Raw genomic sequence first — 45,154 nt, forward strand, 5'->3', positions numbered from 1 at the left:
CAGCGCCATCGGCTTCCCGATGTTGCCGAGGCCGACGAACCCGACCCTCATGCGCGGAAGGTCTGTCCGCCGTCGACGGCGATGATCTGCCCGGTCACCCACGACGACTCCGGCGACAGCAGGAACAGACAGGCGCCGACCATGTCCTCGGGCTGTCCCATCCGCTTGAGCGCGAGACCCTTGACCAGCTCCTTCGCGGCATCGCCCGCCTGGGTGCGGGTCGCGGCGGTGTCGGTCGGGCCCGGCGCGATCGCGTTGACGCGGATCCCCATGCCGCCGAGCTCGTGCGCGAGCTGCTGGGTCAGGCCGTTCACGCCGACCTTCGCCAGGCCGTAGAACCCGGAGTAGAGGTACGCCGCCGTGCTCGACTGGTTGACGATCGACCCACCGCCCCGGCGCTGCATCACCGGGTAGACCGCGCGGGTCATCACCAGCGCGCCGTCCATGTTCACCGACATGAACCGGCGGTAGTAGTCCCAGTCGACGCTGATCAACAGGTCGAAGGCCATGTCGCCGTAGATCGCGGCGTTGTTGACCAGCCCGTCGATCCCGCCGTACGCCGCCACGGTCGCCTCGACCAGGGCCGCCGCCGACTCGTGGGAGGAGACGTCGGTGCGCACGAACAGCCCGCCGATGTCGGCGGCGACCTTCTCCCCGCCCTCGGCGTTGAGGTCGGCCACGACCACCGACGCCCCCTCGGCCGCCAGTGCCCGCGCGTACGCCTCCCCGATGCCCTGCGCCGCGCCCGTCACGACGACGACCTTGTCCTGGAATCTCATCTCGGTCCTCCTGGGGTGGCACGCACCTGACGCATCTGCTGCGTCCGGGGCGTGCGCACGACATCTACGTCAGGTGCGTGCGTCCTCACGCGGGCTCGGCAACGGTCTTGGTCTCGAGGTACTCCTCGAACCCCGCGACGCCCATCTCCCGGCCGATGCCGGACTGCTTGTAGCCGCCGAACGGCGCGTCGGGGCTGAACCACACCCCGCCGTTGACGGCGATCGTGCCGGTGCGGATCCGCGCCGCGACGGCCTTGGCACGCTGGAGCGACCCGGACTCCACCGACCCCGAGAGGCCGTACGCCGAGTCGTTGGCGATCCGCACCGCGTCGTCGTCGCCGTCGTGGGGGATCACCACGAGCACCGGCCCGAAGATCTCCTCCTGTGCCAGGCGGCTGGAGTTGTCGAGGCCGGCGACCACCGTCGGCTCGACCCAGAAGCCGGGCTGGTCGATCACCCGGCCTCCGGTGGCGAACCTGCCGCCCTCCGCGACCGCCAGCCGCAGGTAGGACTCCACCCGGTCGCGCTGCGCCTGGGAGATCACCGGTCCGCAGATCGCTCCCGGGTCGGCGGGGTCCTTGGCGCCGATCGACTCCATGGTGGCGGCCGCGACCTGCACGGCCTCGTCGTACCTATCCCGCGGCACCACCAACCGCGTGGTGATCGCACAGCCCTGACCGGCGTGGATGCAGGCGGTGAAGGCGGTCGCTCCGGCCGCGGCGGCGACGTCCGCGTCGTCGAGGACGATCGCGGCCGACTTGCCGCCGAGCTCGAGGAAGACCTTCTTCAGCGTCGGTGCCGCGGCGGCCATGATCGCCCGGCCGGTGGCGGTGGAGCCGGTGAACGAGACCATGTCCACGCGCGGGTCGGTGGTCAGCAGCGCCGCGACCTCGTTGGAGGCCGGGGTGACGACGTTGAAGACGCCCGGCGGGATGTCGGTGTGCTCGGCGACCAGCCGGCCGAGCTCGCACGCCACCCAGGGCGTGTCCGGCGCGGGCTTGAGCACGACGGTGCAGCCGGCCGCGAGCGCGGGCCCGACCTTGGCGAGGTTGATCTGGGTGGGCACGTTCCAAGGCGAGATCGCCGCGACCACGCCGACCGGCTCGCGGCGCACGGTCCGGCGGCTCGCGATCCCCATCGGGTGCGCGACGCCGAGGTCGGTCTCGAACTCGTAGGCCTCGAGCAGGTCGGTGACCCAGCGCAGGCCGTCGACCGGCACGTCGAAGCCGGCCGCACCCATCATGAAACCTGGCATGCCGACCTCGGCGGTCGTCAGCGCCTTGAACGGCTCGGCGTGCTCGAGCAGCGCGGCGTGCAGCTGGCGCAGGCAGCGCACGCGCCGCTCGACGTCCGTCGACCAGTCGGTGTCGTCGAAGGCACGACGGGCCGCCGCGATGGCGGCGTCGACGTCGGCCGCCGTGCCGTCGGGGGCGACGCCGATCTCCTGCCCCGTGGCGGGACTCAGGATCGGGTACGTCGCGGCGGCACCCACCAGCTTGCCGTCGATCAGCTGCTGGGCTGGAGGCGGAAGCGTCACGGCGTCGACTCCTGTGTGACGCTCTGCTGGGTGATGTGGTCGCCCGCCTCGACCGGCGGGGGCCACACGGTCGACGGGAGGTCCTCGGGGCGGTAGTGGCCGGGCACCTCGAGGCCGAAGACCTGCAGCCGTTTCATCAACGTGTCGGGCGCCTTGCCGGACTTCACGACCCGGCCCATCGTGTGCGCCATCGCGCCGAAGTCGAACCAGTCGCGCTGCCAGGCGAACTTCAGGTCGCCGTCGGCCTGGCGCTCCACGCCGAACCAGCTGCCGCCGAGCCCCGGGACCTCGAACTCCCGGCCGGTCTCGTCGTCGACGATCCCGGCCCGCTGCTTCCAGAAGCCCACGACCATCGCGTTCTTCTCGTCGATCACCGTGGCCATGTAGTCGTAGTGCCAGCCGTCGAAGCCGTCCATCTCGATGCCGATCGCCCAGTCGCGGATCTGCTCGCGGCCCACGGCCATGAAGTGCTCCTCGGGCGTCAGCATCCAGCCGTACGTCGCGTCCTCGGCGTACCAGTCCGCCATCACCCGCCAGTCTCCGGAGCGCTCGGCCTGCCGGTTGACGTCGAGCCAGGTCTGCCAGAAGTCCTCGATCTCGGCTCTGCTGAGACTCACTGTTCCTCCTCGATGGCCAGCGCCATGGCTGGGCAGTACTTCACGGCCGACTCGACGCCGATCCGCAGCGACTCGTCGGGGTGCTGCTGCAACACGGTCACCACGTCGGCGTCCGTGTCGAACCCGAACACCTCCGGCGCCTCGCCCTGGCACATCTGGTGCCCCTGGCAAAGGTCGGTGTCGGCGACCACCCGGAAGCTCATTGGTCCGCTCCGCCGCCGTAGGTCGAGCAGCGAGCCCTGGCGAGCGTCGTCGAGACCCCCGCAGCCTGCGCGCCTGCCTTGGGTGCGGGGGTCTCGACAAGCTCGACCACCGGCGCCCGCCTCATCGCTGCCGCCGGCGGTAGCGGACGCGGCAGGGCTGCTCGAGCTGGATGACCATCTTGGAGACGTCGTCGCGGTAGGTCTCCGACGGCTGCGCCATCTCGAACTCGTAGTCGCGCAGGATCACCGAGAAGATCGCCTTCATCTGCATCATCGCGAAGGCGTTGCCGACACAGCGGTGCTTGCCGGCTCCGAACGGGATCCAGGTCCAGCGGTTCTGGAGGTCCTCCTGGCGCGGGTCGACGTAGCGCCCGGGGTCGAAGGCGTCCGGGTCGGGGAAGTCCGCGGCCATCCGGTTCGAGACCCGGGGCGAGGCGGCGACGACAGTGCCGACAGGGATGGCATGGCCGGCCAGCTCGATCTCCTCGGCCACGACCCGCATCAGGATGATCAGCGGTGGGTGGAGTCGCAGCGTCTCCTTGAGCGCCGCCTCCAAGCGCGGGATCGAGCGCAGCGCCTGGAAGGACACCTCCGAGCCGTCGGCGTACAGGTCGTCGAGCTCGGCGACGATGTCCCTCATCACCGACGGGTGCCGCATCAGCTCGATCAGCGCCCACGACGCCGTGCCGGACGAGGTGTGGTGACCGGCGAACATCATCGAGATGAAGATGCCGGTGATGTAGTCGGCCGTCATGTCGATCGAGATCAGGACGTCGAGGAGGTCGCGCTCCTCGCGCGGCACCGTGCCACGAGCAACCCGGCGGTCGATGATCGCCTGCACCAGCGCGACCAGCTCCTCGCGCGCGGCGTCGCGGCGGCGGAAGGACTCGATGTCCATGTAGGGATCGACGTACGCCAGCGCATCGGTGCCGCGCTCGAGCTCGTGGTAGAGCGCGGCGAAGCGGCCGTCGAGCTCCTCGCGGAACGGCTTGCCGATCAGGCACGCCGAGGTGGTGTAGATCGTCAGCTCGGCGAACCAGTCGAGCAGGTCGATCTCCCCCTCGTCGCCCCACGCCGCGACCATCCGGTTGACCTCGGCCTCGATGGTCGCGGCATGCCCGCGCATCATGTCGCCGCGCAGGGCCTGGTTCTTCAGCATCTGCTGGCGCTCCTCGGGCGAGGCGTCGAAGACGACGCCCTTGCCGAAGATCGGCGTCATGAACGGGTACGCCGCGGCCTGGTCGAGCGTCGAGTCCGGCGCGCGGAAGAACTGCTCCTGGGCCTGGGCACCGAAGACGAGCACCACGTCCTTGTCGGCCAGCCGGAACCGGCCGATGTCCCCGCACTCGTCGTGCACGCGCTGGAACAGCCCGATCGGGTCGACCCGCATCTCGGCGAGATGGCCCCACTCATCGGCAGGGCCGTCGTCGGAGGCGGCGTAGGAGACTTCCTGGATCGTCACGCGTCCTCCACATCGCTCAGGGGAGCCTCGGGGTTGACCTCGATCAGGCTCAGGTGCACGCCGCGCGGGGCACTGACGACGGTCGTGATCGCGTCGGCGATCGCCGCCGGCTTGAGGAAGTGGGGGTGCCGGGCCTGCCCGAACCGCACCCACTGGTTGAGCACGAACGCCGCCTCGTCGACGTCCCAGTCCGTGCCCATCTCGCTCCACGTCGGCCCGGGGCGCACGATCGAGGCGCGCACGCCGGTGCCCTCGAGCTCCATCTGCAGCGCGTGCGCCATGCCCTCGAGGCCCCACTTGCCGGCGGCGTACGACGACATGAACGGCCGCGCCCGCACCGCCACGTCCGAGGAGACGAAGACGACGTCGCCGCGCCGGCGCTCGACCATGCCGGGCACGAACGCGCGCACCAGCCGGTGGGCGCCGACGATGTTGAGGTCGAGCTCCTGGCCGAACCGGTCGGTGTCGACCTCGTGGATCGTGCCGGGCGCCACGGCTCCGGCGTTGGAGACCACGACCTCGATCTCTCCCAGGTCGGCGGTCACCGTGGCGGCGAACTCCGCGACGGAGGCGTCGTCGGTGAGGTCGAGCGTGTGCGCGACCGCCTCTCCCCCGGCCTCGCGGACCTGCGCGGCGACGTCCTCGCACCTCTCGGTACGACGGGCGCCGAGCGCGACCGGGAAGCCCGCCGCCGCGAGCGCCAGGGCGGTCGCCGCACCGATGCCCGACGAGGCGCCCGTGACGACGGTGGGCCGTCGCGACGGCTGCTCGTACTTGCTCACCTAGCGCACCTCCACCGTCATCGGCACCATCGCGAAGCCGCGGACGTTGACCGAGTGCACCCGCCGGCAGGCGTCGTGGTCGACCTCGATCGACCGGGCCCGCTCCACCAGCGCGGTGAGCGCGACCCGCGCCTCGAGGCGGGCCAGGTTGGCGCCGAGGCAGTAGTGCCGCCCGCCCCCGAACGACAGGATCGGCGCGAGCTCGTCCGCGCTGCGGGTGATGTCGAACTCGTCGGGCCGCTCGAACACCGACGCGTCGCGGTTGGCGGAGCCCAGGCAGAGCAGCAGCTTGGAGCCCTGCGGGGCGACCCGGCCGTGCAGCTCGACGTCGCGCAGCAGGTAGCGGGCCAGCAGCTGGCTGGAGGTGTCGTAGCGCAGCGTCTCCTCGACCCACAGCGCGACGCGGCCCGAATCGCCCCCACCACCGAACACCAGGTCGTGCTGCGCCGGACGGCGCGTGAGGTGGTGGACCGCGTGGCCCAGGAGCTTGGTCGTGGTCTCGTTGCCCGCGACGACCATGAGGAAGAGGAAGGCGATCACGTCGTCGTCGTCCAGCCGCTCGCCGTCGATCTCGGCCTGGATGAGCGCACTGGTGAGGTCGTCGGTGGGACGGCGCCGCCGCTGGGCGACCATCTCGATGAAGTAGGAGACCATCCACAGCGAGGCCTCGGCACCGGCGGGCGGAACGTCGTAGACGCCGTCCTCGCGGTGGACGACGATGTCGGCCTGCCGGCGGACCTCGGCCCGGTCCTCCTCCGGCACGCCCATCAGCTCGGAGATGACGTCCATGGGCAGCTTGCCGGCGAAGTCGGCGATCCAGTCGAAGCTCCCCTTCGCGAGGCACTCGCCCAGATAGCGGTCGGTGAGCTCCTGGATGCGCGGCAGCAGGTCGTGGACCCGGCGCGGGGTGAACCCACGCGACACCAGCGAGCGCAGCCGCTTCTGACGCGGCGGGTCCATGCCGAGGATCGACATCACCTTGTAGGCGTACGGCCCCCAGGCCGACTTCTCGATCGCGACACCGTGGGAGTTGGAGTACGTGCCCTCGGTCCGCAGGGCGTCGGCGATGTCGGCGTGCCGGGTCAGCGCCCAGAGGTCGAGCTCGGGGTTGTGGTGCAGCGGCTCGTGCTCACGCAGCCAGGCGTACGTCGGGTAGGGGTCGTCCTGGAACCCGTAGTCGTACGGGTCGAGCACGACCGCTTCGCGGACGGCGGTCATCGGCTGCCCCTCATGATCACGGCGACCACCACGTCGAGGCGGTCGGCCATCTCGGCGTACGTCATCAGGCCCATGCCCGCCTGGAGCAGGGCCCCGGAGAACGCCAGCGTCAGCGCCTCGACGGCCTCGGCGCCCGCGTCCCCGGCGGCCACCTCGAACCTGCGCACCAGCTCGGCCCCGATCCGCAGGCGCAGCTCCTCGACCTCGGGGTCGTGCGAGAGCAGCGCCGGTGTGACCGCAGCGGCCAGCTCGGGCGCGGCCGCGAGCCGCTCCCCCAGCCGCCGGGTCACCCACTGCACCCGGGCCACCGGGTCGACCCCGTCCGGCCGCACGTCGGCGTCCTCGAGGAGGAACCGCCAGAACAGCTCGGCGTAGAGCCGGTTCTTCGAGGCCAGGTAGGTGTACGCCGTGGCGGGCGAGAGCCCGGCACGCTGGGCGACCGTGCGGATCGTCAGGGTCTCCGCGCCGACGGCCCGCAGCTCGTCGAGGCCGGCCTCCAGGAGGCGTTCGGCGGTGGTGCTGGACACCTGTCCAACCTAGAACGTGTTCCACCTGGCTGGCAAGAGAGGTCCCCCGGATCTGACAACCTCGAGGGGAGCGCCGGAGTTCTTCCCGGTGTGACTGAATGGAGCACGACGTGATCCCCCCGGCCGAGAAACGGGCCTTCGAGAGGTTCGTCGCCGAGTCCTCGGACCGGCTCGTGCGCACGGCGTACCTGCTGTGCGGCGACCGCGGCCATGCCGAGGACCTGGTGCAGACCGCCCTGCTGCGCACGGCGCGCCGGTGGGGCCGGGCCCGGCGACAGCCGGAGGCGTACGCCCGCCGTGTCGTCGTCAACCTCGCCAAGGACCGGTGGCGCGACCTCGCGCGTCGGCCGAACGAGACGGCGATGGGCGACACCGAGGTCGCGATCACCGTCAGCGACGGGATCGCCGACCGCGACCAGCTGCTCCGGGCCGCCCGCGCGCTGCCCGAGGGACAGCGTGCCGTGCTCGTGCTGCGCTACTTCGACGACCTGTCGATCGAGGACACCGCCCGGGCGCTGGGATGCACGACCGGCTCCGTGAAGTCACAGACCGCGCGCGCCCTGAGCCGACTCCGGGCCGCACTGACACCCGAGATGGAGAACGCCGATGCTGACCGACGATGACCTGACCCGACAGCTGGCCACCGCCTTCCGAGGAGCCACCGACGACCTGGGGTACGCCGGCCGGGTGCCGGAGCCCCGCCGCCCGGCGTACGTCCTCGCCGTGCCGGCGGCGGCGACCGTCGCCGCCGCGGCCGTGCTGGTCGCGACCGGAGGGCTCGCGTCCGACGACGCCCCGAGCCCGCCCCAGGCGGCGACCTCCGCGCCCGGCGGCGCGCAGCACGGCTCGACCACCCGCATCGTGACCGACCAGATCGAGGTCGCAGGGTTCACGTTGAGCTACCGCCGCGCCGCCGGGGAGCCGGACCCGATCCGACTGGTCACCGACACCGAGGTGCCCGACGACGCCCGCAGCCTCGAGGTGGACGGCCCGGCGAAGGCCTGGATCGGCACCGACCCCACCAGCGGGGACCCGGCGCTCTGGCTGGAGTCGCCCATCCGCAACGGGGGCCAGCTGTTCGCGATCGAGTCCTCGGTGTGGACCCAGGACCAGCTGCTCGACCTGTTCCACAACGGCTCGCCGTCCTGACGTCCCGAGGGCCGGGACTAGAACCTGTTCCAGTCCCGGCCCTATCGTCTGTCCATGACCACCTGGCCGCGTGCCGAGCTCGAGACCGCCTTCCGCGACTACCAGGACGAGGTCGAGCGGATCGCCGGGTCCGGCGACTGGGCCCGCTTCGCCGACCTGTTCACGCCAGCCGCGACGTACCGCGAGCACGCGTACGGCGACTTCGAGGGACGCGAGGCGATCCGGGAGTGGATCGTGCGCACGATGACGGCGTTCCCGGGCAGCGCGATGCCGCACTTCCCCATCGACTGGTACGTCGTCGACGAGGAGCGCGGCCGGATCGTGTGCGAGGTCTGGAACGACCTGCCCGACCCCGGCGACGGCCAGCGGCACGGCGCCAGCAACCTGACGATCCTCACCTACGCCGGCGACGGGCTGTGGTCGCGCGAGGAGGACGTCTACAACCCCGCGACGTTCCTGCGCGCGACCAAGCGGTGGTACCGCGTGGCCCAGCAGCACGGCCGGACCACCCCCGACGCCGACGCCTGGATGGCGATGTTCGGCGGCTGAGAGGCCGGGCCCGGGCCGGCGCCGTCCGCTGTAACGCCCGTTTACCCCTCTTCCCACCCTGCTGCAACCTGGTGGGAGGAGCGGGTAACACGGCGTTACAGCGACGGAGACGCCCGCGGGGACGAGGCTCAGCCCTTCCCGGGCCAGTAGCGACGGACGTCGACCTGGGTCACGTCGGCCACCGGCAGGCGGTCGCCGGAGAGCACATCGTCGAAGCTGCGGTCGCCTTGCAGGTAGCGGGCGAAGAACGCCTCGACGTACGTCGACGAGACCGCCTGCTCGTCCTGGAAGGACAGGGTGTCCTGGAGGTCGCCGGGGTCCCAGGCGAAGCACTTGCCGGGTCGGCGCTCCGGGTGCTGGGCGTCGTCCTCACCGCCGGGCAGACCGCTGCTCGCCGCCCACCGGGAGTTGAGGTTGTTGTGGTTGGCGCCGTGCACCGTGATGTTGATGTTGACCCGGTTGCCACCGCGCCGCGCGAGTCGGTTGTACTCGTCACGGCCGACGACGTCGCACCCGCCGGACCAGGTCATGAGGGGCAGGTCGGTGACCGTCACCCGGCGGACGTTGCGGTCCATGAACGGCGGCTCGGCGGCGGCCATGCCGAACACGGCCCGTAGTCGGACGCCCTCGGGGACCATCGGCCGGTGCGCGTCGGCGGCGGCCCACATCACCCCGCGACCGCCTCGCGAGTGGCCGAGCAGGCCGACGTCCTGGAGGTCGACCGCGCCGACCAGGTCCGGCTCGGCGGGCTCACCGGACTGCGCGTCGGTGAAGGCGCCGGCCAGGGGGCCGCTGCCGTCGGTGACGAGGCTGCGCCACATCCGCAGGTGCCGGAAGACGATCGTGGCCCGGGCCCGGTCCGCGACCTCGCCCAGCTCGCCGGCGTTGACGCCGTTCGCACCCACCGAGACCGCCACGATCCCGCGCTCGGCGAGCATCCGGCCGAGATGGTCGTAGCCCTGGTCGCTGTGGATCGCGGTCAGCGGCGCGCGGCAGGGCCAGCCGCCACCGAGCTCTCCGGTCTCGTCGTCGGCGCAGGTCCAGAACAGTCCGTGGGCGATCACGACCAGTGGCAGTCGCCGGCCGGCGGCGTCCGCGGGCGCGTAGACACGGCCGGTGAGCTCGATCGGCGCGAGCCGCTTCGTCGGGATCCCCCGCGGGCTCATCGCGTGGAAGCCGCGCACGGTGAACGCCGCGTCGCCCAGGTCGTAGTCGAGGACATGGATCGACGGATCGTCGGCCGCTGCCGCCGCCTGAGCGGGGCGAGCGGGGGCGATCAGCACACCGAGCGCGACGGCGAGGGACAGGACCAGGGCAGTGAGGTTCCGGGGCACCCGACGACGATGGCGCGCCGATGTCAGGATCTCGTCAGGAGCGCGTCAGGATCCGGTGTCGGCGGGGAGCTGCAGCCACACCGTCGTCCCCGTCCCGACCACGCTCTCGACGCCGACGGTGCCGCCGTGGGCCTCGACGATCTGGCGCACGATCGCCAGGCCCAGACCGCTGCCTCCGGTGGCCCGGCTGCGCGAGGCGTCGGCCCGCCGGAAGCGCTCGAAGACGTGCGGCAGGTCGGCTGCGGGGATGCCCTCCCCGGTGTCCGTGACCTCGACCCGACCCGGGATCCCCCGCAGGGTGACGCGCCCGCCCGGGGGCGTGTGGCGCACGGCGTTGGCGACCAGGTTGGCCACCGCCTGGCGCAGGCGTACGGCGTCGGCGCGGACCTCTCCGGCACCCGAGGCCTCCACGTGCAGCTGCACCCCGGCCGACTCGGCCGCCCCGCGGAACGACTCGGCGACCTGGTCCAGGAAGGTCGCGACGTCGATCCGGGTGGGCTCCAGCCGCAGCTCGCCGGCGTCGCCGCGGGCCAGGTCGTGCAGGTCGTCGACGAGGCGCTGCAGCTGCAGCGTCTCCTCGTGGAGGCTGTCGAGCAACCGACCGTCAGGCTCGACGATCCCGTCCTGCGCCGCCTCCAGCCAGCCGCGCACGTTGGCGAGCGGGGTGCGCAGCTCGTGCGACACGTCGCTGACCATCCGGCGCCGCGCCTCCTCCAGCTGCTGGCGACGGTCGGCCATCCGGTTGAACGCACGGGCGACCTCGCCGACCTCGTCGCGACGCCGGTGCGGCACCCGGACCGAGAGGTCTCCGTCGCCGGCCAGGTGCGCAGCCGCGGCCATGCGCCGCAACGGCCGCACCACGGAGCTCGCCAGCGCCAGGCAGAGCACCAGCGTCACCAGGAGCACCCCGCCCGCGAGCAGCGCGATCCGCACCTGGTCGCCCCGGTCGAGGTCCCAGAAGACCTCGGCCGAGGAGCCCTCGCCGCTCACGAACAGCAGCGCCGGCGGCGCGACGCGGTCCGCGTACCAGGCGCGGCGGGCGTGCGCCGCGCACCGCGCGACCTGTGCGTGCCCACGCGGGTAGTCCACGACCACCGCGAACCCGAGCGCCGGCTTGGACACCGGGCCGAGACCGGCGCGCTCCAGGCACGCATCGACCCGCTCCCACACCGGCACCCGCGCGCGGGTCGGCACCTGCTCGGCGACCAGGCCGGGCAGCTCGGGCGCCTCCGGCACCCGGCGGTCCACCACGCCCGGCGGCTCGACCACCCAGGTCCGACAGCTCTCGCCGCGGACGCAGGTGACCGGGGAGGGCCCGGTGTCGACCGGGGCGAGCTCCTCGTCGGGCGGCGCGAGCAGCACCGGGTCCACGGCCAGGGCGTCGAGGGTGGCGCGGGCCCGCGCGGGGTCGCGCCGCCCGCGTTCGCCCGCGGAGTCGACGAGGACCCGCCCGGACCTGTTCGTGACGCTGACCTGACGGTCGGCCTCGAGGGCGAGCCGGTCGACCAGACCCTCGGCGTCCGCCCAGGACGGGTGCGTCGCGGCGTACCCGACGAGCTCGTCGTAGATCCGGGCATCGGTGTGCAGCGAGTCCTGCTGCTCCTCGCGCACCGCGACGGTCGTCGCGCGCACCGTGGCCCAGGTCGCGGCCACGACCGCGACCAGCGCGATCAGCGCGCCGACACCGAACAGCCGCACCAGCAGGCTGCGCCGCCACGGCACGCGGGAGTCGGTCATCGCGCAGGTGGCACGGCCAGGGAGTAGCCCACGCCGTACACCGTCCGGATGAGAGCGGGGTCGAGCTTCTTGCGCAGGTTGGCGACGTGGACGTCGACGGTACGCCGGGTCACGTGGTCGCTCGGCCCGTGCGGGCCGTGCAGCTCGCGCAGCAGCTGGTCGCGGCTGAACACCCGACCGGGTTCGGCGGCCAGCGCCTCGAGCAGCGCGAACTCGCCCGGCGTGCACGGCACCGCCACGGCGCGGAACCTCACCTCGTGCGTGGCCGGCGAGACGACGAGCTCGCCGGCCGTGATCGCCGGGCGCGCCCCCTCGCGCGTCGCGACCCGGTGGCGGCGCAGCAACGCTCGGCTGCGGGCCATCAGCTCGCGGGGGCTGTAGGGCTTGGTGAGGTAGTCGTCCGCGCCGAGGTCGAGGCCGTCGAGCAGGTCCTCCTCGCCGGCGCGGGCGGTGAGCATCAGGATCGGCAACGCCTCGGTCTCCGGCGCCGCCCGGAGGAGGCGGCACACGTCGAGGCCGTCGAGCCGCGGCATCATCACGTCGAGGATCAGGAGGTCCGGCGGCCGGTGCCGCACCTCGTCGACGGCCGCGCGACCGTCGGGCACCGTGGTCACCTCGTGGCCCTCGGCGACGGCGTAGCGGCGGATCAGCTCGGCCTGCTTGGGGTCGTCCTCCGCGACCAGGATCCTCGCCACGGTGGCGACCCTATGCCGCCGATGTCAGGGAACTGTCAGATCGAGCCGTCCGCAGCGCGATCAGGGAGAGCCGCTCAGGGGCGGAACACCACCTTCACCATGCCCTCCTCCTTCTTCTGGAAGTGCTCGTAGGCCGCAGGGGCCTCGCTGAGCGGCAGGTGGTGGGTGGCGAAGGCGTCGACACCGAAGGGGTCGTCCTCCACGAGCATCGCCAGGAGCTCGTCGGTGTGGGCGCGCACGTTGGCCTGCCCCATCCGCACCTGCACCTGCTTGTCGAAGAGCTGGAACATCGGCATCGGGTCGACAGCACCGCCGTAGACACCCGAGATCGAGATCGTCCCGCCGCGCCGGACCGACTCGATCGCGGAGTGCAGCGCCGCGAGGCGGTCGATCCCGGCCTTCTTCAGCATCGGCTCCGCGATCGCGTCGGGCAGCAGCCCCACGAACTTCTGCATGCCCTGCGCTCCGGGCGACCCGTGCGCCTCCATGCCGACCGCGTCGATCACGGAGTCAGCGCCGCGACCGCCGGTGAGCTCGCGGACGGCCGAGGCGACTCCACCGGCTCCGGCGACCTCGTCGAGGTCGAGAGGTTCGGCACCGAACGCCTCGACGCGGGCGAGCCGCTCGGGGACGCGGTCGACGCTGATCACCCGGTGCCCGGCGCGCATCCCCATCCGGGCTGCCATGTCGCCGATCGGTCCGGCCCCGAGGACGAGCAGCGTCCCGCCGTCGGGGACGTCGGCGTACTTCAGTCCCTGCCAGGCCGTCGGGAGGACGTCGGAGAGGAAGAGGAACCGGTCGTCGGCGTGGTCGTGGGGGACCTTGACCGGGAGGAAGTTGCCGAACGGCACCCGGAGGTACTCGGCCTGCCCGCCAGGCACCTGCCCGTAGAGCTTGGAGTAGCCGAAGAAGCTGGCGCCGGTGCCGTGCTCGGGGTTCTGCGTCGTCTCGCACTGGCTGTAGAGGTGTCGTTCGCACATCCAGCACGAGCCACAGGAGACGTTGAACGGGACCACGACGCGGTCGCCGACCGAGAGCGCGGTGACCTCAGGGCCCACCTCCTCCACGATGCCCATCGGCTCGTGGCCGACGACGTCGCCGGGCTCCATGAACGCGGCGAGCGTCTCGTAGAGGTGCAGGTCGGAGCCGCACAGTCCCGTCGAGGTGACCCGGATGATCACATCGGTCGGCTCCTCGATGCGCGGGTCGGGGACCTCCGTGACCTGCATGTCGTGGACGCCCTGCCAGGTCACTGCCTTCATCACTCAACCGCCTTCGAGTCGGGACGGGGCCCGAGCGACCCCGACCTCCATTACCCGAAGTGGCGACGAGGATGTATCAACCGCGGTAGGTGCGGCAGGGCTGGCTGCGTAGCGACGCACACGGCGGGGCCGAGGACGGTACGCGCACCCCCGGAACCACCGCGAGCACGAGTCGCGACCGACGTACGGCGTCGGCGGCCACGAAGACCCGCTCGCCGTGGGCGATCGTGTCGAAGGCCCACAGCGGCCGTGCACCGCCGGGGGCGTCGACGGTGAGGCGCAGGCGGGAACCCGCGCGGAACGCCTGGGCGAAGGGGAACAGCTCGACCCGGACCTTGGTGTAGCGGCTGGCGGGCAACGGCGCCGCGTCGGACTCGAGGTCGGTGTGCACCGGGGAGACCGCCGTCGACCGGGCGGCGTCGAGCCGACGGTGGCTCGTGCGCAGCCAGCCGGACTGCACATAGACCTCGGTGCCGTTCGGCCGGACCTCGCTCAGCGTCACCTCGAGGTCGGTGTCGAGGGCGGTGGTGCGCACCCAGAGGTCGACCGAGCCGGTGCCGATCGGGACGATGCTCGTGCGCAGGGGGGCGGTGATCCAGCCCAGGCCGGTGCCGGCCGGGATCTGGCGCCAGTCGTAGTCGGGGTGTGCGGCCCAGATGCCCGAGCTCGAGCCGGAGTACGTCGTCTCCGGCAGCGCGCTCGGGTCGGCCCGGTAGCTGCGCTCGCGGGCGGGTCCTGGGCGCTCGTCGGAGGGAGCCCGGCGCAGGCGGCCGTCGTCGGTGAGGTGCCATGCCGTGGGCCGGAGCGACGGGATCGGCCACGACGCGAAGCTGCGGACGAATCGCGGCAGGGGCGCACCCGAGGGCTGGCCGGCGGCGGCGCCCTCCTCGAACAGGACCTGGATCGGGTCGTCCGCCTCGAAGCGCTGCAGCGCCTGCTCGTAGGTCAGGCCGGAGTAGTCGGGCTGCGGTGGCAACGAGAGCCCGGCCACGCCGGTCAGCGACTGGGCCAGGATCGGCGCCACGAGACGCTTGGCCTCCCCGGGCACCCGGTGCGCGACGTAGAGGTCGAGGAAGTCGGCGTACCGCCCGAACACCCCCAGGCTCAGCGACTCGGTGTGGGAGCCGTTGGTCAGCGAGGCGTAGACGTGGGGCGCGGAGGTGAGGTCGTCGAGCAGGGCCGGGAAGTGGCCGCCGGTCTGCTCGTCCTGCCAGGCGCCGGCCAGGAAGACCGGCACGTCGATGTCGTGCGCGAACAGGCTCGGCGAGAGGGGGTCGCCGACCTTGGCGGTGTAGAAGGGGTTGTCGCGGATCATCTGCAGGGGGTCGGGGTTCTGCAGGCGCAGCGCCTGGTTGGCCGCGCAGACCGTGTCGCCGCCGTCGGCGCGGGTGCGGGCCCAGGCTTGGCCGTACGGCGCCGCCTGCGTGGCGCGCTCGGTCGCCCACGGCACCGCGAACCCGGTGTTGAGGATGCCGCCGGGGTAGAGCGTCGCGCGGTAGGTGTCGTCGATGACCGACAGCGGCGAGATCGCCGACAGGTGCGGCGGGCGGGTGCGCGCGACGTAGAGCTGGGAGATGCCGGGGTAGGAGATGCCGACCATGCCGGCCTGGTGGAACTTCGCCCACGACTGCGCCGCCACGGTCTCGATGACGTCGTAGCCGTCGAGGCTCTGGATCGGCTCGAAGTTGGAGAACGAGCCGCCCGAGCAGCCGGTGCCGCGGATGTTCACCCCGACGTAGGCGTAGCCGAGGGTGTTGTAGAGCAGCGCCATCGTGGTGTTGGCGGGATTGCTCGGGTCGTAGCCGGAGTACTCGACCACGGTCGGGAACGGGCCGGCCCCGTCGGGCAGCGAGACGTTGGCCGAGAGCGTGGTGCCGTCGCGCGTGGCGATGTAGCCGAAGCCGTCGGCGAGGGACTGGGCGTCGTAGAAGGACTGGGCGGGCGCGGGGTCGGCGAAGTCCGTGACCCGCACGGTCTCGAGCGGCGCGCCGGAGCCGGCGGGGCGTACGGCGTAGGAGCCCGCCGCCAGCTCGCGCCACGCGAGGCCGCCCGCGGTGTCGACGATGCCGGTCGCGATCACCGCGCCCTCGGCCCCGACCAGCTCGAGCTGCTCGCCCGGGGTCGCGTCGAGCACGTAGAGCTGGTTGACGCTCGGCCGCACGGTGAAGTCGCCCGCGTCGGCGGCGACCGCACCGGGAGCGCCGAGCTGGGCACCCGCGAGCAGGGTCCCGATGACGACGGCCGCGATGGAGGCTCTGCTCGCTGTGCGCATGCTGCGCATGCTGTCACGGTCCGCCGACCCTGTCCCCGGAGGCGGGGCGCGGCCGCCCTGACCCTCGCCGGCGGCGCCACCACCTCGTAGCCTGCCTGCGTGGAGATGCCTCGCGTGCTCGTCATCGGCCTGGACCCGTTCCGGGTGCCGGGCCCCTGGGACCCGCAGCCGATCGCGGCCGGCATCGAGGCGGGTCGCTCACGGTTCGCCGAGCACGGGATCGGCGCCGAGCTCTGCCTGGTCGGACTCGACGGCAGCGACGACGTGCCGGCGGTCGTCGCCTCGGCGCTGGGCTCGCAGGCATGGGAGTGCGTCGTGATCGGCGGCGGCGTGCGCGGGGACACCGAGCTCCTCGAGCAGGTGGTCAACCTCGTGCGCCGGCACGCGCCGGACGCCGCGATCGCGTTCAGCGACTCACCCGACGCGACGTACGACGCCGCCGCCCGCTGGCTGGGCTGACCGCCGCGCGACCTCAGGGCCGGGACTTGCCCGTGGTCTCCCGCGCGCTCGTGGCCGCGAGGGTGCCGAGGAGCGCGAGCGCCTCGGCGCTGCGTGAGCCCGGCTCGGCGTGGTAGACGATCAGCTCCTGACCGGGCGCGGAGCGGACGTCGAACGCGTTGATCCGCAGCGTCAGGTCCCCCACCTCGGGATGGTGGAACCGCTTGGACTCCAAGCGCCTCCCGCGCGCCTCGTGGGTCTTCCAGAGCTCCACGAACTCCGGGCTGCGCCGGCTCAGCTCGGCGATCACCTCGCGGATGCGGGGGTCGCTCGGCGCGCGCCCCTGGAGCAGCCGGAACCCGGCGACCGTGTAGCGGGCGACCTCGTCCCAGTCGGCGTAGAACGAGCGCGCGTCGGGATCGAGGAAGATCTTCATCATCAGGTTGGGCCCCTGCTGGAACCCGTCGAAGAGCGCGTACGCCAGGGGGTTGCCCGCCAGCACGTCGTACGCGCGCCCCAGGACGATCGCCGGGGTGTCGGGCCACATCCCCATGAGCCGGAGCAGCTCGGGGTGGACCCGTTCCGGCAGCGGGACGCGACCCTGGCTGGGCGCCAGACCTGCCACGGCGTAGAGGTGCAGGCGCGCGTCGTCGTCGAGCTGCAGCACCTCGCTGAGGGCGTCGACGACCTGGGCCGAGGGGCTGCGCTCGCGGCCCTGCTCGAGCCGGATGTAGTAGTCGACACTCATCCCGGCGAGGGTCGCGACCTCCTCGCGACGCAGGCCGGGCACGCGGCGAACGCCATAGGTCGGGATGCCGGCCGACTCGGGGGTGACCTGGGCACGCCGGGCCCGCAGGTACTCGCCCAGAGGACTCGTCGGCATGGTCTCGAGTCTAGGAGCGGGTCCAGCGCCGAAGGAGGGTGCAGCACTCCCAGGCACGCCTCACCCTTCCGGCCGACGGCGCAGGCACGCATCGTGAGGGCATGACTCGAACAGGCACGATCGTGATCCTCGGCGCCGGCCCGGGCATCGGCGCCGCGGTCGCCGACCGCTTCGCGCGCGCCGGGTACGCCGTGGGGCTGGTCGCCCGCAACGCCGATCGGCTCGAGCAGCAGGCGGCCGGGCTCAGCACCACGACCGGGGCCCGGGTCGCGCCCGCGACCGCCGACGCGACCGATCCCCCGCAGGTCCGCCGAGCGGTGGCGCACCTCGCGGCCGAGCTCGGCACACCCACGGTGCTGTGCTTCAGCCCGATCCCCGACATCGGCCTGATCAAGCCGGTGCTCGAGACCCGGCCCGAGGAGCTGATGGCCTCGCTGCAGCTCAACGTCGGCGGCGCGGCCGCTGCCGTGGAGAGCGTGCTCCCCGGCATGCTCGAGCGCGGCCGCGGGACGCTGCTGTTCACCACCGGCAGCGCCGCGCTCCACCCCGATCCGGCCCGGGCGGCCAGCGCGGTGACGACGACCGCCGCCACGGCGTACCTCTCCCTGCTGCGGCAGGCCCTCGACGGCACCGGCGTCCGCGTCGGCCACACGGTCATCGTTGGCCCGATCGACCGCGAGCGTCCCGACGCGCACCACCCCGACGACGTCGCCGCCGACCTCTGGTCCCACCACGACGGCACGGCCTCGGCGTTCCCCACGGTCCTACGCCTCGGTTGACCACACCGCCGAGTCGGCGCGTGCGGTCAGTCGTCGACCGGGCGCGTCGACCCGCGGACGATCAGGTGCGTGGGCAGCGGGGTGTCCTCGGTGAACGGCTCGGAGTCCTCGACGGCGATGAGGACCTTCTGCATGATCAGCTCACCGAGGGTGTCGAAGTTCTGGCGGACGGTGGTGAGCGGCGGGAAGAGGTAGCCCGCCTCGGGCACGTCGTCGAACCCCACGACGCTGATGTCCTCGGGGACCCGCAGGCGCCGCTCGCGCAGCGCCGAGAGCAGACCGATCGACATCTGGTCGTTGCCGACGAACACCGCGGTGCCCGGCTCGAGCTCGAGCTGCAGGCCGCGCTGGTAGCCGGTCGCCGCCGACCAGTCGCCGAACGCGGGCGGCGCGATCTCCAGGCGGTGCGCGGCCAGCTCGTCGCGCCAGCCCCGCACCCGCTCGATCGCGTCGGGGGAGTTCTGCGGTCCGGCCAGGTGCAGGATCCGGCTGTGGCCGATGTCGACCAGGTGGCGTACGGCGGCCCGCGCGCCGCGGTACTGGTCGATCGAGACGATCCGCGGGCTGCGCCGTGCGGTCGAGGCTGCGATGACGACGGGGATGCGGAGGTCGAGGTTGCGCACCAGCTCGAGCACGCCGATGTCGACCACCACGACGACCAGGGCGTCGACGCGCTGGCGCAGCATGCTGTCCACGACGGTCCGGATCGCCTTGGGGTCGTCGGGCGGGGCGCTGACGGTCTCGACCGCGTAGCGCGCTGCGCGGGCCGCGAAGTTGAAGTGCATCGCGATCGAGGTCGGCCCGTAGTCGGAGATCCCCGGCGTGACCAGGCCGATCGTGCGGGTGCGCTGGGTGACGAGCGCGCGCGCCGCCGGCGACGGGCTGTAGTGCAGCTGCGCGATCGCCTGCTCCACGCGGGCCCGGGTCGAGGGGCGCACGTTCGGCAGGTCGTTGATGACCCGCGACACCGTCTGGTGGGAGACCCCGGCCAGCCGCGCGACGTCGAAGATGGTCGCGGCCCGGCCGCGGCTGGCGCGTCCGGCCTCGCTCACGTGGGCTCTCCGGGCTGAGCGACCAGCGCGGTCAGCTCCGCCGGGGTGAGCTCGTCGCAGGAGACGGTGTCCACGATGCGCCCGCCCTGCACGATGGCGACCCTGGTGCCCACGCGCAGTACCTCTTCGAGCTCGGCGGAGATGAACATGACGGACAGGCCGTTGTCGGCGAGCTCGCTGACAAGATTCTGCACCTCGACCTTCGCGCCCACGTCGATGCCTCGGGTCGGCTCGTCGAGCACGATGAGCCGGGGGGCGAGCGCGAGCAGCCGGGCGAGCAGCACCTTCTGCTGGTTGCCGCCCGAGAGCGTGCCCGCGGGGCGGTCCGGATCACGCGGCCGGATGTCGAGCGCCTCCATCCAGCTCAGCGCCAGCTCGCGCTGCCGGGCCGGCGCGATCCGGCGTACGATCCCGCGCTCGGCCTGCACCGCGAGCGTGATGTTCTCGGCGACGCTGAGGTCGCCGATGATCCCCTCGGTACGGCGGTTCTCCGAGGAGTAGACGACCCCGAGGGAGATGGCCGATCGGGGGCCGTCGATCGCGTCGGTGCCGCCCTGGATGCGGATGATGCCGGCGTCGAGCCGGTCGATCCCGGTGATCGCCCGGGCGAGCTCGGTGCGCCCCGAGCCGAGCAGCCCGGCGACGCCGAGCACCTCGCCCTCCACGAGGTCGACGTCGGCCTCGCGGATGCCGGTGCCGACGCTGACCGAGCGCGCGCAGAGGAACGGCTCGGCGCCCTCCTCGGCCACCCGCAGGCGCGACCGGGTGCGCAGGTCCTCGACGCTGCGCCCGAGCATCGCCTGGACCAGGTCGATGCGCAGCAGCTCACGCGTGAGGTACTCCCCCACGAGCTTGCCGTCGCGCAGCACGGTCACCCGGTCGCAGACCTCGTAGACCTGGTCGAGGAAGTGCGAGATGAACACGACCGCCACCCCGCGCTCGCGCAGGTCGCGGATCACCCGGAACAGCTCGGCGCACTCGCCCTGGTCGAGGCTCGAGGTCGGCTCGTCGAGCACCAGCACGCGTACGTCGGTCGAGATCGCCCGGGCGATCGCGATCAGCTGCTGGACCGCCACCGAGTGCTGGCCGAGGAGCGACGCGGGGTCGATGTCCAGACCGAGGTCGCGCAGCACCTCCCGCGCCCGGTCGCGCATCCGCGCCCAGTCGATCACGCCCCAACGGTGCGACTCCGACCCGAGTGCGATGTTCTCGGCGACCGAGAGGTTCGGCAGCAGGTCGATCTCCTGGTAGACCGCCCGGATGCCGGCCAGCTGCGCCTCCCGCGGCGAGGAGAACCTCACCTGCCGCCCGTCGAGCTCGATCCGCCCGGCGGACAGCGGGAGCGCGCCGGTCAGCGCCTTGATCAGCGTGGACTTGCCGGCGCCGTTCTCCCCGATGAGGGAGTGGACCTCACCCGGGAACAACCGGAAGTCCACGCCGTCGAGGGCAGCGTCGGCGCCGAAGTAGACCGTGGCGCCGGTGAGCTGGACCAGCGGATCCTCCATCGGACCATTATCGAGGATGATCGCCGTCCCGGCCGCCTATCGTCGTCTCTCCGCACGGACCACGATCACCCGCTGGACGACGATGAACGAGAGCAGCATCAGCCCGACGATGATGCGCGTCCAGGACTGCTCGGCGCCCATGTAGGAGATCACCGTCTTGATCGTGCCGTAGACGAGCACGCCGATCACCGATCCCAGGATGTAGCCGGTGCCACCGGTCAGCAGCGTCCCGCCGATCACGACGGCGGCGATCACGTCGAGCTCGGTCCCGATGCCGTTGCGCGGGTAGCCGGCGCCCGAGTACGCCGTCAGGACCAGGCCCGCCAGGCCGCCGCAGAGGCCGCTGATGACGTAGACGAGCACCTTCGTGCGAGCGACCGCGAGGCCCATCAGCCGCGCCGACTGCTCGTTGCCGCCCACGGCGTAGATCGTCCGGCCGAACCGCGTGTACTGCATGACGAACGCGCCCAGCAGCGCGACGACGAGCGCCAGGATGCCGGTGGGCGTGATGTACCAGTCGCCGAACCGGTACCGCGTGGTCTGCAGCCACAGCACGGCGTCGTCCTCGACGCGGATGGACTTCAGGCTGACCACGAACGCCAGGCCGCGCCCCAGGAACAGCCCGGCCAGCGAGGCGATGAACGGCTGGACGTCGAAGTACTGCACGAGCACACCGACGAGCAGGCCGATCAGACCACCCGCCACGACGATGCCCGGCACGACCAGCACGGCCGGGTAGCCGGCGTCGAGGAGCGCGGCGCACGAGATGCCGGTGAAGGCCATCACCGAGCCGACCGAGAGGTCGATCCCGCCGGTGACGATGACCATCGTCATCCCGACGGCCAGGATGACCAGGTAGGCGTTGTCGAGCAGCAGCGCCGAGAGGGTGCGGGGCGTGACGAACTCGCCGAAGTGGATCTGCGCGCCGATCAGGAGCAGCACGAAGATCAGCAGGGCGGCGAAGGTCGGCATCATCGAGGCGTGCCGGCTCACGAAGGTGCGGGCGTGCTCGGAGACGCGCTCGCGCCGACCGATCGCCATCGTGCTCTGGCTCATGACGTGACCTCCACACCGGTGGTGACCTCGGGGGCGGGGTGGTGCCTGCGGCCGCCGGTCATGCGCCGGGCGACCTGGTAGACCCGGGGCGACTGGATCAGCACCACGAGGATCACGACGAACGCGAAGAACACCGGGCTCTCCGCCGAGGAGACTCCGAGGAACAGGATCGTCGACTGCAGGGTCTGGATGATGAGCACGCCGATGACGGTGCCGGCGATCGAGAACTTGCCGCCGGTGAGCGACGTACCTCCCAGGACGACGGCGAGGATCGCGTACAGCTCGATCAGCTCGCCGGCCGCGTTCGCGTCGGCGGCCATGATGTTCGAGCTGTAGATGACCCCGGCCACCCCGGCGAACGTTCCGCTGACGACGTAGGCGCCGAGGATGATCCCCCGGGACCGCACGCCGGTCAGGCGGCTCGCCTCGGGGTTGATGCCGACGGCCTCGGTGAGGACGCCGAGGGCGGTACGCCGCTCCATCAGGGCGATCAGCGCGATCGCCGCGACCGAGATGAACAGCGCGAACGGGAGCCCGAGCAGGTGGCCGCTGGCGACGTACTTCAGCGGCGGGCTCGTCACGGTCGTGATGAAGCCGTCGGTGATCAGCAGGGCGACCCCGCGACCGGCGAGCATCAAGACGAGCGTCGCGATGATCGGCTGGATCTCCAGGACCGCCACGAGGAAGCCGTTCCAGGCGCCCAGGACCAGGGCGACCAGGACGCTGACCACGATGGCGACGAGCACGGTGCCGACGTTGCCCGGGTCGGACGACCCGTCGATGATCGTGAGCGCCACGGCGCCGGAGACCGCCATCACCGCACCGACCGAGAGGTCGATGCCTCGGGTCGCGATCACCACGGTCATGCCGAGCGCGACCAGCATGAGGGGCGCACTGTTGCGCAGGATGTCGATCAGCGCGCCGTAGAGCTCGCCGTCGCGGACCGTGATCTGGACGAACCGCGGGCGGGCGATGGCGTTGACCAGGATCAGGGCCACCAGCGATACGACCGGCAGGAACAGCCGGTGCCGCATCCATCGGGTCACGCGACGCTCCCCTCACTCCGGGCCCCGTCCGGGCCCGCCGGGGCCGCGCCCTGCGCGGCCATGTCGTGGGTCGCCATGAAGTCGATCACGCCGTCGACGTCCACGGTGGCCGATTCCAGCACCCCGATCTTGCGGCGGTCGCGCATCACGACGACGCGCTGGGCCAGACGCAGGACCTCCTCGAGCTCGGAGGAGATGAAGATGACCGACAGACCCTGCTCGGCGAGCTCGGCGACCTTGGCCTGGATGTCGGCCTTCGCGCCGACGTCGATGCCCCGGGTCGGCTCGTCGAGGATGATCAGCTCCGGGGCGGTCGCGAGCCACCGGGCGAGCAGCACCTTCTGCTGGTTGCCGCCGGAGAGCTCGCCCGCGATCCGGTCGGGGTCGGCGGGGCGTACGCCGAGCGCCGACATGTACTCCGCCACGACGGCATCGCGCTCGGCGCGGCGCACCCGCCGCAGCCAGCCACGCCGGGCCTGGATGCCCAGGACGATGTTCTCGCCGACGGTCAGGTCGGCGATGATGCCCTCGGAGCGGCGGTTCTCCGAGGAGAACGCGATGCGGCGCTCGATCGCCCGGCGGGGATTGGTGACCTTCGTGCGCTCGCCGTTGATCTCCACGGTCCCCGTGTCGGCCCGGTCGGCGCCGTACAGCAGGCGGACCAGCTCGGTGCGCCCGGAGCCGAGGAGGCCGGCGATGCCCACGACCTCCCCGCGGTAGACGTCGATGTCGGCGGGGTCCAGGACGCCGCGGCGGCCGATGCTCTCAGCGCGGAGGACCGGGGTCACCGAGCGGTCGACGCTGCGCTCCGCGCTGGCCGAGATCGCCTCGAGGTCGTCGAGCACGCGCCCGATCATCTTGGTGACGAGGTCTCCGCGCGACAGCTCGGCGGCGGGGTACTCCCCGACCAGCCGGCCGTTGCGCAGGACGGTGATGCGATCGGAGATCTCGTAGACCTGGTCGAGGAAGTGCGTCACGAAGAGGATCGCGACCCCCCGGTCGCGCAGTCCGCGGACGACGGCGAAGAGGCGGTCGACCTCCTCCCGGTCGAGGCTGGAGGTCGGCTCGTCGAGGATCAGGACGCGCGCGTCGAGGACCATGGCCCGGCTGATGGCGACGAGCTGCTGGACCGCGATCGAGTGGCTGCCGAGCATCGACTGGGTGTCGATCGTGACACCCAGGCTCGCGAGGTGCTCGGCCGCGGCGCGGTGGGTGGCCCGCCAGTCGATGCCCCGGACGGTGCGGGACTCGTGACCGAGCATCACGTTCTCGCCGACCGAGAGGTTCGGGCAGAGGTTGATCTCCTGGTAGACCGTCGAGATCCCGGCGCTCTGCGCGTCGGCCGCGGAGCCGAAGACCCGATGCTCGCCTGCGACGACGATGGTGCCCTCGTCGATGGCGTAGACGCCGGTCAACGCCTTGATGAGGGTCGACTTGCCGGCGCCGTTCTCGCCGAGGAGCGCGTGGACCTCGCCGGGGCGCAGCCGGAGGTCGACGCCGTCGAGCGCGAGCACGCCGGGGAAGCGGATGGTGATCGCGCTCATCTCGACGACGAACCGCTGGTCATCGCCGGTGGACGTGTGCATGGAGGACCCCTGTCTCCGGAGCAGGGGCTCCGCCGGGACTGGACCGGCGGAGCCCCCCTCCGGGCTGCATGGACGGTCGGTCGGCTCGGCTCAGTAGGGGCGCGAGTCCAAGACCTTGGCGGCCTGGTCCTGGGTGAAGGACTGGTCGACCGCGAAGGTCTGCTTGTCCACGGACTCGTCGTTCAGGACGGACTTGACGAGTTCGGCAGCCTGGTCCCCGAGCAGCGGGTTGCACTCGACGATGAAGTTGATCTTGCCGTCGACCAGAGCCTGCATGCCGTCGTGCACCGCGTCGATCGACACGATCTTGATGTCCTCACCGGGGGTGCCGCCGGCGGCCTCGATCGCCTCGATGGCGCCCAGCGCCATGTCGTCGTTGTGGGCGAACACCAGATCGATCCCGTCGACGCCGTACTTCTGGAGGAAGCCCTCCATGACCTTCTTGCCACCGTCGCGGGTGAACTCGCCGGTCTGGGAGTCGATCTTCTCGATCTTGGTGCCCTCGATCGCGGAGTCGAAGCCCGTGGCGCGATCGTTGGCCGGGGCCGAGCCGGTCGTGCCCTCGAGGACGACGAGCTTGGTGGCGGTGTCGCCGAACGTGTCGGCCGCCCACTGCCCTGCGGTCTCGCCCTCCTTGGTGAAGTCGTCGCCGACCCAGGCCGCGTAGAGGTCGTCGGAGGACGACACGGTGCGGTCCTCCAGGATGACCGGGATGTCGGCCTCCTTGGCCTCGTTGAGCACGTCGTCCCAGCCGTCCTCGACGATGGGGGCGATCACGATCGCGTCGACGCCCTGGTTGATGAAGCTGCGGACAGCGGCGATCTGCGCCGCCGGGTCGTTGTCCGCCGCGTTGAAGACCAGGTCGAAGCCGTTCTCCTTGGAGAACGCCTCCTTCATGGACTCCGTGTTGGCGCTGCGCCACCCGGACTCCGAGCCGGTCTGGGCGAAGCCCACCTTGATCACGCCGCCGCTGTCGCTCGAGCCGTCGCCCGAGTCCGAGCTGCCGCCGCATCCGGTCGCGACGAGTGCCAGAGAACCCAGCATCGCTACGCCGGTCAGGACCTTCTTCAACACTTCCGAACCTCCTCGCTGGACCGGCGCGGTGGCTGCCGGCTGAGTTGGATGACGCGAGTCCCGGGACGTGCCACTTCTCGGGATGTTAACCCTCACAATTGGGGGTGGCGCCAGACGTTAGCGGTAACATTTCGGTAACACAAGCGTCACCGTGCGCGGCGCTGATCGGCCTGGACCAGGCTGCGGAGGTGAACGTCCGTTAACGATCACAATCGGCCGACGGGGCCGAGTGACGCACCGGGAGCCGCGGCGGCGCCGAGCGAGCTGCAGCCGGGACCGCGCCGATGGGCATCCACTGTGCCGGTGTGACGCAGGTCACCGCAATGCCCTTCGGGCGGGCGACTGGATGACGCCGGGCGTCGGGTGGGTGGGCTGCACCCAGGAGGAGCGGGTCCTGCCACGGGCCGGTCATCGGCGCGAGCGTGGGCGGCGTACCCATCCCGCACGGCGCGGCCACCCGGGCCGCGCCCCGACCAGGAGCGCCATCCCCATGCCGACCACCCTCCCCCGCCCCTACGACCTGACCGGCACCACGGCCGTCGTGACCGGCGCCGCGCGCGGCATCGGGCTGGCGACCGCCTCGCTGCTGCGCGAGCGCGGCGCGCGCCTCGTCCTCAGCGACGTCTCCGAGACGGTCCGCGAGCAGGCTGGCGACGATGTCGCCGTCCTCGTGGGCGACGCGGCCGACGAGGACGTCGCCCGCGCCACCGTCCAGCTCGCCGTCGACCGCTTCGGCGGCGTCGACGTCCTGGTCAACAACGCCGGCCGGACCCTCAACAAGCTGATCACCGAGACGAGCGTCGAGGAGTTCGACGCGATCCTGGCCACCAACGCCCGTGGCAACTTCCTCCACGCCCGCGAGGCGTTCCGCGTCATGCAGGAGACCGGCGGCGGCTCGATCGTCTCGGTCGCCTCGGTCTCCTCGGTGGTGGCGTTCGAGACCCAGACGGCGTACGCCGCCTCCAAGGGCGCGCTCGCCCAGATGACGCGCGTGCTCGCGATCGAGGGTGGGCCCCACGGCATCCGCAGCAACGCCGTGCTGCCGGGCGTGATCGACACCGACATCATGGAGGGAGTCGCGGAGAACGGCCGCGAGATGCTCGCGGGGTTCGGCTCCGCCCACCCGATCGGCCGCATCGGCCGGCCCGAGGAGGTCGCGGAGGCCATCGCGTTCCTGGCCGCGCCTGCGTCCTCGTTCGTCACCGGCGCCCTGCTCGCGGTCGACGGCGGCTGGACCGCCCAGTAGGCGTCCAGGATCCCGGCGGGCGGATGTCTCGCCCGGCGATCCGGCCCGCTCCTGCCGATCTGTTGTTCACCTTCGTGTGGTCTCATCGTCACGTGGCAGCCACTCACGTGTCGGGGCGTCACGCCCGACTCGATGTCTCCATCGACGGTGTCCGGATCACCCGCACCGCCTCAGACGCCGCACGCCGGCACGTCGAGCGCGTCTACGAGCTCGAGTGGGACCGGATCGCCGGTGCGACGCTCGAGACCTCGCGCAAGGGCCGCACGATCGTCCGGGTCGCGGTCGCCGACGCCCCCGCGGTCGCGAAGCACCGCGACGACCCCTACGCGATCAAGGTCCTCCGCGCGGAGGCCGGCTCCGCGCCCGCCGTCGTCGACCTCATCGAGCACGAGGTCCAGGTGCGCCGGCGGTGGCGGGAGCAGGCTCCCGCCACGGCGACGAGCTGAGCCGAGCCGGGTCAGCCGACGGTCGTCGTCGACCGGCCGTCGGTCCGGGCGGCAGCGGCACGCTTGCGGCGACCGAGGACCATGAGGGCCAGACCTGCCAGCACGAACGGGATCCCGACCGCGAGGCCCACGACCGGCACGATGTCCTCGAGCAGCCGGAGCGTCGCTCGAGCATCGTTGGCGTCGTCGACGTTGGTCGTGACCTGGTCGTCGGTGAAGGCGAGGTCGAGCTCGAGCAGCGGCGTGCCGTCGTCGGCGACCCGCTCCTGGTGGACGACCTGCTTGATGATCGAGCCCGTGCGCGGCTCGATGTAGAAGGTGTACGTCGCGTCGTAGGTGCCGGTGATGTCCGCGACGAGCTCCACGCCGGTCGCGTGGGCGACGTACTCGTACTTGTAGACGGTGAGGCCCTCGATCTTCTCCTCGTCGACGTACTTCGCGTCCACGGTCCCCGCGACGATGTCGTCCCACACCGGGTAGGTCTTCTTCTCGGCATTGAACGGCCACTTGTTCTGCAGGCCCGCGAGCTGAGGAGCGGTCTCGGGCAGGTAGTCGCCGTTGTCGACGGTCATCGCGGTGTGACGGTCGGCGACGAACTGCTGGGTCTCGGCGCTGATCAGCCGACCCTCGGGGTCGTCCTTGTCGACGCAGGAGTCGATGCCGCCCTCGTCGTGCACCAGGCACAGCGAGGTGTTGAACACGACGTTGTCGTCGTCGGAGGCCTCGGAGTCGACCGCATTGCCGCTCCAGGCCAGGACCGGGCCCTCCTCGAGGGCGTCGCCACCGGAGAAGACCCCGGCGGTGCCGGACAGCGCGGTGGTGTTGTCGGTGTCGAGGGGCGTGCGCTCGACCTGGCCCGGCACCCAGGTGAGGGCGACGATCGCCACGACGACGAAGAACGAGCCGAGCGTGACGAGAAGAACTGGCAGCACCTTGCGCATGGCGCCTCCTCTGCGGAGTACGTCAGGCCGGGCATTGGCTCCCGCCCGGGTCGAGCGGCTTCGACCAGCCAGAACCGTACTGCACCCCGCTCATGTCCGTGGCCGACGAGGTGTAGATCACACTACGCCTCCCGGCTGCGCTCGGCAGCCTCTCTCCATGGGTCGCTCATCCGGCGTCCACGATCCACCGCAGCACGGCTCGGGAGAAGGCGAGGGGGCGCCCGTCGTCGTCGTTGAGCAGCTCGTAGCCGTGGCCGTGCGCGACGAGGTGGAGCCGGCTCCCACCCGGCGCGTTCCGGACGACGGCGCGCGCGGCGGCCACCTCCTCCGGCCCCTCGTCTCCGGCCATCGCCACGAGGACCGGCACCCGGACGGCTCGGCCGCGCCGGACCACCTCGGCGCCCGGCCAGTCCGACGGCCCGGAGAGGTCGACCACCGCGTCGATCCCCGCCAGGGTCGAGGCGCCCATCAGCGCCACGCTGCCACCCATCGAAGCACCCATGAGCACCACGCGACGGGCGCCCATCCGGGTGCGTGCGTGGTCGACGGCGACGCGCACCAGGTCCGTCTGGTCCTCGGCCTCGAAGCGGCCTGACTCGACCTTCACGCAGTCCGACGCCCCGTAGCGGCACAGGTCGACGGCCAAGAACCTCACCGCTGCGTCCGGTCGGGCCCCCAGGAACGGGAGCCACCCGCACCAGCCGTCGCCGTTCGTCTGGTGGAGCAGGACCACCACCGTGGGTCCGCGACCGACGCTGATGGCCGAGCTCCTGCCGACCGCCGGGTCCTCGAGCCGGACGTGCTCGTAGCGCAGGTCGGACACCGCCGGCGGCTGCGGTCCGCAGCGCGCGAGCCGACCGCGAGGCAGCACCCACGGCTGCTCCGTCGGCCGGACGGAGGCGACGGTCGGGGTCGGCCGAGGCCGAGCGGCGTCGGTCTCGGAGTCCTCCGAGCAGGCCGCCGGCAGACCCAGCGACAGCACCGCAGCCAGAGCCACCAGTGGTCGCGCGAGGATGAGCATCCCCGGATGTTAGTTCGACCTCGTACTATCTGACAATGACCATGTGCGCCCGCAGCATCCGCGCGAGAGGATGACGAGGTGGCGAAGGAGCAGGCGCGGCAGGTCGGCGGGCCGGACGGGAACGTCGTGCTGGACCTCTTCGTGCTCCACCAGCGCGTGGGCGACCTCATGGAGGTGGCACTCGACGGCACCGGCATCCGACCCGCGGAGTACGCCGTCTACAGCCAGCTCGCCGCCGCCGCGCTGACCCCCCGGGAGCTCAGCGCGCGCCTCGGCGTCACGCCGTCGACGCTGACCGGACTCCTCGAGGCGCTCGCGCGTCGCGAGCACATCGTCCGCGAGCGCGACCCCGCGGACGGCCGCTCCTACCGGGTACGCCTGACCGACGCCGGGCGTGACCAGCACCGCAACGCGCTCGGCGGGTTCCGCCGGATGCTCGGCCGCTACGAGTCCCGGCTGCCGGTCGAGCCGAGCGTGGTCCGCGAGCTGCTCACCACCCTCGACCAGACCGCGGCGCGAGTGGTCGACGAGCTCTCCTCGGACTCCGGCTACCGGCCCTGACCCGCCACACCGTTCAGCCGGGCGGCAGCTCGGACCGAGACGCCGGACCCGTGGGGACGAGACGACCCGCGTGGTCCGGCGTCAGCGCGTTCTCGGCTACCAGGCGATCGGTCCGTGTGCGCCGACGAAGGTCCCCGACGCAGCGTTCTCCGGAAGCGTGGCGGCCGCCAGGACGACCTGGGCCGCCTGCGACGCCGTGAGGGGCGCCTGTTCCTTGTTCATCGGCGTGAGCTCGGTCTGCACGAATCCCGGGCAGACGGCGGTGACCTTGATGCCGGCCGGGGCGAGGGTCTTCGCCAGTCCGATCGTGATGCTGTTCAAGGCTGCCTTGGAGCTCTGGTAGCCCGGCACCACCATCGGGTAGTAGGGCGAGTCGGGGTTGTTCTGGTCGCTGAGCGAGCCCATGGTCGTCGAGACGTTCACGATCCGGGCCCCGGCGCTTCGCCGCAGGAGCGGGAGGAAGGCCTCGGTCACCGCGACGGCGCCGAACACGTTGACCTCGAAGGTCGCTCGGACCAGCTCCGGGTTGGCGAAGTGGTGCTCGGTCGCGTCGGTGGCCTCCGGCAGGACGCCGGCGTTGTTGACCAGGACGTCGAGCCGTCCCTGGTCGCGGGCGACCCGTTCCGCGGCGGCGGCGATGCTGTCCGAGGACGTCACGTCGAGCGCGAGGGGTCGTACGTCGAGCCCCTCCTGCCGCAGCGACGCGGCAGCCGCCTCGGCGTCGGCGAGGTTGCGGCCGGTGAGCAGGACGCAGGCTCCGGTCTGGGCGAGGGCGCGAGAGGTGGCGAGACCGATGCCGCGGGTGGCGCCGGTGACGAGTGCGATGGTCATGGGTCTCCGATCGAGGACGAGAACCCGGGTCGAGCCGACCTGGGGGAACGCGGCGCGCTCCATCCAGCAGACGTGCGGGCCGATCCGGACGTGAGGTCCTCGGGCGGATTCGCGATCGCGTGCGCCGACCCCCGATCAGGCGGCTCCCTCGAGGACGAGCAGCGTTCGCTTCGCGTCGGGCCCTCCGACGTACTCGCCGAGCGCCCCGTCGGAGCGGATGACGCGGTGGCAGGGCACGACCACCGGCAGTGGGTTCCTGGCGCACGCCGATCCCACGGCGCGGACCGCTCGTGGTCTGCCGGCCGCGACGGCCACCTGGGCGTAGCTCCCGGTGTGTCCGTAGGCGATCTCGCGCAGGTGCTGCAGGACGTCGCGGCGGAACCCGGAGGCCAGGCGGTAGTCGAGGGCGAGGTCGAACGACGTGCGCCTGCCGGTGAAGTACTCCTCGAGCTGGCGCGCGACGGGGTCGAGGCGCCGGGGCGCGCGCAGCACGCGGGGGCTGATCCGGTCAGCAAGCGCCTGCAGCACGGCGTCGTGGCCCTCCCGGGCGTAGGCGACACGGACCAGGCCGTCCCCGGTCGAGGCGACGAGGAGGCGCCCGACGGGCGTGTCGAGAGTCCGGTAGGCCACGTCGAGGACGTCCGCGAGGTCGGACGCCTCGGCGAGCCGGTCACGCAGGCGGGCGAGGGCCGGCGGGTCGTCGCTCGGCAGCGACGACAGGACCTCGTCCGGGGTGTGCTCGCTCATCGGTGTGCTCGTTCCTGCTGGTAGGTGCGGCGCAGGGCCTTGATGCCGTCGGCGGACGCGCGCCGGGCTGCCGCCTCGGTGCCCCCGAGGACGTGGGCGACCTCGCGGTGCGAGAGGCCGCCGAGATGGTGGTAGGCGACCGCGTGCCGTTGCTTGTCCGGCAGCTGCCGGAGCGCCTCGTAGAGCGCATCGTGCTCGCCGGGCTCGGGAGCCGGTTCGGCGGCGGGCTCCGGGAGGACGTCGACGGGGACCGGACGGCGTCGCGCCGCCCGGTGGAAGTCGATGATCTTGTGGTGGGCGATCGTGACCAGCCATGCCTCGACGTTCGCGTCGTCGGGAAGGCCGGGATAGGCACGCATGGCGGACACGAACGTCTCGGTCCAGACGTCGTCGGCGTCCGACTGGCCCAGCGCGGCACGGCAGACCCGGAGCACGGTACCCCCGTGCTCCGCGACGACGTCGTCGAATGGCTTCACCTTCGAAAGACGCTCCACAGCGGTCGGTTGTGAGGTCTGCCCACCGAATCCTTGCCCGAGCAGCCGTCCTGCGCATCCTCGGGACCCGACCAGCTCCGACATCGGTGCCCCGCCTTCGCGCTGGACCCGTGCGCGGTGAGGCGAAAGCACCAGTCCAGGGTGCGGGGGCGGCAGCGATCCGGGAGAACCTGACGGCTGAGGCTCCCACCTCGGATGACACGAGCCCCTGGTGCGCATCGCTGCGGGCCAGGGGCTCGTGGTGGAGCCGCCTGTCGGAATCGAACCGACGACCTATTCATTACGAGTGAATCGCTCTACCGACTGAGCTAAGGCGGCGTGCCGCCCGGCGTCTGGAGGTCCAGGGTCCGGGCAACCCGGAGAAGTATACGGACGGCGGGCGCGGTGCACGAAAACGGCACCGGTCCCACGGGCGGGTGTCGCGGCGTCGCACCGGGGTTACCGTCGGAGCATGACCGCCGAGCAGCCCGCCGCAGCCGTCGTCCGCGCGTTCCTCGAGCACCTCGCGCGTGCCGAGACCGAGGCCGCGCTCGCGCTGCTGGACCCCGAGGTCGAGTGGCGCAACACCGGGATGCCCACGTTCCGCGGGGAGCGGGTGCACCAGATGATCGCCGACATGGAGAAGCGCGGCGTCGGCTTCGACGTCCGCTGGCGCCACCTCGCGGCGGACGGAGACACCGTGCTGACCGACCGCACCGACGTCCTCGCCTACGGCGGTTGGGAGACGTCCTTCGGCGTGCGCGGCACGTTCGTGGTGCGTGACGGTCGGATCACGCTCTGGGACGACGCGTTCAGCTGGCTCGAGCTCCTGGCGTCCGGCGTCGTCGGGCTGGGCCGGGTGCTCACCTCCCGATAGCTCCCCGCGCGGCGCGGGACGGCCCTACGCTGCGACTCGTGTGCGACACCTTCGTCTTCCGCACCGAGACCGGGACGGTGCTCGCGAAGAACTCCGACCGCGACCCCAACGAGGCCCAGCTCTGGGAGTGGACGAGCGCCGCCGACCACGCCGAGGGTGCTCGCACCCGCACGACGTACGTCGACCTCCCCCAGGTCGGGCACACCCACGCGACCGTGGTCTCCCGCCCGTGGTGGATGTGGGGCGCCGAGATGGGCGCCAACGAGCACGGCGTGGCGATCGGCAACGAGGCGGTGTTCACCACGGAGCCGACCGGTCTCGAACCGGGCCTGCTCGGCATGGACCTGCTGCGCCTCGCGCTCGAGCGGTCGGACTCCGCGCGGGCCGCGGTGGAGGTGATCGTGTCCCTCCTCGAGGAGCACGGCCAGAGCGGGCCGTGCAGCGTCGAGCACCGGCGTTTCACGTACCACAACAGCTTCCTGGTCGCCGACCGCGACGGCGCGATCGTGCTCGAGACGGCTGGCCGGCGGTGGGCCGCCGAGGAGGTCACCGGCGCGGCTCGCAGCATCAGCAACGGGCTCACGATCCCCGGTTTCGCGGAGCGGTACGCCGACCGGCTGCGCGGCCGGGTCGCGCGTTGCGCCTCGCGGCGGGCGTTGACCCAACGCCGCGCGGGCGGGGCCGGAGGCGTCCTCGACGCCGTGTCGATCCTGCGTGACAACGGGACCGGGAGCGGCCCCCGGTGGTCCCCGGTCAACGGCTCCATGGTCGGCCCGAACATGCACGCGGGCGGCCTGGTCGCCTCGAGCCAGACGGTGTCGTCGTGGGTGAGCGACCTGGGGACGGGCATCCACTGGGCGACCGGCACCGCCGACCCGGCGCTGTCGCTGTTCGTGCCGCTGCGCGTGGACGAGCCGTTGACGGAGGCGGCGTACCCCACCGAGGGCGTCAGCAACCGGCGCGACGAGCACTCGCTGTGGTGGCGCCACGAGCGATGGCACCGCGACGCGCTGCGCGACTGGGTCGGGGCCGAGTCGCGGATCGCGTCGGCACGCGACGAGGTCCAGAGCCGCTGGGTCGCACGGCCGCCGACGACCGCTGACGCCCTCGCCGAGGCGGAGGGGCTGCGCGAGGAGTGGGCGGCGACGGCCGCCGGGACCCCGGGTGACACCAGGCCCGCCTGGGCGCGCCGGCGCTGGAGGGACTTCGAGAGGAAGGCGGTCGGCAGATGACCGATGTCGTGGTGGTCGGAGCGGGGCTGTCCGGGCTGGCCGCGGCCAGGCGGCTGCAGACGGTCGGCAGGTCGGTGGTCGTGCTCGAGGCCCGCGACCGCGTCGGCGGCCGCACGGAGGCCGGCGCGCTCAGCGACGGCCAGTGGATCGAGCTGGGCGGCCAGTGGGTCGGCCCGACCCAGGACCGCATGTACGAGCTGATCGCCGAGCTCGGGCTCGAGACGGTCCCGACGTACAACGACGGCGACATCGTGTTCTCGCTGTGCGGCCGCACCGGCCGCCTCGCCGGCAAGAAGGGCGCGATCCCCCGGCTGAACCCGTTCGCGATCGCCGACCTCGCCCAGGGGACGCTCCGCTTCGCTCGGCTCGCCCGACAGGTCGACCTCGAGCAGCCGTGGTCGAGCGATCGGGCCGCCGCCCTGGACGGCCAGACGTTCCGCACCTGGGTGCAGCGCAACCTGCGCACCCCTCAGGGGCGGGCGTACTTCGAGCTCTACTGCGAGGCGGTGTTCTCCGCCGACCTCTCGGACCTCTCGCTGCTGCACGCGCTGTTCTACACCCGGTCCGGCACCGACATGGACACGCTGATGGCGGTCGACCGCGGCGCGCAGCAGGACCGGATCGCGGGCGGGTCGTGGCGGATCAGCGAGCGGCTCGCGGCCGACCTGGACGTCCGCCTCGGTCAGCCGGTGCGCTCGGTGTCGCACCGCGAGGACGGCGTGCGCCTCACGACCCGCGACGGCACGACGTACGACGCCCAGCGCGCGATCATCACCGTCCCACCCGCCCTGGCGGGACGGCTGGAGTACGACCCGCCGCTTCCCGGCTGGCGTGACCAGCTGACCCAGAAGGTGCCCGCGGGCAGCGTGTTCAAGGTCTACGCCGTCTACCCCACCCCGTTCTGGCGCGAGGAGGGGCTCAACGGGCAGGCGGGGTCGGACGTCGGGCCGGTCAAGGTCACCTTCGACAACACCCCTCCCGGTTACGACCGGGGCATCCTGATGGGCTTCATCGAGGCGGCCGACGGCCGGGAGTGGGCGCGTCGGCCGCCCGAGGAGCGGCAGGCGGCGGTCGTCGACTGCTTCGTTCGCTACTTCGGCCCGCAGGCGGCCACGCCGTTGGAGTACGTCGAGCGGGACTGGATGGCCGAGGAGTTCACCCGGGGCTGCTACGGCGCTCACTTCGCACCCGGTGTGTGGACCGGGTTCGGGCACGCGCTGCGGGAGCCGATCGGCCGCCTGCACTGGGCGGGCGCCGAGTGCGCGTCGGTGTGGAACGGCTACATGGAGGGCGCCGTCCGGTCCGGGGAGGCGACGGCCGGCGAGGTGCACGCGCTGCTGGGAAATCGACCTGCCGGAGGGACGCGGTCTCGGTAGCCTCGGCACCGAGGTGAGCTGCCCGTGCGCATTCCGGTGGATCGAGACGGTCCGACCCCGATCTGGCGCCAGGTCGCTGCCGCACTGCGCACCGAGATCCTCAGCGGGGCGCTGCCTCCCGGAGCTCGGCTGCCCTCCACCCGCCGACTGGCCGCCGACCTGTCCGTGAGCCGGATCCTGGTCGAGAACGCCTACGCCGAGCTCGCCGCCGACGGCCTGGTCGAGGGGCGACCGGGGAGCGGGACGTTCGTGGCCGGCGCGGCGCCGGGCCGTCCGGTCTCGACCGCACCCGTCGACGAGGTCTCCTTCCGCGGGGTCGGCGACCCCGATCTCTACCCGGTGAAGGCGATGACGAACACCATCCGAGACGTCGTGCGGCGCGACGGCTCCGCGGTGCTCGGCTACGGCGCCGAGGTCTCCGGCCACCCGCCGCTGCGCGCGACGATCGCGCAGATGCTGGCGTCCCAGGGCATCCACGTCGATCCACGCGATGTGTTGATCACCTCGGGGTCCCAGCAGGGACTGGCGTTGGTGTTCTTCGCGCTGCTCCGTCGCGGCGACCCCGTCGTCGTGGAGCGCCCGACCTACGACGGCGCACTGGAGCTGCTTGCCAACCTCGGCGCCGAGGTGATCGGCGTCGACGTCGACCGGGACGGCATGCGCGTGGACCAGCTGGCCGACATCGTCAGCCGCCACCGTCCGCGCCTGATCTACACCGTGCCGACCTTCCAGAACCCCACCGGCGCGTCCCTGGCCGGCGACCGGCGACGCCGCCTGCTCGAGATCGCGGAGTCGGTCGACGCGGTGGTCGTCGAGGACGACTTCGTGGGCGACCTGCACTACGACGGGCCCACCCAGCCGGCCCTGCGGTCGCTCGCCTCCCCCGGCCGGGTCGTCTACCTCGGGACGTTCTCCAAGCTGCTCATGCCCTCGGTCCGCGTGGGCTACCTGGTCGCGGACCGGGAGCCGATGGAGCGCTTCGTGTCGATGAAGCGCTCGCTGGACCTCTCGACCTCCCTGCTCATGCAGGTGGCGCTCGACCGGTACCTCGCCGTGGGCCGGTACCAGGCGCACCTCGCGCGCTGCGCTCGGCTGTACCGGCCCCGCCGGGACGCCCTGGTCGCCGCCGTCCGGCGCGACCTGGGCTGGGACGTGAGCCCTCCGACCGGTGGGCTCTTCCTCTGGGCACGGCTCCCGTCGGGCCTGGGCTCCGGCGCGCTGGCCGACGCGGCCGAGAAGCGTGGGACCGGCCTCGCCGCCGGCGCCCCGTTCTTCCCCGACGGTGTCGGCGGCGAGCGCTTCGCGCGCCTCAACTTCGTCGTCAACGGCCCGGAGCGGATGCGCGAGGGAGTGCGCCGCTTGCAGCTCGCGGTCGAGGACCTGCACGGGCCCGCGCAGCGGTGAGCAGCCGCCCGGGCGGCTGCTCGGTCAGTCCTCCTCGCGCCGGGTCGCGACCATGCGCCCGACCCAGCCACGCAGCCGCCGGCGCCGTGTGCTGCGCCGGCACGAGCGCCGCTGGTCCTCCGCGATCCTCTGGCGCGCGGCGTGGAGGATGAGCTCCGGGTACGCGTCCTTGATCTCCATCAGGTGTCCTCCTTCCAGGTCATGCCTTGAACCTAGATCGGAGGACACGTGACGCCTACGGCCACTCAGGCCGCAGTTCGGTCAGGCCAATCGCTCCCCGAGGCGCTGCTCAGCAGCTGAGGCCGTCCTCGGGAACCGTGCCGTCGACCAGGTAGTCCTCGACGGCCTCGTCGACGCACTCGTTGCCGGAGTTGTAGCCGGTGTGGCCGTCGCCGTCACGGCTCACGAGCACGCCCGACTCGAGCTGGTCGGCGAGGTGGACCGCCCAGTCGTACGGCGTCGCCGGGTCGCGGGTCGTCCCGACCACGACGATCGGCGCGGCACCGGCGGCACGGACGCGCCGGTCCTTCTCGCTGGAGCGGACCCGGATGCCGCCGCAGTTGGTGAGCCCCCAGGCGAAGACGCTGCCGAACGTGGGCGAGGCCTTCTCGAAGTCCGGCAGGTTGGCGGCGACCTCGTCGGGAGCGATCGCGTAGGGGTCGTCGAGACAGCTGATCGCGTAGATCGCCTCGGAGCTGTTGTCGGTGTAGCCGTCGGCGCCGCGGGAGGTGTAGAGGTCGGAGAGCTGCAGCAGCACCGAGCCGTCTCCTGCGAAACCGGCCTTGAGCGCCTGGCTGAGGATCACCCAGTAGTCGCGGCTGTAGAGCGGGAGCACGATCCCGTAGAACGCGTTGCCCACCTCGAGCTCGCGCCCGCCGCTCCCCGGGAGCGGGTCGGCGTCCACGGAGTCGATGAAGTCGCGGATGCGCTGGAGCCCCTCGTCGACCGAGTCGCCGAGGAAGCAGCTGTCGGTGCCCTCGACGCAGTTGGAGACGTAGGCGCGCAGGGCCGTCTCGAAGCCGGCGGCCTGCTCGAGGCTGAGCTCGCGAGAGCTGATCGAGAGGTCGACCGCGCCGTCGAGCACCAGGCGGCCGACCTTGTCGGGGAAGAGGTCGGCGTACGTCGCGCCCAGCTTGGTGCCGTAGGAGGCACCGAAGTAGGTCAACGTCGACTCCCCGAGGGCCGCGCGCAGGACGTCCATGTCGCGCGCCGCCTCGACGGTGGTGACGTGGGCGGCCAGTGCGCCGGACCGCGCGGCGCAGCCCCGGCCCAGGGCGTCGATCCAGCCCTCGTAGGTGGTGACCTCCTCCGGCGTGTCGGGGTCGGGATCGCCGGCCAGGTAGGCGTCGAGCTCGTCGTCGCTGAGGCAGTCGACGGGGTCGCTGTCACCGGTGCCGCGCGGGTCGAAGCCGACCACGTCGTAGGCGTCGAGCAGCGGCTCCCGGAACACCTGCGCCGCGCTCGCGGCGTAGTCGGTGCCGGGCGCGCCCGGCCCGCCGGGGTTGACGACCAGCGACCCGATGCGCGCGTCGGGGTCCTGGGCGGGCACCTTGAGCAGGGCCAGGTCGATCGTGTCGCCGCCCGGGTCGGCGTAGTCGAGCGGCACGGTGAGCGTCGAGCACAGGGCCTCGTCGTCGGGGCACTGCGACCACCGCAACGTCTGGCCGTAGAACTCCGCCAGCGCAGGGTCGGGGGGCTCGGTCGCCCCCGGGTCGGGCGTCGTGGTGGGCGCGTCGGTGCGCGGAGTGGAGGACGTGCCGCCGTCGTCGGAGTCGAGCGCCGCGAGCACCGCGACACCCCCGACGCCGAGCAGCAGCGCCAGGACCACGAGGACGACCAGGGCACGCCTCACCCGGTGCGCACCTCCGGCGCGACGAGCGCGACCATCATCGACTCCAGGGCCAGCATCGGCTGCACGTTGAACTCCAGCATTTGCTCCCGGGCCTCGAAGATCGCCGCGATGCGGCGCAGGTGCGCCTCGGGCGGGGAGGTCCGCGCCAGGAGGGCGATGTCGCCGCGGATCTCCTCGTTGACCAGGACGCCCGCCGTGCCGAGGGACAACGCGATCGCGTCGCGGTAGACCGAGACGAGGTCCATCAGGCCGCGGTCGACGACGTCGAGGTGACGGCGCTTGGCCCGCGTCTTCTGGTCCTTCTCGAGGTCGCGCAGGGCCGGGGCGTACTCGCGGGGGCGCCGGCCGCGTTCGACGACGCCGTAGGCGCTGTCGAGGTCGGCCTTCTCACGCGCGTCGAGCTCGCCGGTCATCAGCTCGGCCTCCTGCTTGGCCAGCTCGCTGAGGCTCGAGGCCGCGTCCATGCAGGCGCGCAGGGTGACCAGCCGGGCCGGCAGGGCGACGACCTCGCGACGCCGGTTGCGGGTCGCCTCGTCGCGGGCGAGCGCTCGGGCCCGGCCGATGTGACCCTGGCTGGCGCGTGCGGCGTACGACGCGAGCGCGGCGTCCACGCCGTCGGTGCGACCCAGGAACGAGGCGACGTCGTCCACGGTCGGCGTGGTCAGCGTGACCAGGCGGCACCGGGAGCGGATCGTGGGCAGCACGTCCTCGACCGTGGGGGCGCACAGCATCCACACCGTGCGGGGAGCGGGCTCCTCGATGGACTTGAGGAGCGCGTTCCAGGCGCGTTCGGTGAGCCGGTCGGCGTCCTCGACGACCATGATCTGCCAGCGCCGCCCGACCGGGGCGAGTGCGGAGCGCCGCACCAGGTCACGCATCTCGTCGACGCCGATCGAGAGCTTCTCGGTGCGGATCACCGCCACGTCCGCGTGGCTGCCGGCCAGCACGGTGTGGCACTCGTGGCAGCTGCCGCACCCGCGCTCGGCGCCGGTCCGCTCGCACTGGAGGGCTGCAGCGAACGCGACCGCGGCGTTGGACCGTCCCGACCCGGGCGGCCCGGTGAACAGGTAGGCGTGGCTCATGCCCTGCCCGTCGGCGGCGGCCCGGAGGACCTCGATCGCGTGTCGCTGGCCGACCAGGTCGTCCCAGACCGTCCCGCCGCTCATCGGCGGGCCGCCTGGGACAGCAGCGGCGCGACGCGGTCGCGCACCGCGCGGGCGATGTCCTCGCGGCCGGCCCGCGCGTCGATGACGAGGTAGTGGTCGGGGTCGGCGGCGGCCATCGCGAGGTAGCGTTCGCGCACCCGCAGGTGGAACTCCAGCGACTCGCCCTCGATGCGGTCGCGCTCGTCGAAGCGCCCGAGCCCGTGCTCGGGGTCGAGGTCGAGCACCACGGTCAGGTGGGGCCGCAGGTCGTGGGTGGCCCAGCGGGCGATCCGCTCGACCTCCCCGATGTCCAGGGCGCGGCCCGCACCCTGGTAGGCGAGCGTGGAGTCGACGTAGCGGTCGGTGATCACGACGGCGCCCCGCTCGAGGGCGGGCAGCACGACGGCGTGCACGTGCTCGGCCTTGTCGGCGGCGTAGAGCAGGGTCTCGGTGCGGTCGGAGATCTCACCTGTCTCGGGGCTCAGCACGATCGCGCGGAGCTCGCGGCCGACCTCGGTGGCCCCGGGCTCGAAGGTGAGCACGACCTCGTGACCCTCCTGCTCGAGCCAGCCACCGAGCAGCCCGGACTGGGTGGACTTGCCCGAGCCGTCGCCGCCCTCGAAGCACACGAACACGCCGGTGGCGGCGTACGAGGCAGCTGGGGTGGCGGGACCGGTGCTCACGCGAGGAACCTACGGGGCGGCGCCGACGCAATCCACCGGGGGTCCACAACCGCGACCTCGATCCGCGCGAGATGATGCCGAGCCCCGAGATCCCCTGGTCAGGGTGGGGGTCTCGGGGCTCGGACTCGGGTGGCCTCGCGCCTACCGACGGAACAGCGTGACGAGCTCTCCGTTCTGGGGATCGATCTGGTCGGTGTCGTCACCCGAGAGCAGACCGATGAGCAGCATGGAGAGCAACCCGACGGCGGCGATGCCGAGGACCACCAGCATGAGTGCTCGGCGGCGGGCGGGGGTGGGATCAGCCATGCACGACCGGTACCCACCCGTCGCCGAGCGATGTCCTCCGAGGTCCTCCGAGGTCCTCCGAGGTCCTCAACGGTCCTCAGCGGTCCTCAGCGGTCCTCAGCGGTCCTCAGCGGACGCCGGGTGGCTCCGCTTCGAGATGGGCCATCTCCTCGACGAGCTCGTCGGGCGGTGGCGGCGTGGGCTCGGTCTCGCCCGCGCCACCGGTGCCGGCGGTGCGCTTCTTGTTCCAGACGTCGAAGGCGACCGCGGCGAGCAGCACGAGCCCCTTGATGGCCTGCTGCCAGTCGATGCCGATGCTGTTGAGCGACATGCCGTTGTTGAGCACGCCCATGACCAGACCACCGATGATCGCGCCGATCACGGTGCCGACACCGCCGGTGACCGCTGCGCCGCCGATGAACGACGCGGCGATGGCGTCGAGCTCGAAGTTCACACCTGCCTTGGGGTTGGCGGCCGTGAGGCGAGCGGTCGTCACCAGGCCGGCGAGGCCGGCGAGGAGGCCCATGTTCGTCATCACGAGGAAGTCGACCCGCTTGGTGTTGACGCCCGACATCGTGGCGGCGTCGACGTTGCCGCCGATCGCGTAGACGTGCCGGCCGAAGACCGTGCGAGACATGATGAAGGTGTAGATCCCGATCAGGGCGAACAGGATCAGGCCCACGATCGGCAGGCCGCGCGCGTCGGCGAGGAGGTAGCTGAACTCCAAGATGACCGCGCCGAGCACGACCTGCTTGAGCACGAACAGCCCGAACGGCAGGACCTCGAAGTTGTAGCGCTTGGAGGCCGCGCGCTTGCGGAAGTCGAAGAACACCAGCAGGGCGACCACGAGCACGCCGAGGAGCAGGGTCAGGTTGTGCAGGTCGGTGTCGGGACCGATCTCGGGCAGGAACCCGTTGCCGATGTCCTTGAAGCCCTGGGGCAGGCTGCCGACGGTCGCGCCCTCGAGGACGACGAGCGTGAGGCCGCGGAAGAGCAGCATGCTGGCCAAGGTGACGATGAACGCCGGGATGCCGACGTACGCGACCCAGAAGCCGTGCCAGGCGCCGATCAGGGCGCCGAGCGCGAGGCAGAGGATCACGGCCAGGAACCAGGGCACGTCGTGCTTGGTCATCAAGATCGCGCCGACGGCGCCGACGAACGCGGCGACCGAGCCGACCGAGAGGTCGATGTGGCGGGCCACGATCACGATCACCATGCCGATGGCCAGGATCAGGATGTGGGCGTTCTGCACGACCAGGTTGGAGACGTTCAGCGGCTTGAGCAGCACACCGTCGGTCGTGAACTGGAACAGGATCACGATCGCCGCGAGGGCGATGATCATCCCGTACTGGCGGATGTTCCCGCGCAGGATGGTGGTCAAGGAGCTCATCAGTTATCTCGCATCCGCTGTCATGTACCGCATGAGGGACTCCTGGGTGGCGTCCCCACGCTTGAACTCGTGGGTGATCACGCCCTCGGCGAGCGTGTAGATCCGGTCGCACAGCCCGAGCAGCTCGGGCAGCTCGGAGGAGATCACCAGGACACCCTTGCCCTCGCGGGCGAGGGTCTGGATGATCCCGTAGATCTCGAACTTGGCGCCGACGTCGATGCCGCGCGTGGGCTCGTCGAGGATCAGCAGCTGCGGCTCGGTGTAGAGCCACTTGCCCAGCACGACCTTCTGCTGGTTGCCTCCCGACAGCTGGCGGACCCCGGTGGTCACCGTCGGCGCCTTGATGCCGAAGCTGCGCCGGTAGCGCTCGGCGACCAGCACCTCCTCGCGCTCGTCGACCGTGAGCCCCTTGCGGAGCCGGTCGAGTCCGGCAGAGGAGATCGAGGTCTTGACGTCGTCGAGGAGGTTGAGGCCGAGCCCCTTGCGGTCCTCGCTGACGTACGCGATGCCGGCCTTGATGGCGTCGTGCACGGACTTGAGCCGCAGCTCCTTGCCGCCGAGGGTGATCGTGCCGTGGTGCTTGCTGCCGTAGGAGCGTCCGAAGACGCTCCGGGCCAGCTCGGTGCGCCCGGCGCCCATCAGTCCCGCGATGCCGACGATCTCGCCACGGCGCACCGAGAGGCTCGCGCGGTCGATCACGACCCGGTTGTGGTCCATCGGGTGCATGACACTCCAGTCCCGGACCTCGAGCAGCACGTCGCCGATCTGGGGGGTGTGGTCGGGGAACCGGTGCTCGAGGCTCCGGCCGACCATCCCACGGATGATCCGGTCCTCGTCGACGCCACCGGCGGTGACGTCCAGCGTCTCGATGGTCTTGCCGTCACGCAGGATCGTGATGGAGTCGGAGATCCGGGCGATCTCGTTCAGCTTGTGGCTGATCATGATCGAGGTGATGCCCTTGCCCTGCAGCCCCTTGAGCAGGTCGAGCAGGTGGTTGGAGTCCTCGTCGTTCAGCGCAGCGGTCGGCTCGTCGAGGATGAGGAGCTTGACCTCCTTGCTCAGCGCCTTCGCGATCTCGACCAGCTGCTGCTTGCCGATGCCGAGGTTCTTCACCGCGGTGAGGGGGTTCTCCCGCAGGCCGACGCGAGCCATCAGCTCGATGGCTCGGCTGTTGGCCTCGTCCCAGTTGATGACGCCCCGGGTCGCGGTCTCGTTGCCGAGGAAGATGTTCTCGGCGATCGAGAGGTCGGGGATGAGCGCCAGCTCCTGGTGGATGATGACGATGCCGGCCGCCTCGCTCTGCCGGATGTTGGTGAACTCGACGGGCTGTCCTTCGTAGACGATCTCGCCTTCGTAGGTCCCGTGCGGGTGGACACCGCTCAGCACCTTCATCAGCGTCGACTTGCCGGCGCCGTTCTCACCGCAGATCGCGTGGATCTCACCACGCGCGACGGCGAGGTTGACGTCCGACAGCGCCAGCACGCCGGGGAAGCGCTTCGTGATCGAGCGCATCTCCAGGATCGGCTGGGCCATGGGGCCACCTCCTCGGTGGATCAGGGTTGGTAGCCCGCGGGCGGACCCGGGATCGCCGAGCCCGCCCGCGGGAGGATCACTTCAGCTCGTCGGCGGTGTAGTAGCCCGTGTCGACGAGGGCCGTCTGCACGTTCTCCTTGGTGACGAGCACCGGGTCGAGCAGGTAGGACGGGACGACCTTGACGCCGTTGTCGTACGTCTCGGTGTCGTTGACCTCGGGCTCGTCGCCCGCGCTGATGGCCTTGATCATGTCGACGGTGACCTTGGCAAGGTCGCGGGTGTCCTTGAACACGGTGGAGTACTGCTCACCGGCCATGATCGACTTGACCGACTGCACCTCGGCGTCCTGGCCGGTGACGACCGGCAGGGCCTTGCCGCCGCCGCCGTAGCCGTTGCCCTGGAGGGCGGCGATGATGCCGAGCGAGAGGCCGTCGTAGGGCGAGAGCACGCCCTGGACCGTCTTGGAGGCGTAGGTCTTGGTGAGGATGTCCTCCATGCGCTTCTGGGCCGTGGCCGGGTCCCAACGCAGGATGGCGGCCTGGTCGAAGTCGGTCTGACCCGAGGGCACCACGATGTCGCCGGAGTCGATCATCGGCTGGAGGATCGACATGGCGCCGTTCCAGAAGAACGTCGCGTTGTTGTCGTCGGGCGAGCCCGCGAACAGCTCGACGTTGTAGGGGGGCTCACCGGTGGCCTTGAGACCGTCGACCAGCGACTGGGCCTGGATCACGCCGACCTTGAAGTTGTCGAAGGTCGTGTAGTAGCTGATCGCGTCGGAGTCACGGATCAGGCGGTCGTACGACAGGATCTCGATGTCCTGGCTCGCCGCGGTCTCGAGCACGTCGCCGAGGGCCTTGCCGTCGATGGCCGCGATGACCAGCATGTCGACGCCCTTGGTGACCATGTTCTCGACCTGGGAGACCTGGGTCGGGATGTCGTCCTCGGCGTACTGCAGGTCGACGGAGTATCCGGCGTCCTCCAGCTGCTTCTTGATGTTGTTGCCGTCGGCGATCCAACGCTCCGAGGACTTGGTCGGCATCGCGACACCGATGGTCCCGCCGCCGCCGGAGCCGCCGTCGCCCTTCGAGTCGTCGTCCCCGCCGCACGCGGCGAGGGTCAGCGCAAGGCTGCCTGCGACGATCGTGGTGAGTAGCTTGCGCATGCACCTTCTCCAATTCACTACCTGGGGGCGCAGGTCCGTCCTGTGCCCTGCTCCGGTCGCCGGTCCCATCACAGGCCCTGCGCCAGTCGGTGGTACGCCGCGCTCCACTTCAGCTCCTTGGTCAGGCCGCGGATGGTGGTGTCGGCGTCGATCAGCACGAGCTCCGTGCTGAGCATCTCCGCGAGGTCCTCGAGGTGCTCGGCGCTCAGCGCGGTGGACAGCACCGTGTGGTGCGGACCGCCGGCTGCGAGCCAGGCCTCGGTGGACGTGCGGAGGTCGGGGGCCGGTCGCCACACAGCGCGGGCGACCGGGAGGTTGGGCAGCGGCTCGGCCGGCGGGACGACCTCGATCTCGTTCGCGACGAAGCGGAACCGGTCGCCGAGGTCGGCGGTGCCGAGCACGACGCC

45 protein-coding genes, 1 tRNA gene and 1 pseudogene are annotated in these 45,154 nt (G+C 71.7%); 12 read left to right on the forward strand and 35 right to left on the reverse strand.

Features of this window, described 5'->3' with window-relative positions; translation table 11 throughout:
- Positions 1–47: 47 nt before the first annotated feature.
- The 8 genes from Q0L15_RS07390 to Q0L15_RS07425 form a co-directional block, all read right to left on the reverse strand.
- A complete protein-coding gene (locus Q0L15_RS07390; protein WP_296603317.1) occupies positions 48–779 on the reverse strand; it encodes an SDR family oxidoreductase in 732 nt (243 codons plus the stop codon).
- Between the two features lie 85 nt (positions 780–864).
- A complete protein-coding gene (locus Q0L15_RS07395; protein WP_296603318.1) occupies positions 865–2,316 on the reverse strand; it encodes an aldehyde dehydrogenase in 1,452 nt (483 codons plus the stop codon).
- Positions 2,313–2,933 carry a hypothetical protein gene (locus Q0L15_RS07400; RefSeq protein WP_296603319.1) on the reverse strand — a complete coding sequence of 207 codons (621 nt, stop codon included), beginning with the start codon at positions 2,931–2,933 and terminating at the stop codon, positions 2,313–2,315. The genes Q0L15_RS07395 and Q0L15_RS07400 overlap by 4 nt, the downstream gene beginning before the upstream one ends.
- Positions 2,930–3,136, reverse strand: a complete 207-nt coding sequence (locus Q0L15_RS07405) for a ferredoxin (protein ID WP_296603320.1) — start codon at positions 3,134–3,136, stop codon at positions 2,930–2,932. The genes Q0L15_RS07400 and Q0L15_RS07405 overlap by 4 nt, the downstream gene beginning before the upstream one ends.
- Positions 3,137–3,257: 121 nt before the next feature.
- Positions 3,258–4,598, reverse strand: coding sequence for a cytochrome P450 (locus Q0L15_RS07410; RefSeq protein ID WP_296603321.1), 1,341 nt, complete (start codon positions 4,596–4,598; stop codon positions 3,258–3,260).
- Positions 4,595–5,380, reverse strand: a complete 786-nt coding sequence (locus tag Q0L15_RS07415) for an SDR family oxidoreductase (RefSeq protein ID WP_296603323.1) — start codon at positions 5,378–5,380, stop codon at positions 4,595–4,597. The genes Q0L15_RS07410 and Q0L15_RS07415 overlap by 4 nt, the downstream gene beginning before the upstream one ends.
- On the reverse strand, positions 5,381–6,598 hold the full coding sequence (locus Q0L15_RS07420) for a cytochrome P450 (RefSeq protein ID WP_296603324.1): 1,218 nt from the start codon (positions 6,596–6,598) through the stop codon (positions 5,381–5,383).
- Complete coding sequence (locus Q0L15_RS07425; RefSeq protein ID WP_296603326.1) at positions 6,595–7,125, reverse strand: TetR/AcrR family transcriptional regulator; 531 nt, start codon at positions 7,123–7,125, stop codon at positions 6,595–6,597. The genes Q0L15_RS07420 and Q0L15_RS07425 overlap by 4 nt, the downstream gene beginning before the upstream one ends.
- Positions 7,126–7,235: 110 nt before the next feature.
- Here Q0L15_RS07425 and Q0L15_RS07430 point away from each other — a divergent pair, with 110 nt between their 5' ends.
- Genes Q0L15_RS07430 through Q0L15_RS07440 form a run of 3 tightly spaced genes read left to right on the forward strand, consistent with a single transcriptional unit; the run spans position 7,236 to position 8,823 of the window.
- Positions 7,236–7,748 carry a SigE family RNA polymerase sigma factor gene (locus Q0L15_RS07430; RefSeq protein WP_296603327.1) on the forward strand — a complete coding sequence of 171 codons (513 nt, stop codon included), beginning with the start codon at positions 7,236–7,238 and terminating at the stop codon, positions 7,746–7,748.
- Complete coding sequence (locus Q0L15_RS07435; RefSeq protein ID WP_296603329.1) at positions 7,732–8,274, forward strand: hypothetical protein; 543 nt, start codon at positions 7,732–7,734, stop codon at positions 8,272–8,274. The genes Q0L15_RS07430 and Q0L15_RS07435 overlap by 17 nt, the downstream gene beginning before the upstream one ends.
- Positions 8,275–8,328: 54 nt before the next feature.
- The gene (locus tag Q0L15_RS07440) at positions 8,329–8,823 is read left to right on the forward strand and encodes a nuclear transport factor 2 family protein (protein WP_296603330.1); all 495 of its coding nucleotides are present in this window, start codon (positions 8,329–8,331) and stop codon (positions 8,821–8,823) included.
- Between the two features lie 128 nt (positions 8,824–8,951).
- Here Q0L15_RS07440 and Q0L15_RS07445 read toward each other — a convergent pair whose 3' ends face one another.
- From Q0L15_RS07445 to Q0L15_RS07465, 5 genes are all read right to left on the reverse strand, one after another.
- Positions 8,952–10,157, reverse strand: coding sequence for a hypothetical protein (locus Q0L15_RS07445; protein WP_296603331.1), 1,206 nt, complete (start codon positions 10,155–10,157; stop codon positions 8,952–8,954).
- 45 nt (positions 10,158–10,202) lie between these two features.
- Positions 10,203–11,894: a HAMP domain-containing sensor histidine kinase gene (locus Q0L15_RS07450; RefSeq protein WP_296603332.1), complete on the reverse strand. Its 1,692-nt coding sequence runs from the start codon at positions 11,892–11,894 to the stop codon at positions 10,203–10,205.
- Positions 11,891–12,589 carry a response regulator transcription factor gene (locus Q0L15_RS07455; RefSeq protein WP_296603333.1) on the reverse strand — a complete coding sequence of 233 codons (699 nt, stop codon included), beginning with the start codon at positions 12,587–12,589 and terminating at the stop codon, positions 11,891–11,893. Before Q0L15_RS07455 ends, Q0L15_RS07450 begins: the two co-directional genes overlap by 4 nt.
- Positions 12,590–12,663: 74 nt before the next feature.
- Complete coding sequence (locus tag Q0L15_RS07460; RefSeq protein ID WP_296603335.1) at positions 12,664–13,851, reverse strand: zinc-dependent alcohol dehydrogenase; 1,188 nt, start codon at positions 13,849–13,851, stop codon at positions 12,664–12,666.
- Between the two features lie 76 nt (positions 13,852–13,927).
- On the reverse strand, positions 13,928–16,123 hold the full coding sequence (locus tag Q0L15_RS07465) for a CocE/NonD family hydrolase (RefSeq protein ID WP_296603336.1): 2,196 nt from the start codon (positions 16,121–16,123) through the stop codon (positions 13,928–13,930).
- 99 nt (positions 16,124–16,222) lie between these two features.
- Between Q0L15_RS07465 and Q0L15_RS07470 the strand changes: the two genes are divergently transcribed.
- Positions 16,223–16,582 (forward strand): hypothetical protein, encoded by a 360-nt coding sequence (locus Q0L15_RS07470; protein ID WP_296603338.1) that lies wholly within the window; start codon positions 16,223–16,225, stop codon positions 16,580–16,582.
- Between the two features lie 13 nt (positions 16,583–16,595).
- On the opposite strand, the gene Q0L15_RS07475 is transcribed toward Q0L15_RS07470, so the two are convergent.
- Complete coding sequence (locus tag Q0L15_RS07475) at positions 16,596–17,444, reverse strand: helix-turn-helix transcriptional regulator (RefSeq protein WP_296603340.1); 849 nt, start codon at positions 17,442–17,444, stop codon at positions 16,596–16,598.
- A gap of 101 nt (positions 17,445–17,545) precedes the next feature.
- Between Q0L15_RS07475 and Q0L15_RS07480 the strand changes: the two genes are divergently transcribed.
- Positions 17,546–18,223 carry an SDR family NAD(P)-dependent oxidoreductase gene (locus Q0L15_RS07480; RefSeq protein ID WP_296603341.1) on the forward strand — a complete coding sequence of 226 codons (678 nt, stop codon included), beginning with the start codon at positions 17,546–17,548 and terminating at the stop codon, positions 18,221–18,223.
- 26 nt (positions 18,224–18,249) lie between these two features.
- Here Q0L15_RS07480 and Q0L15_RS07485 read toward each other — a convergent pair whose 3' ends face one another.
- From Q0L15_RS07485 to Q0L15_RS07510, 6 genes are all read right to left on the reverse strand, one after another.
- Positions 18,250–19,275 (reverse strand): LacI family DNA-binding transcriptional regulator, encoded by a 1,026-nt coding sequence (locus Q0L15_RS07485; protein WP_296603342.1) that lies wholly within the window; start codon positions 19,273–19,275, stop codon positions 18,250–18,252.
- A complete protein-coding gene (locus tag Q0L15_RS07490) occupies positions 19,272–20,780 on the reverse strand; it encodes a sugar ABC transporter ATP-binding protein (protein WP_296603344.1) in 1,509 nt (502 codons plus the stop codon). The genes Q0L15_RS07485 and Q0L15_RS07490 overlap by 4 nt, the downstream gene beginning before the upstream one ends.
- 36 nt (positions 20,781–20,816) lie before the next feature.
- A complete protein-coding gene (locus tag Q0L15_RS07495; protein WP_296603345.1) occupies positions 20,817–21,836 on the reverse strand; it encodes a sugar ABC transporter permease YjfF in 1,020 nt (339 codons plus the stop codon).
- Positions 21,833–22,882, reverse strand: a complete 1,050-nt coding sequence (locus tag Q0L15_RS07500; RefSeq protein ID WP_296603346.1) for an ABC transporter permease — start codon at positions 22,880–22,882, stop codon at positions 21,833–21,835. Before Q0L15_RS07500 ends, Q0L15_RS07495 begins: the two co-directional genes overlap by 4 nt.
- Positions 22,879–24,468 carry a sugar ABC transporter ATP-binding protein gene (locus tag Q0L15_RS07505; RefSeq protein ID WP_296603348.1) on the reverse strand — a complete coding sequence of 530 codons (1,590 nt, stop codon included), beginning with the start codon at positions 24,466–24,468 and terminating at the stop codon, positions 22,879–22,881. The genes Q0L15_RS07500 and Q0L15_RS07505 overlap by 4 nt, the downstream gene beginning before the upstream one ends.
- A gap of 90 nt (positions 24,469–24,558) precedes the next feature.
- Positions 24,559–25,542 (reverse strand): ABC transporter substrate-binding protein, encoded by a 984-nt coding sequence (locus tag Q0L15_RS07510; RefSeq protein ID WP_296603349.1) that lies wholly within the window; start codon positions 25,540–25,542, stop codon positions 24,559–24,561.
- Between the two features lie 490 nt (positions 25,543–26,032).
- On the opposite strand from Q0L15_RS07510, the gene Q0L15_RS07515 reads away from it, so the two are divergent.
- Both Q0L15_RS07515 and Q0L15_RS07520 read left to right on the forward strand, forming a co-directional pair.
- Positions 26,033–26,788: an SDR family NAD(P)-dependent oxidoreductase gene (locus Q0L15_RS07515; protein ID WP_296603351.1), complete on the forward strand. Its 756-nt coding sequence runs from the start codon at positions 26,033–26,035 to the stop codon at positions 26,786–26,788.
- A 92-nt stretch (positions 26,789–26,880) separates the two neighbouring features.
- Positions 26,881–27,234, forward strand: a complete 354-nt coding sequence (locus tag Q0L15_RS07520) for a hypothetical protein (protein WP_296603352.1) — start codon at positions 26,881–26,883, stop codon at positions 27,232–27,234.
- Between the two features lie 11 nt (positions 27,235–27,245).
- On the opposite strand, the gene Q0L15_RS07525 is transcribed toward Q0L15_RS07520, so the two are convergent.
- Both Q0L15_RS07525 and Q0L15_RS07530 read right to left on the reverse strand, forming a co-directional pair.
- Positions 27,246–28,175, reverse strand: a complete 930-nt coding sequence (locus tag Q0L15_RS07525) for a DUF3068 domain-containing protein (protein ID WP_296603353.1) — start codon at positions 28,173–28,175, stop codon at positions 27,246–27,248.
- A 166-nt stretch (positions 28,176–28,341) separates the two neighbouring features.
- Complete coding sequence (locus Q0L15_RS07530) at positions 28,342–29,196, reverse strand: hypothetical protein (RefSeq protein WP_296603354.1); 855 nt, start codon at positions 29,194–29,196, stop codon at positions 28,342–28,344.
- A 78-nt stretch (positions 29,197–29,274) separates the two neighbouring features.
- On the opposite strand from Q0L15_RS07530, the gene Q0L15_RS07535 reads away from it, so the two are divergent.
- Positions 29,275–29,757 (forward strand): MarR family transcriptional regulator, encoded by a 483-nt coding sequence (locus Q0L15_RS07535; protein WP_296603355.1) that lies wholly within the window; start codon positions 29,275–29,277, stop codon positions 29,755–29,757.
- A gap of 96 nt (positions 29,758–29,853) precedes the next feature.
- Here Q0L15_RS07535 and Q0L15_RS07540 read toward each other — a convergent pair whose 3' ends face one another.
- The 4 genes from Q0L15_RS07540 to Q0L15_RS07555 all read right to left on the reverse strand — a co-directional run bounded on the left by Q0L15_RS07540 (position 29,854) and on the right by Q0L15_RS07555 (position 32,147).
- A complete protein-coding gene (locus Q0L15_RS07540) occupies positions 29,854–30,588 on the reverse strand; it encodes an SDR family NAD(P)-dependent oxidoreductase (protein WP_296603356.1) in 735 nt (244 codons plus the stop codon).
- Positions 30,589–30,723: 135 nt separating this feature from the next.
- Positions 30,724–31,335 (reverse strand): methylated-DNA--[protein]-cysteine S-methyltransferase, encoded by a 612-nt coding sequence (locus Q0L15_RS07545; RefSeq protein WP_296603357.1) that lies wholly within the window; start codon positions 31,333–31,335, stop codon positions 30,724–30,726.
- Complete coding sequence (locus tag Q0L15_RS07550) at positions 31,332–31,811, reverse strand: sigma-70 family RNA polymerase sigma factor (RefSeq protein WP_296603358.1); 480 nt, start codon at positions 31,809–31,811, stop codon at positions 31,332–31,334. The genes Q0L15_RS07545 and Q0L15_RS07550 overlap by 4 nt, the downstream gene beginning before the upstream one ends.
- A 260-nt stretch (positions 31,812–32,071) precedes the next feature.
- A tRNA-Thr gene (locus tag Q0L15_RS07555) sits at positions 32,072–32,147 on the reverse strand.
- A gap of 133 nt (positions 32,148–32,280) precedes the next feature.
- On the opposite strand from Q0L15_RS07555, the gene Q0L15_RS07560 reads away from it, so the two are divergent.
- Genes Q0L15_RS07560 through Q0L15_RS07575 form a run of 4 tightly spaced genes read left to right on the forward strand, consistent with a single transcriptional unit; the run spans position 32,281 to position 36,697 of the window.
- On the forward strand, positions 32,281–32,685 hold the full coding sequence (locus Q0L15_RS07560) for a limonene-1,2-epoxide hydrolase family protein (RefSeq protein ID WP_296603359.1): 405 nt from the start codon (positions 32,281–32,283) through the stop codon (positions 32,683–32,685).
- 38 nt (positions 32,686–32,723) lie between these two features.
- Positions 32,724–33,917 carry a C69 family dipeptidase gene (locus Q0L15_RS07565; RefSeq protein ID WP_296603361.1) on the forward strand — a complete coding sequence of 398 codons (1,194 nt, stop codon included), beginning with the start codon at positions 32,724–32,726 and terminating at the stop codon, positions 33,915–33,917.
- A complete protein-coding gene (locus tag Q0L15_RS07570) occupies positions 33,914–35,293 on the forward strand; it encodes a flavin monoamine oxidase family protein (RefSeq protein ID WP_296603362.1) in 1,380 nt (459 codons plus the stop codon). Before Q0L15_RS07565 ends, Q0L15_RS07570 begins: the two co-directional genes overlap by 4 nt.
- A 24-nt stretch (positions 35,294–35,317) precedes the next feature.
- A complete protein-coding gene (locus Q0L15_RS07575) occupies positions 35,318–36,697 on the forward strand; it encodes a PLP-dependent aminotransferase family protein (RefSeq protein ID WP_296603364.1) in 1,380 nt (459 codons plus the stop codon).
- Between the two features lie 24 nt (positions 36,698–36,721).
- Here Q0L15_RS07575 and Q0L15_RS07580 read toward each other — a convergent pair whose 3' ends face one another.
- The 9 genes and pseudogenes from Q0L15_RS07580 to Q0L15_RS07620 form a co-directional block, all read right to left on the reverse strand.
- Entirely contained in the window at positions 36,722–36,877 is a 156-nt protein-coding gene (locus tag Q0L15_RS07580; protein WP_296603366.1) for a hypothetical protein, read from the reverse strand.
- A 109-nt stretch (positions 36,878–36,986) separates the two neighbouring features.
- Positions 36,987–38,549: an alpha/beta hydrolase gene (locus tag Q0L15_RS07585; protein WP_296603368.1), complete on the reverse strand. Its 1,563-nt coding sequence runs from the start codon at positions 38,547–38,549 to the stop codon at positions 36,987–36,989.
- Positions 38,546–39,715: a DNA polymerase III subunit delta' gene (locus Q0L15_RS07590; protein WP_296603369.1), complete on the reverse strand. Its 1,170-nt coding sequence runs from the start codon at positions 39,713–39,715 to the stop codon at positions 38,546–38,548. The genes Q0L15_RS07585 and Q0L15_RS07590 overlap by 4 nt, the downstream gene beginning before the upstream one ends.
- Complete coding sequence (gene tmk, locus Q0L15_RS07595; protein WP_296603370.1) at positions 39,712–40,377, reverse strand: dTMP kinase; 666 nt, start codon at positions 40,375–40,377, stop codon at positions 39,712–39,714. The genes Q0L15_RS07590 and tmk overlap by 4 nt, the downstream gene beginning before the upstream one ends.
- Positions 40,378–40,518: 141 nt before the next feature.
- A complete protein-coding gene (locus Q0L15_RS07600; RefSeq protein ID WP_296603371.1) occupies positions 40,519–40,683 on the reverse strand; it encodes a hypothetical protein in 165 nt (54 codons plus the stop codon).
- Between the two features lie 106 nt (positions 40,684–40,789).
- On the reverse strand, positions 40,790–42,052 hold the full coding sequence (mmsB, locus tag Q0L15_RS07605) for a multiple monosaccharide ABC transporter permease (RefSeq protein WP_296603372.1): 1,263 nt from the start codon (positions 42,050–42,052) through the stop codon (positions 40,790–40,792).
- 3 nt (positions 42,053–42,055) lie between these two features.
- On the reverse strand, positions 42,056–43,585 hold the full coding sequence (gene mmsA / locus Q0L15_RS07610) for a multiple monosaccharide ABC transporter ATP-binding protein (RefSeq protein WP_296603374.1): 1,530 nt from the start codon (positions 43,583–43,585) through the stop codon (positions 42,056–42,058).
- 76 nt (positions 43,586–43,661) lie between these two features.
- A complete protein-coding gene (gene chvE / locus Q0L15_RS07615) occupies positions 43,662–44,747 on the reverse strand; it encodes a multiple monosaccharide ABC transporter substrate-binding protein (protein ID WP_296603375.1) in 1,086 nt (361 codons plus the stop codon).
- A gap of 68 nt (positions 44,748–44,815) precedes the next feature.
- Positions 44,816–45,154, reverse strand: a pseudogene (locus tag Q0L15_RS07620) (L-arabinose isomerase); the annotation flags it as partial.

The organism is Nocardioides sp., from assembly GCF_024509035.1.
Taxonomy (GTDB): domain Bacteria; phylum Actinomycetota; class Actinomycetes; order Propionibacteriales; family Nocardioidaceae; genus Nocardioides.

What these genes read in the sequence shown, in the direction of transcription:
- Q0L15_RS07390 (WP_296603317.1), bottom strand. Translation starts at nt 779, where the DNA reads ATGAGATTCCAGGACAAGGTCGTCGTCGTGACGGGCGCGGCGCAGGGC.
- Q0L15_RS07515 (WP_296603351.1), top strand. Translation starts at nt 26,033, where the DNA reads ATGCCGACCACCCTCCCCCGCCCCTACGACCTGACCGGCACCACGGCC.
- chvE (WP_296603375.1), bottom strand. Translation starts at nt 44,747, where the DNA reads ATGCGCAAGCTACTCACCACGATCGTCGCAGGCAGCCTTGCGCTGACC.
- Q0L15_RS07450 (WP_296603332.1), bottom strand. Translation starts at nt 11,894, where the DNA reads ATGACCGACTCCCGCGTGCCGTGGCGGCGCAGCCTGCTGGTGCGGCTG.
- Q0L15_RS07525 (WP_296603353.1), bottom strand. Translation starts at nt 28,175, where the DNA reads ATGCGCAAGGTGCTGCCAGTTCTTCTCGTCACGCTCGGCTCGTTCTTC.
- Q0L15_RS07420 (WP_296603324.1), bottom strand. Translation starts at nt 6,598, where the DNA reads ATGACCGCCGTCCGCGAAGCGGTCGTGCTCGACCCGTACGACTACGGG.
- Q0L15_RS07505 (WP_296603348.1), bottom strand. Translation starts at nt 24,468, where the DNA reads ATGCACACGTCCACCGGCGATGACCAGCGGTTCGTCGTCGAGATGAGC.
- Q0L15_RS07570 (WP_296603362.1), top strand. Translation starts at nt 33,914, where the DNA reads ATGACCGATGTCGTGGTGGTCGGAGCGGGGCTGTCCGGGCTGGCCGCG.
- Q0L15_RS07435 (WP_296603329.1), top strand. Translation starts at nt 7,732, where the DNA reads ATGCTGACCGACGATGACCTGACCCGACAGCTGGCCACCGCCTTCCGA.
- Q0L15_RS07530 (WP_296603354.1), bottom strand. Translation starts at nt 29,196, where the DNA reads ATGCTCATCCTCGCGCGACCACTGGTGGCTCTGGCTGCGGTGCTGTCG.
- Q0L15_RS07560 (WP_296603359.1), top strand. Translation starts at nt 32,281, where the DNA reads ATGACCGCCGAGCAGCCCGCCGCAGCCGTCGTCCGCGCGTTCCTCGAG.
- Q0L15_RS07405 (WP_296603320.1), bottom strand. Translation starts at nt 3,136, where the DNA reads ATGAGCTTCCGGGTGGTCGCCGACACCGACCTTTGCCAGGGGCACCAG.
- Q0L15_RS07465 (WP_296603336.1), bottom strand. Translation starts at nt 16,123, where the DNA reads ATGCGCACAGCGAGCAGAGCCTCCATCGCGGCCGTCGTCATCGGGACC.
- Q0L15_RS07495 (WP_296603345.1), bottom strand. Translation starts at nt 21,836, where the DNA reads ATGAGCCAGAGCACGATGGCGATCGGTCGGCGCGAGCGCGTCTCCGAG.
- Q0L15_RS07490 (WP_296603344.1), bottom strand. Translation starts at nt 20,780, where the DNA reads ATGGAGGATCCGCTGGTCCAGCTCACCGGCGCCACGGTCTACTTCGGC.
- Q0L15_RS07480 (WP_296603341.1), top strand. Translation starts at nt 17,546, where the DNA reads ATGACTCGAACAGGCACGATCGTGATCCTCGGCGCCGGCCCGGGCATC.
- Q0L15_RS07545 (WP_296603357.1), bottom strand. Translation starts at nt 31,335, where the DNA reads ATGAGCGAGCACACCCCGGACGAGGTCCTGTCGTCGCTGCCGAGCGAC.
- Q0L15_RS07540 (WP_296603356.1), bottom strand. Translation starts at nt 30,588, where the DNA reads ATGACCATCGCACTCGTCACCGGCGCCACCCGCGGCATCGGTCTCGCC.
- mmsA (WP_296603374.1), bottom strand. Translation starts at nt 43,585, where the DNA reads ATGGCCCAGCCGATCCTGGAGATGCGCTCGATCACGAAGCGCTTCCCC.
- Q0L15_RS07440 (WP_296603330.1), top strand. Translation starts at nt 8,329, where the DNA reads ATGACCACCTGGCCGCGTGCCGAGCTCGAGACCGCCTTCCGCGACTAC.
- Q0L15_RS07580 (WP_296603366.1), bottom strand. Translation starts at nt 36,877, where the DNA reads ATGGAGATCAAGGACGCGTACCCGGAGCTCATCCTCCACGCCGCGCGC.
- Q0L15_RS07600 (WP_296603371.1), bottom strand. Translation starts at nt 40,683, where the DNA reads ATGGCTGATCCCACCCCCGCCCGCCGCCGAGCACTCATGCTGGTGGTC.
- Q0L15_RS07590 (WP_296603369.1), bottom strand. Translation starts at nt 39,715, where the DNA reads ATGAGCGGCGGGACGGTCTGGGACGACCTGGTCGGCCAGCGACACGCG.
- Q0L15_RS07475 (WP_296603340.1), bottom strand. Translation starts at nt 17,444, where the DNA reads ATGCCGACGAGTCCTCTGGGCGAGTACCTGCGGGCCCGGCGTGCCCAG.
- mmsB (WP_296603372.1), bottom strand. Translation starts at nt 42,052, where the DNA reads ATGAGCTCCTTGACCACCATCCTGCGCGGGAACATCCGCCAGTACGGG.
- Q0L15_RS07460 (WP_296603335.1), bottom strand. Translation starts at nt 13,851, where the DNA reads ATGAAGGCAGTGACCTGGCAGGGCGTCCACGACATGCAGGTCACGGAG.